52 protein-coding genes and 1 pseudogene (1 of these 53 running past the window's edge) are annotated in these 56,591 nt (G+C 61.2%); 28 read left to right on the top strand and 25 right to left on the bottom strand.

Going from position 1 to position 56,591, the window contains the following annotated elements:
- Positions 1-45 precede the first annotated feature (45 nt).
- The 3 genes from FHX14_RS17100 to ribH form a co-directional block, all read right to left on the bottom strand.
- On the bottom strand, positions 46-2,184 hold the full coding sequence (locus tag FHX14_RS17100; protein ID WP_003587418.1) for a sodium-translocating pyrophosphatase: 2,139 nt from the start codon (positions 2,182-2,184) through the stop codon (positions 46-48).
- Positions 2,185-2,382: 198 nt separating this feature from the next.
- Entirely contained in the window at positions 2,383-2,865 is a 483-nt protein-coding gene (gene nusB / locus FHX14_RS17095; RefSeq protein WP_003587419.1) for a transcription antitermination factor NusB, read from the bottom strand.
- 3 nt (positions 2,866-2,868) lie between these two features.
- Positions 2,869-3,324, bottom strand: coding sequence for a 6,7-dimethyl-8-ribityllumazine synthase (gene ribH / locus FHX14_RS17090; RefSeq protein ID WP_003574043.1), 456 nt, complete (start codon positions 3,322-3,324; stop codon positions 2,869-2,871).
- Positions 3,325-3,662: 338 nt separating this feature from the next.
- Between ribH and FHX14_RS17085 the strand changes: the two genes are divergently transcribed.
- From FHX14_RS17085 to FHX14_RS17075, 3 genes are all read left to right on the top strand, one after another.
- On the top strand, positions 3,663-4,022 hold the full coding sequence (locus FHX14_RS17085) for a hypothetical protein (RefSeq protein WP_184377878.1): 360 nt from the start codon (positions 3,663-3,665) through the stop codon (positions 4,020-4,022).
- Positions 4,023-4,197: 175 nt separating this feature from the next.
- Entirely contained in the window at positions 4,198-4,716 is a 519-nt protein-coding gene (locus FHX14_RS17080; RefSeq protein ID WP_184377877.1) for a cupin domain-containing protein, read from the top strand.
- A gap of 10 nt (positions 4,717-4,726) precedes the next feature.
- Positions 4,727-5,242, top strand: coding sequence for a GNAT family N-acetyltransferase (locus FHX14_RS17075; RefSeq protein WP_184377876.1), 516 nt, complete (start codon positions 4,727-4,729; stop codon positions 5,240-5,242).
- 136 nt (positions 5,243-5,378) lie between these two features.
- On the opposite strand, the gene FHX14_RS17070 is transcribed toward FHX14_RS17075, so the two are convergent.
- Entirely contained in the window at positions 5,379-6,494 is a 1,116-nt protein-coding gene (locus tag FHX14_RS17070; RefSeq protein WP_184377875.1) for a DegT/DnrJ/EryC1/StrS family aminotransferase, read from the bottom strand.
- Positions 6,495-6,692: 198 nt separating this feature from the next.
- On the opposite strand from FHX14_RS17070, the pseudogene FHX14_RS17065 reads away from it, so the two are divergent.
- From FHX14_RS17065 to rfbA, 5 genes and pseudogenes are all read left to right on the top strand, one after another.
- A pseudogene (locus FHX14_RS17065) lies at positions 6,693-8,704 on the top strand (glycosyltransferase family 1 protein).
- Entirely contained in the window at positions 8,694-9,272 is a 579-nt protein-coding gene (gene rfbC, locus FHX14_RS17060; RefSeq protein ID WP_012557276.1) for a dTDP-4-dehydrorhamnose 3,5-epimerase, read from the top strand. Before FHX14_RS17065 ends, rfbC begins: the two are co-directional and overlap by 11 nt.
- A 6-nt stretch (positions 9,273-9,278) precedes the next feature.
- Positions 9,279-10,334: a dTDP-glucose 4,6-dehydratase gene (gene rfbB / locus FHX14_RS17055; protein ID WP_184377873.1), complete on the top strand. Its 1,056-nt coding sequence runs from the start codon at positions 9,279-9,281 to the stop codon at positions 10,332-10,334.
- A gap of 2 nt (positions 10,335-10,336) precedes the next feature.
- Positions 10,337-11,224 carry a dTDP-4-dehydrorhamnose reductase gene (rfbD, locus tag FHX14_RS17050; RefSeq protein ID WP_003587432.1) on the top strand — a complete coding sequence of 296 codons (888 nt, stop codon included), beginning with the start codon at positions 10,337-10,339 and terminating at the stop codon, positions 11,222-11,224.
- A 10-nt stretch (positions 11,225-11,234) separates the two neighbouring features.
- Complete coding sequence (gene rfbA, locus FHX14_RS17045) at positions 11,235-12,104, top strand: glucose-1-phosphate thymidylyltransferase RfbA (protein ID WP_003587433.1); 870 nt, start codon at positions 11,235-11,237, stop codon at positions 12,102-12,104.
- Positions 12,105-12,142: 38 nt separating this feature from the next.
- Here rfbA and FHX14_RS17040 read toward each other — a convergent pair whose 3' ends face one another.
- The 6 genes from FHX14_RS17040 to FHX14_RS17015 form a co-directional block, all read right to left on the bottom strand.
- Positions 12,143-12,754 carry a riboflavin synthase gene (locus FHX14_RS17040; protein ID WP_003587434.1) on the bottom strand — a complete coding sequence of 204 codons (612 nt, stop codon included), beginning with the start codon at positions 12,752-12,754 and terminating at the stop codon, positions 12,143-12,145.
- Positions 12,754-13,968, bottom strand: a complete 1,215-nt coding sequence (gene ribD / locus FHX14_RS17035) for a bifunctional diaminohydroxyphosphoribosylaminopyrimidine deaminase/5-amino-6-(5-phosphoribosylamino)uracil reductase RibD (RefSeq protein WP_184377872.1) — start codon at positions 13,966-13,968, stop codon at positions 12,754-12,756. The genes FHX14_RS17040 and ribD overlap by 1 nt, the downstream gene beginning before the upstream one ends.
- Before the next feature lie 3 nt (positions 13,969-13,971).
- The gene (gene nrdR, locus FHX14_RS17030) at positions 13,972-14,448 is read right to left on the bottom strand and encodes a transcriptional regulator NrdR (protein WP_003547190.1); all 477 of its coding nucleotides are present in this window, start codon (positions 14,446-14,448) and stop codon (positions 13,972-13,974) included.
- A gap of 9 nt (positions 14,449-14,457) precedes the next feature.
- Positions 14,458-15,756 (bottom strand): serine hydroxymethyltransferase, encoded by a 1,299-nt coding sequence (gene glyA / locus FHX14_RS17025; RefSeq protein ID WP_003587436.1) that lies wholly within the window; start codon positions 15,754-15,756, stop codon positions 14,458-14,460.
- A 215-nt stretch (positions 15,757-15,971) separates the two neighbouring features.
- Positions 15,972-17,273, bottom strand: coding sequence for a L,D-transpeptidase family protein (locus FHX14_RS17020; protein ID WP_003587437.1), 1,302 nt, complete (start codon positions 17,271-17,273; stop codon positions 15,972-15,974).
- A gap of 532 nt (positions 17,274-17,805) precedes the next feature.
- Entirely contained in the window at positions 17,806-17,976 is a 171-nt protein-coding gene (locus FHX14_RS17015) for a zincin-like metallopeptidase domain-containing protein (protein WP_348649256.1), read from the bottom strand.
- A gap of 421 nt (positions 17,977-18,397) precedes the next feature.
- On the opposite strand from FHX14_RS17015, the gene FHX14_RS17010 reads away from it, so the two are divergent.
- Positions 18,398-19,057 (top strand): hypothetical protein, encoded by a 660-nt coding sequence (locus FHX14_RS17010; protein WP_184377871.1) that lies wholly within the window; start codon positions 18,398-18,400, stop codon positions 19,055-19,057.
- A 143-nt stretch (positions 19,058-19,200) separates the two neighbouring features.
- Here FHX14_RS17010 and FHX14_RS17005 read toward each other — a convergent pair whose 3' ends face one another.
- Positions 19,201-19,938 carry a hypothetical protein gene (locus FHX14_RS17005; protein WP_184377870.1) on the bottom strand — a complete coding sequence of 246 codons (738 nt, stop codon included), beginning with the start codon at positions 19,936-19,938 and terminating at the stop codon, positions 19,201-19,203.
- Positions 19,939-20,321: 383 nt separating this feature from the next.
- Between FHX14_RS17005 and FHX14_RS17000 the strand changes: the two genes are divergently transcribed.
- Positions 20,322-21,269, top strand: coding sequence for a P-loop NTPase fold protein (locus tag FHX14_RS17000; RefSeq protein ID WP_184377869.1), 948 nt, complete (start codon positions 20,322-20,324; stop codon positions 21,267-21,269).
- Between the two features lie 184 nt (positions 21,270-21,453).
- On the opposite strand, the gene FHX14_RS16995 is transcribed toward FHX14_RS17000, so the two are convergent.
- Together FHX14_RS16995 and FHX14_RS16990 are read right to left on the bottom strand one after the other, a co-directional pair.
- Positions 21,454-21,969: a MarR family winged helix-turn-helix transcriptional regulator gene (locus tag FHX14_RS16995; RefSeq protein ID WP_003574072.1), complete on the bottom strand. Its 516-nt coding sequence runs from the start codon at positions 21,967-21,969 to the stop codon at positions 21,454-21,456.
- 128 nt (positions 21,970-22,097) lie between these two features.
- Positions 22,098-22,535: a DUF6163 family protein gene (locus FHX14_RS16990; RefSeq protein WP_003587442.1), complete on the bottom strand. Its 438-nt coding sequence runs from the start codon at positions 22,533-22,535 to the stop codon at positions 22,098-22,100.
- Between the two features lie 220 nt (positions 22,536-22,755).
- Between FHX14_RS16990 and hemB the strand changes: the two genes are divergently transcribed.
- The 6 genes from hemB (at position 22,756) to FHX14_RS16960 (ending at position 26,943) form a co-directional block, all read left to right on the top strand.
- On the top strand, positions 22,756-23,769 hold the full coding sequence (gene hemB, locus FHX14_RS16985) for a porphobilinogen synthase (RefSeq protein ID WP_184377868.1): 1,014 nt from the start codon (positions 22,756-22,758) through the stop codon (positions 23,767-23,769).
- Between the two features lie 180 nt (positions 23,770-23,949).
- Positions 23,950-24,408, top strand: a complete 459-nt coding sequence (locus FHX14_RS16980; protein WP_003574079.1) for an RDD family protein — start codon at positions 23,950-23,952, stop codon at positions 24,406-24,408.
- A 204-nt stretch (positions 24,409-24,612) separates the two neighbouring features.
- On the top strand, positions 24,613-25,389 hold the full coding sequence (locus FHX14_RS16975; protein WP_003587444.1) for an arginyltransferase: 777 nt from the start codon (positions 24,613-24,615) through the stop codon (positions 25,387-25,389).
- Positions 25,390-26,271, top strand: a complete 882-nt coding sequence (locus tag FHX14_RS16970; RefSeq protein ID WP_184377867.1) for a DMT family transporter — start codon at positions 25,390-25,392, stop codon at positions 26,269-26,271.
- 61 nt (positions 26,272-26,332) lie between these two features.
- On the top strand, positions 26,333-26,554 hold the full coding sequence (locus tag FHX14_RS16965) for an AbrB/MazE/SpoVT family DNA-binding domain-containing protein (RefSeq protein WP_184377866.1): 222 nt from the start codon (positions 26,333-26,335) through the stop codon (positions 26,552-26,554).
- On the top strand, positions 26,554-26,943 hold the full coding sequence (locus FHX14_RS16960; RefSeq protein ID WP_184377865.1) for a type II toxin-antitoxin system death-on-curing family toxin: 390 nt from the start codon (positions 26,554-26,556) through the stop codon (positions 26,941-26,943). The genes FHX14_RS16965 and FHX14_RS16960 overlap by 1 nt, the downstream gene beginning before the upstream one ends.
- Here the strand turns inward: FHX14_RS16960 and FHX14_RS16955 are convergent.
- Complete coding sequence (locus FHX14_RS16955) at positions 26,933-27,391, bottom strand: SRPBCC domain-containing protein (RefSeq protein WP_003587446.1); 459 nt, start codon at positions 27,389-27,391, stop codon at positions 26,933-26,935. The two genes, FHX14_RS16960 and FHX14_RS16955, sit on opposite strands and share 11 nt — an antisense overlap.
- Before the next feature lie 194 nt (positions 27,392-27,585).
- On the bottom strand, positions 27,586-29,841 hold the full coding sequence (gene parC / locus FHX14_RS16950; protein WP_184377864.1) for a DNA topoisomerase IV subunit A: 2,256 nt from the start codon (positions 29,839-29,841) through the stop codon (positions 27,586-27,588).
- Positions 29,842-30,075: 234 nt separating this feature from the next.
- On the opposite strand from parC, the gene FHX14_RS16945 reads away from it, so the two are divergent.
- Complete coding sequence (locus tag FHX14_RS16945; protein ID WP_003587448.1) at positions 30,076-31,263, top strand: hypothetical protein; 1,188 nt, start codon at positions 30,076-30,078, stop codon at positions 31,261-31,263.
- A gap of 57 nt (positions 31,264-31,320) precedes the next feature.
- On the opposite strand, the gene FHX14_RS16940 is transcribed toward FHX14_RS16945, so the two are convergent.
- A complete protein-coding gene (locus tag FHX14_RS16940) occupies positions 31,321-31,962 on the bottom strand; it encodes a TetR/AcrR family transcriptional regulator (RefSeq protein WP_184377863.1) in 642 nt (213 codons plus the stop codon).
- Positions 31,963-32,028: 66 nt separating this feature from the next.
- Here FHX14_RS16940 and FHX14_RS16935 point away from each other — a divergent pair, with 66 nt between their 5' ends.
- Positions 32,029-33,198 carry a serine hydrolase domain-containing protein gene (locus FHX14_RS16935; protein ID WP_184377862.1) on the top strand — a complete coding sequence of 390 codons (1,170 nt, stop codon included), beginning with the start codon at positions 32,029-32,031 and terminating at the stop codon, positions 33,196-33,198.
- 69 nt (positions 33,199-33,267) lie between these two features.
- On the opposite strand, the gene aspS is transcribed toward FHX14_RS16935, so the two are convergent.
- Positions 33,268-35,058, bottom strand: coding sequence for an aspartate--tRNA ligase (gene aspS / locus FHX14_RS16930; RefSeq protein WP_184377861.1), 1,791 nt, complete (start codon positions 35,056-35,058; stop codon positions 33,268-33,270).
- A gap of 255 nt (positions 35,059-35,313) precedes the next feature.
- Here aspS and FHX14_RS16925 point away from each other — a divergent pair, with 255 nt between their 5' ends.
- The 4 genes from FHX14_RS16925 (at position 35,314) to FHX14_RS16910 (ending at position 40,628) form a co-directional block, all read left to right on the top strand.
- Positions 35,314-36,705 carry a multicopper oxidase family protein gene (locus FHX14_RS16925; protein WP_184377860.1) on the top strand — a complete coding sequence of 464 codons (1,392 nt, stop codon included), beginning with the start codon at positions 35,314-35,316 and terminating at the stop codon, positions 36,703-36,705.
- 129 nt (positions 36,706-36,834) lie between these two features.
- On the top strand, positions 36,835-37,980 hold the full coding sequence (gene rnd, locus FHX14_RS16920; protein ID WP_003587453.1) for a ribonuclease D: 1,146 nt from the start codon (positions 36,835-36,837) through the stop codon (positions 37,978-37,980).
- 121 nt (positions 37,981-38,101) lie between these two features.
- Complete coding sequence (locus tag FHX14_RS16915; RefSeq protein ID WP_003587454.1) at positions 38,102-39,163, top strand: adenylate/guanylate cyclase domain-containing protein; 1,062 nt, start codon at positions 38,102-38,104, stop codon at positions 39,161-39,163.
- Positions 39,164-39,269: 106 nt separating this feature from the next.
- Entirely contained in the window at positions 39,270-40,628 is a 1,359-nt protein-coding gene (locus FHX14_RS16910; RefSeq protein WP_184377859.1) for an esterase-like activity of phytase family protein, read from the top strand.
- A gap of 260 nt (positions 40,629-40,888) precedes the next feature.
- Here FHX14_RS16910 and ppx read toward each other — a convergent pair whose 3' ends face one another.
- The 4 genes from ppx to FHX14_RS16890 all read right to left on the bottom strand — a co-directional run bounded on the left by ppx (position 40,889) and on the right by FHX14_RS16890 (position 46,519).
- A complete protein-coding gene (gene ppx / locus FHX14_RS16905) occupies positions 40,889-42,409 on the bottom strand; it encodes an exopolyphosphatase (protein WP_003587456.1) in 1,521 nt (506 codons plus the stop codon).
- A 12-nt stretch (positions 42,410-42,421) separates the two neighbouring features.
- A complete protein-coding gene (locus tag FHX14_RS16900; RefSeq protein WP_179610829.1) occupies positions 42,422-44,626 on the bottom strand; it encodes an RNA degradosome polyphosphate kinase in 2,205 nt (734 codons plus the stop codon).
- Positions 44,627-44,688: 62 nt separating this feature from the next.
- The gene (hdaA, locus tag FHX14_RS16895; protein WP_184377858.1) at positions 44,689-45,402 is read right to left on the bottom strand and encodes a DnaA regulatory inactivator HdaA; all 714 of its coding nucleotides are present in this window, start codon (positions 45,400-45,402) and stop codon (positions 44,689-44,691) included.
- Positions 45,395-46,519, bottom strand: a complete 1,125-nt coding sequence (locus FHX14_RS16890) for an AI-2E family transporter (protein WP_183691551.1) — start codon at positions 46,517-46,519, stop codon at positions 45,395-45,397. The genes hdaA and FHX14_RS16890 overlap by 8 nt, the downstream gene beginning before the upstream one ends.
- A gap of 244 nt (positions 46,520-46,763) precedes the next feature.
- Here FHX14_RS16890 and purM point away from each other — a divergent pair, with 244 nt between their 5' ends.
- Complete coding sequence (gene purM, locus FHX14_RS16885) at positions 46,764-47,837, top strand: phosphoribosylformylglycinamidine cyclo-ligase (RefSeq protein WP_184377857.1); 1,074 nt, start codon at positions 46,764-46,766, stop codon at positions 47,835-47,837.
- Entirely contained in the window at positions 47,834-48,505 is a 672-nt protein-coding gene (gene purN / locus FHX14_RS16880) for a phosphoribosylglycinamide formyltransferase (RefSeq protein WP_184377856.1), read from the top strand. The genes purM and purN overlap by 4 nt, the downstream gene beginning before the upstream one ends.
- Here purN and FHX14_RS16875 read toward each other — a convergent pair.
- Positions 48,502-49,671, bottom strand: a complete 1,170-nt coding sequence (locus FHX14_RS16875) for an alpha-D-ribose 1-methylphosphonate 5-triphosphate diphosphatase (RefSeq protein WP_184377855.1) — start codon at positions 49,669-49,671, stop codon at positions 48,502-48,504. The two genes, purN and FHX14_RS16875, sit on opposite strands and share 4 nt — an antisense overlap.
- Positions 49,672-49,901: 230 nt before the next feature.
- On the opposite strand from FHX14_RS16875, the gene FHX14_RS16870 reads away from it, so the two are divergent.
- Entirely contained in the window at positions 49,902-50,522 is a 621-nt protein-coding gene (locus FHX14_RS16870; protein WP_184377854.1) for a helix-turn-helix transcriptional regulator, read from the top strand.
- Positions 50,523-50,526: 4 nt separating this feature from the next.
- Positions 50,527-51,825, top strand: a complete 1,299-nt coding sequence (locus FHX14_RS16865) for an NAD(P)/FAD-dependent oxidoreductase (RefSeq protein ID WP_184377853.1) — start codon at positions 50,527-50,529, stop codon at positions 51,823-51,825.
- A gap of 69 nt (positions 51,826-51,894) precedes the next feature.
- Here the strand turns inward: FHX14_RS16865 and FHX14_RS16860 are convergent, their stop codons facing one another.
- Positions 51,895-52,485 carry an NUDIX domain-containing protein gene (locus tag FHX14_RS16860; RefSeq protein WP_184377852.1) on the bottom strand — a complete coding sequence of 197 codons (591 nt, stop codon included), beginning with the start codon at positions 52,483-52,485 and terminating at the stop codon, positions 51,895-51,897.
- Positions 52,482-54,686 carry a molybdopterin oxidoreductase family protein gene (locus tag FHX14_RS16855; RefSeq protein ID WP_184377851.1) on the bottom strand — a complete coding sequence of 735 codons (2,205 nt, stop codon included), beginning with the start codon at positions 54,684-54,686 and terminating at the stop codon, positions 52,482-52,484. The genes FHX14_RS16860 and FHX14_RS16855 overlap by 4 nt, the downstream gene beginning before the upstream one ends.
- A gap of 16 nt (positions 54,687-54,702) precedes the next feature.
- Here FHX14_RS16855 and FHX14_RS16850 point away from each other — a divergent pair, with 16 nt between their 5' ends.
- Entirely contained in the window at positions 54,703-55,575 is an 873-nt protein-coding gene (locus FHX14_RS16850) for a 23S rRNA (adenine(2030)-N(6))-methyltransferase RlmJ (RefSeq protein ID WP_184377850.1), read from the top strand.
- Positions 55,576-55,628: 53 nt separating this feature from the next.
- Positions 55,629-56,225 carry a glutathione S-transferase family protein gene (locus FHX14_RS16845; protein ID WP_184377849.1) on the top strand — a complete coding sequence of 199 codons (597 nt, stop codon included), beginning with the start codon at positions 55,629-55,631 and terminating at the stop codon, positions 56,223-56,225.
- Positions 56,226-56,425: 200 nt separating this feature from the next.
- Here the strand turns inward: FHX14_RS16845 and FHX14_RS16840 are convergent, their stop codons facing one another.
- Positions 56,426-56,591, bottom strand: the 3' portion of a protein-coding gene (locus FHX14_RS16840; protein ID WP_003587470.1) for an outer membrane protein. It continues 470 nt past the right edge of the window; only the last 166 of its 636 coding nucleotides appear in the window; its start codon lies off the right edge, out of view; its stop codon occupies positions 56,426-56,428.

Raw genomic sequence — 56,591 nt, 5'->3', positions numbered from 1 at the left:
AATGGTCGGGGTATGGCACCACGCGAACCATGATGCCTGGAGTTATCAACCGGCGAGAACCGCGAGCAGCAACAGCGCTACAATGTTGGTGATCTTGATCGCCGGGTTGACGGCGGGGCCGGCCGTGTCCTTGTAGGGATCGCCGACGGTATCGCCGGTGACCGACGCCTTGTGCGCATCCGAGCCCTTCATGTGACGCACGCCGTCCTTGTCGACGAAGCCGTCCTCGAAGCTCTTCTTGGCATTGTCCCAGGCGCCGCCGCCCGATGTCATCGAGATGGCAACGAAGAGGCCGTTGATGATGACGCCGAGCAGCGATGCGCCGAGAGCGGCGAAGGCCGAGGCCTTGGAGCCGGAGATGAGCAGCACGCCGAAATAGACGACGATCGGCGCCAGCACCGGCAGCAGCGACGGCACAAGCATCTCGCGGATGGCGGCCTTGGTCAGAAGGTCGACTGCCTTGCCGTAGTCCGGCTTCTCGGTGCCCTGCATGATGCCGGGCTTTTCCTTGAACTGACGGCGCACCTCTTCGACGATCGAGCCGGCGGCGCGGCCGACGGCGGTCATGGCGATGCCGCCGAAGAGATAGGGGATCAGGCCGCCGAACAGCAGCCCGGCGACGACATAGGGGTTCGACAATTCGAACGAGATTTCGCCGATATTGGCGAAATAGGGATACTGATCGCCATGCGCTGCGAAATACCGCAGGTCGTTGGCGTAGGCGGCAAAGAGCACCAGCGCGCCGAGACCGGCCGAGCCGATCGCGTAACCCTTGGTCACCGCCTTGGTGGTATTGCCGACGGCGTCGAGCGCGTCGGTCGATTTGCGCACCTCAGGCGGCAGATGCGCCATTTCGGCGATGCCGCCGGCATTGTCGGTGACCGGACCGAAGGCGTCGAGGGCGACGATCATGCCGGCAAGGCCGAGCATGGCGGTGACCGCGATGCCGGTGCCGAAAAGGCCGCCGAGCTGGTAGGTGGCAAGAATGCCGCCGACGATGACGATCGCCGGCAGGGCGGTCGATTCCAGCGAGACCGCCAGGCCCTGGATGACGTTGGTGCCGTGACCGGTCACCGACGACTGGGCGATCGACACGACCGGACGCTTGCCGGTGCCGGTGTAGTATTCGGTGATGACGACGATCAGCGCGGTGACGACGAGGCCGACAAGGCCGCAGACGAACAGGTTCGTGCCGGTGACGTCGGCGCCGGCGACCGTGCCGAGCGAGCCCCAGCCGACCGTCAGCGAGGTGGCAGCGCCGAGACCGACGATCGACAGCAGGCCGGTGACGATGAGCCCCTTGTAGAGCGCGCCCATGATCGAGCCGTTCGAGCCGAGCTTGACGAAGAAGGTGCCGATGATCGAGGTGATGATGCAGGCGCCGCAGATTGCCAGCGGATAGATCATCGCCGACTGGAGGATCGGCGCGCCGGCAAAGAAGATTGCGGCGAGCACCATGGTGGCGACGACGGAAACCGCATAGGTCTCGAAAAGGTCGGCGGCCATGCCGGCGCAATCGCCGACATTGTCGCCGACGTTATCGGCAATCGTTGCCGGGTTGCGCGGATCGTCCTCCGGAATGCCGGCTTCCACCTTGCCGACGAGGTCGCCGCCGACATCGGCGCCCTTGGTGAAGATGCCGCCGCCGAGACGGGCGAAGATGGAAATCAGCGAAGCACCGAAGCCGAGCGCCACCAGCGCATCGATGACTTCGCGCGAGCCGCTCTCATGGCCGAGGCCGAAGGTCAAAATAGTATAGTAAATGGAGACGCCGAGCAGTGCGAGGCCCGCCACCAGCATGCCGGTGATCGCGCCCGACTTGAAGGCGATGTCGAGGCCGGCGGAGAGGCTGGTGGAAGCCGCCTGGGCGGTGCGCACATTGGCGCGGACGGAGACATGCATGCCGATGAAGCCGGCAGCCCCGGAAAGCACGGCGCCGATCAGGAAGCCGATGGCGGCCGTGGCGGAAAGAAGCAGCCAGGCTGCGATGAAAACAACGACGCCGACAAGGGCAATGGTTCTGTACTGGCGGGTCAGATAGGCCTGAGCGCCTTCGCGGATATAACCCGCGATCTCCTGCATGCGGCTGTTGCCCTGATCGGCGGCAAGCACCGACCGGGTTGCCCAGGCGGCATAGACCACCGAGAGCAGACCGCATGCGATTACGCATAAAAGAATCGTCATTTCGCTCTTTCCTCCCATAGGCCGGAGATCACTCCTTCTCCGGCAGATATGCCGCCGACTCGCCTTCCTCTCCACAGAAATGCCACAGCTAAGCGGTGCGGAGATTGCGTGGTCGATCACGTGGCGTCAAGACCGCAACGAGCGAAAACCGTTGCAGTGCGAAGAAAGACTTAGGGAGATTGTTTGGCGGCTAAAGACTTACTTCTTCGTCTCGCCGCGAACCTGCTTTGCAATGCGGTCGAGCACCGCATTGACGAGCTTCGGCTCGTCGTCATCGAAGAATGCCTGGGCGATCTCGACATATTCGGTGACGATGACCGCCACCGGGACGTCCTTGCGGTCGGTGATCTCGAAGACGCCGGCGCGCAGGATGGCGCGCACGGTACTGTCGAGGCGCGACAAGGCCCAGTCATCCTGCAGGGCTGCGGCAATCAGCGGATCGAGACGGGTCTGATCGCGCACGACGCCTGAGACGATGGAACGGAACCAGCCGGCATCGGCCTTCAGATAGGTCGCGCCGTCGAGTTCTTGACCGAGACGGTGCGCCTCGTATTCGGCGACGATTTCCAGAACGCCGGTGCCGCCGACATCCATCTGATACAGTGCCTGAACGGCAGCAAGACGGGCAGCGCCCCGCTGGTTTGCAGTCTTGACCGGCCGTTCCGTCTTGTCGTCGTTCATTCGTTATGCACCCAGTTTCTGCTTCAGCTCGATCATCGTCAGAGCTGCGCGAGCGGCAAATCCGCCCTTGTCCTTGTCCGAGCGGCGCGCGCGCGCCCATGCCTGTTCATCGTTCTCGACGGTCAGAATGCCGTTGCCGATGGCAAGGGACTCGCTGACCGCAAGATCCATCAAAGCGCGCGAGGATTCGTTCGACACGATATCGAAGTGATAGGTCTCGCCGCGGATGACCATGCCGAGCGCGACATAGCCATCATAATGCGTTCCGCCATTGTCGTCTCCATCGAGCGACATGGCAATCGCCGCCGGAATTTCCAGTGCGCCGGGAACGGTGACGACCTCGAAGGTGGCGCCGGCCTGTTCCAACGCGAAGGTCGCGCCTTCGAGCAGGGCGTCGGCCATGTCGTCGTAGAAGCGGGCCTCAACGATCAAAATATGGGGAGCGGTCTCTCTCGGCATGGTTCACCTTCGTTTTGTGGGGCGTTTTCCACTCGGCAGCCCGCGGTCAAAACATGCCTTCACCAGAATGGCAAGCACTTTCGCCCGATGCCGCAACGCCGAAGAAGAAATATCCGCAAGGGGATAGCCGCGCCTGCACTGCTCGGCACGCCTCTCGAAGCGGTTTTCCCGCATGCCTGGAAAACGGCAATTCGAAGGCGAATTTCATGAACAATTCTTAATGCGTTTTCAGTGGCTTAGCCTATTGAATCGCTAGGAGGAGAGCGCCAATTCCATGTCGTGACAGACGATCCCCTGCAACGACAGTCGACCGTCAAAGCAGATGAAAGGATACAATCATGAACCGCGTTGTCACCATCAGCATCGCTGCCGCCCTCTCCTCCCTCGCATTTGCCGGCGTCAGCCGGGCCGAAAGCCTGGGAATGAACACCGCTCAGGGCATCGAGCAGACACTCCGGACCTTCCACGGCAATGATTTCAACGTCGAGCAGGTCCATAACTGGCGCAACCTCGACGACGAGAACACCGGGCCGCGCTCGGCACCGGAACGTTCCGGCCAGGCCGTTCACGCCATCCAGGCCTCGATCGATGCCAACAGGTCGCTTGCCCATCGGCTCAACAACGAGGGCGTCGACGTCCGCAACATCGCTAATGCCGAACAGGCAGCCGACGGAAGCCTGACCTTCTACGTCCGCTGACGCTTCAGCGCATCGCGGCCCTTCGGTGCGCGGCGCTCAAAGCATGGGCGGCGGTCTCCTCTCCGCCCATGCGTTTCTCTGCCATGCCTTTTCTCTGCCATGACGGGGAATTTCCAGAAAACCATTGAATTTTTCCAGGCAATGATGGCTTCTCTTCCTGCAACAGGAGGACATCATGGCTAGGGAATCGAAGGCGGTGATCAATATCGCCGATCTCAAGCTCGAACACTGGAAACAGGGCGCGCTCTATGAAAGCGTCGACACGTCGTTCGGCACGCTTCTCGGCCTGACCGGCCTCGGCATCAGCTACAACGAGGTGCCGCCGGGCAAATCGGGCTGCCCCTTCCACAACCACCATGTCGAAGACGAGCTATTCTACGTGATTTCGGGCACCGGCGAATACCGCTTCGGCGACGAGCGCCATGCGATCAAGGCAGGCGACGCGCTAGGCGCACCAGCCGGCGGCCCGGAAACGGCGCACCAGATCATCAATACCGGCACGGCTCCGCTCGTCTATCTCGGCATTTCGACAATGGCGAAGACCGAGATCGTCGAATATCCGGATTCCGGAAAGTTTCTCGCCAAGACAAACAGGGCCAAAACAAACGAGGAAGGTTCCGAACCTCTGCGCTTCCGCCATATCGGCAGGCCGGAAAGCGATCTCGACTATTGGGACGGCGAACCCGGCGCTTGAAGGATCCGATATGACAGATATTCCAACCCTCGAAACCGAGCGGCTGACGCTCCGCCCGCATCGCCTCGACGATTTCGAGGCGCATGCGGCACTCTGGGCGGACGAACATGTCGTTCGCTTCATCAGCGGCATCCCCTCGACACGCGAGCAGAGCTGGAGCCGCCTGCTGCGGATTGCCGGCATGTGGCATCATATGGGCTTCGGCTTTCTGGCGATCGAGGAAAAGGCGAGCGGCCGGTTCATCGGCGAAGCCGGCTTCATGGAATCCCGCCGCGAGATGGAACCCTCGATCGAGGGGACGATGGAACTCGGCTGGGCGCTGATGCCTTCGGTACACGGCCGCGGTTATGCCACCGAGGCGCTGATCGCGCTGATCGGCTGGGGACAAGCGCATTTCCCCGGAAAACCGATGAGCTGCATCATCAGCCCGGAGAACCAGGCCTCGTTGAGGGTCGCAGCCAAACTCGGTTTTCGCGAGACCACGCGCACCCAGTATAACGGCGAGATCATTCAGTTTTCGCGCTAGGGAATTCCGCCAAGGGCAGCGCGGCGCACCATGCTGACAAATGACGCGACCAGGTGTTTAGTCCCTGCCTATTGGCGGACGATCTCCCAGCGCAGATACTTTAGATCTGCGGTGCGAAATGACAGTCGGAATACTGTTATTTGTAAGCCGACTCGATCAGAGCGCAGACCTTGTCGACGATCTCCAGCTCCATGTCCGGGTAGATGGGAAGGCAGAGCACTTGTAGTGCGGCTTCGGTTGCGACTGGCAGATTCGAGGGCTGCGAGGAAGGCAGGCTGCGGTACATCGAGAAGCTTGAAATGAGCGGATAGAAATAGCGGCGCGGATGAATGCTATTTTCCTTCAGCAACTCATAGAGCCCATCGCGTGAAATGGGATATTCAGGGCGTATGAGGATCGGGAAGTAAGAGAAGTTGGAGACGGTCTCGCCGGAACGGCTCAAGCAATCTATGCCCGCAACGCCGCGAAGCCGCTCGCGGTATGCACGGTCGATGAACTCACGCCTTTCGAGTGCGAACTTAATGTATTTCAGCTGCAACAGGCCGAGCGCCGCGTTGAATTCGCTCATCTTGCCGTTCGTGCCTGGCGCCACCACGGTCACTTCATCGACGTAACCGAAGTTCTTCAGCTGGTCGATGCGGGTCTTCGTCTTGATATCAGGGCAGATGATGGCTCCGCCTTCGAATGTGTTGAAAACTTTCGTCGCATGGAAGCTCAGGATGGAAAGGTCGCCGTGATTGAGAACGCTTCCCCGTTCGTCTTCCACGCCGAAGGCATGGGCGGCATCATAGATGACCTTGAGATTGTAGAGATCGGCGATCTTCTGGATCGCATCGACGTCACACGGGTGGCCGTAGCAATGCACTGGCATGATCGCCGTCGTCTGCTGCGTGATCGCCGCCTCGATCTTCGCTGGATCGAGATTGAGTGTCACCGGGTCGATATCGACGAAGACGGGCTTTAAGCCGTTCCAGAGAAGCGAATGTGACGTGGCCACGAAGGAATAAGGCGTGGTGATGACTTCGCCCGTGACGCGGAGCGCCTGAAGCGCCGTCAGCAGCGCAACGGTGGCGTTTGAAAAGAGGCTGATGTGCTTCACGCCGAGATGATTGCAGAGTTCCTGTTCCAGTTGCTCGTGGAATGGCCCGCCATTGGTCAGGATGCGATTGTTCCAGATCGCTTCCAGCGAAGGAATGAATTCTTCAAGCGGCGGCAGGCTGGGCTTCGTTACATAGATCTTTTCGTTTTTCATGACGCCGTCCAGAGTTGGGCCCTATCACGGAATTGGGCCTGCTACGAACATCACGGCGTAAGCTGTTGCCAGGCTGACCAGCGAAATTCCTGCCAACAGTGTGGCGCAAGCTTCACGTCCAATAGTCGACACACAGACCAGACTGAATGCCGTACCCGTGAATCACGAAGACGACGGCCATGTGCGAAGGACAACACCTTGACGATCAATCAGCCCATTCCTTCTTTGCCGGCGGGCCTTCCTGATCTGGCACTTCTCGCGGAGAAGGCTGCAGGCACGGGATCGGTCATTATCTATCAGCCTTATCTCGATGCTTCGCAGCGCAGCCAGCTCGATGCGGCTGCCATGCCGCTCGACATCTCGTTCAATACGCAGGCGACGACCCGCGAATATGAACTCTTCCTCACCCTGCATCAGCATCACGAGGCGATCGGCCTCGGCGATGACGTGTTTTGGGGGCTGCTCTCCAGCAAATTCGAGATGAAGTCGGTGACGAGCTTTCCGTCCTTTGTGACCGAGGCGGAAAAGGCCAGGGCTGAAGGAGCGGACGCCTATCTTTACAATCCGCTGATCGGCCATGCGGCGATCTACAGCAACGTCTGGGAACATTCGCTGCTGGGCGGCCACCCCGGCATGGAGCCGATCTTTCTTCATATCCAGGAGCTCGGCTATCCGATCGCGCCGCCGCAGGACAAGATTGCCTTCATGTTCTGCAACTATTTCTGCGGCAACCGGAAATTCTGGTCCGGCTATTTCGCCTTTTGCGAACGCATTCTCGAATCGCTGGAAAACCAGGCGCGCGTCGGCACGGCGGCGGGTGCTGCCTATGTCGGTACGGCTCATTATTCACGCGATGCCAACGCAAAGATGCGCCCCTTTGTGATCGAGCGCCTGCTCGGACTTTATGTCCAGCAGGCTATCGCCTCCGGACTGAAGATCGCCGCCTTCGTCCCGACCGTTGCCGATTTCGAATGGAAGTTCGGTGTCCGTCTCGGCCGGATGCTGCATGGCCTCCTCGCCGCCAAGGAAGCGTTTCTGCAGAGCCGTGACGAGGCGCTCCTGACCACGTGGCAGCAAGGCCGCCAACCCCTCGTCAAGCAGCCGCATCTGATCTGGGGGGCTGATGATCCGCCCGGCTGGATGCCGCGCGGCCAATTTATCGGCGGCCGCGAATTGATGCGCGCCTATGCCCAGCAGACGTCAGGCGCTTCTCCGGTACCGCAGCAGCCGGTCCGGACGGAAAGGCCTACTGTACCGGCCGCGCCAAAAATCGAGCAGCCGCTCAGCAATTCATTGCAGCCCTTTGCCGGCGGATGGCAGGCACACAAGGACCGTCATTGTATCTGGATCGTGACGCCCGAAAACTACAATCACAGCCACGCCTTCGACGAAGTCGCGCTCGGCCTGCAGGGCGCCTTCGAGGAACTCGGCGGCTCGGCGCCGATCGTTCGCGACATGAACGCATTCGCCGGCCGGGCGCCGATCATCTATGGCGGCAATCTTCTCGCCGCCGAAATCGTCAGTCATCTGCCGAAGGACAGCGTCGTCATCAATCTCGAGCAGGTGTCCGAAGAAAGCAGCTGGATCAATTCGCGCTACACCTCGGTCCTGAAGTCGCTTCCGGTTCTCGACTACAGCCCGCGCAACCGGGAAAATCTCGCCGCCAAGGGCATCGATCATGCCGGCGTACTCGAAATCGGCTATAGCCGCTGCCTCAGCCAGATAAGCCACGCCGCCGTCAAGGATATCGACGTGCTCTTCTACGGCTCGATGAACGAACGCCGCCACCATATCCTGAAGACGCTGAAAGACGGTGGGCTCAAGGTCGCACACCTCTTCAACATCTATGGCGCGGAACGCGATGCGGCGATTGCCCGCTCCAAGATCGTGATCAATATCCATCATTATGCGAGCGGCGTCTTCGAGATCGTGCGTATTTCCTATCTGCTGGCCAATCGCGTCTGCGTGCTGACGGAAGGCAACATCCGCGATCCGGACCTCCAGTCCTTCATCGGCGGCTTGGCAATCGAGCCCTATGACGACATGATCGGGCGCTGCTACAAGCTGATCGCAGATGCCGACGAGCGCGATGCCATTGCAGCGACAGGCCTTGCGGCCATGCAGAGCCGCTCGCAGGCGGACATGCTGATGAGCGTCATGAAGGCGAGCGCCTGATGAAGGCCGCAGAAAAGGTACGTCATGCGCATTGAGACCGCGGCCATCGAGGGCATCGTTGCAATCACGCCGCCACGCTTCGGCGATCACCGCGGCTACTTCTCCGAGGTGTTCAAGGATGCCTGGTTCCGGGAAAACGTGGCCGACGTCACGTTCGTCCAGGACAACGAATCGCTTTCGGCGCAGGCCGGAACCGTCCGAGGGCTGCATTTCCAGATCCCGCCCTTCGCACAGGGCAAGTTGGTGCGCTGCCTTGCCGGCCGGATCATGGATGTCGTCGTCGATATCCGCGTGGGATCGCCGAGCTTCGGCAAATGGCTCTCTCAGGAGCTCTCGCCGGAAACCGGCAAGCAGCTCTGGATACCGGCGGGTTTCGCACATGGATTCGTAACGATCGAGCCGAACAGCGTCATCAGTTACAAGGTTACCGCGCCCTACAGCCCGCAGCATGATCGGGGGATTGCGTGGAACGATCCGATGATCGGCATTCGCTGGCCCTTTGATGAGAGAGACATGGTATCCTCCGACAAGGACAAGACGCTGCCGCGGCTTGCCGATTTGCCAGGTCATTTTTCTTTTTCAACACAGCAACCCCAGGATTGATCGACGATGCGCATACTGGTCACGGGCGGAGCGGGCTTCATCGGATCGGCATTGGTGCGCCATCTCGTCAGCGAGATCGGCGCCGAGGTGCTGAATGTCGACACGCTGACCTACGCCGGAAATCTGGCATCGCTGAAATCCGTCGAATCGGCGCCGAACTATCAATTCCTGCGCGCCGACATCTGCGACCGCACCGGAATGCAGGAAGCATTCGCGTCCTTCCGCCCCGACATCGTCATCCATCTCGCGGCCGAGAGCCATGTAGACCGCTCGATTTCGGGGGCGGCCGATTTCATTCAGACCAACATCGTCGGCACATTCAGCCTGCTGGATGCCGCACGACTTTACTGGGATGGGCTTGACGCTCCGCGCAAGAGCGCCTTCCGTTTTCTGCATGTCTCGACGGACGAGGTCTACGGCTCGCTCGGCGATGAGGGCCTCTTCGAGGAGACGACGCCTTACGATCCGTCCTCGCCCTACTCCGCCTCCAAGGCCGCGAGCGACCACCTGGCGATCGCCTGGCACCGCACCTACGGCCTGCCCGTCGTCGTCTCCAACTGCTCCAACAACTACGGACCGTTTCATTTCCCGGAAAAGCTCATTCCGCTGATGATCCTGAACGCATTGGAGGGCAAGCCTCTTCCGGTTTACGGCAATGGCGTGAATGTCCGCGACTGGCTCTATGTCGAAGACCACGCCCGCGCGCTCTTCACGATCGCATCCAGAGGGCGTCCCGGCGAAAAATACAATGTAGGCGGCCGCAATGAGCGCAGGAACATCGATGTCGTTCATCGCATCTGCGCTATTCTCGACGGCGTCCACAGTGACAAGGCACCGCATGCGCGTCTGATCACCAACGTCACGGATCGCCCCGGACACGACGCACGTTATGCAATCGATGCCTCGAAACTCGAAAGCGAACTCGGCTGGAAGGCGCAGGAGACCTTCGAAACCGGCATCGAGAAGACCGTGCACTGGTACTTGGAAAACGAATGGTGGTGGAGGCCGCTGCGCGAGAACATCTACTCCGGCGAACGCCTCGGCGTTTTCAAGGGACGATAGGGATGCGCATTGCCGTCACCGGCAAACAGGGCCAGGTCGTCCAGTCGCTGCTCCGACGTGGCGCCGAAACGGGCGTCGACATCAGCGCGGTCGGGCGCCCGGAAATGGACCTCGCGAATCCCGAAAGCATTGCGGCCGCCCTCTCGGCTCTGCGGCCGGATGTGATCGTCTCGGCCGCCGCCTATACGGCAGTCGACAAGGCCGAGAGCGAAGCCGAGCTTGCTTTTTCCGTCAACGCCGCAGGCGCCGGGGCAGTTGCCGAGGCTGCCGCGCTAATCGGGGCCCCGGTCATCCACATTTCGACCGACTACGTCTTCAGCGGCGACAAGGCCTCCGCCTATTCCGAAGAGGACGCGACTGCGCCGATCTCCGTCTACGGGCGTTCGAAGCTCGCGGGCGAGGAGGCCGTCGCGGCGGCGAACCCGAACCATGTCATCCTGCGAACCGCCTGGGTCTATTCGCCCTTTGGCACCAATTTCCTGAAAACGATGCTGCGGCTTTCCGAGACCCGCGATCATCTTCGCGTTGTCGCCGATCAGACGGGATGCCCGACCTCGGCACTCGATATCGCCGACGCGATTCTTGCGATCGCAGCCCGTGTCGTCGCGGACCCTGCGCCATCGCTCCGCGGTACCTTTCACCTGACCGGCAGTGGCGAAGCAAGCTGGGCCGATTTCGCCGAAGCGATCTTCGCTGAGCTTTCCAAATCCGGCGGTAGAAACGTCGGCGTCGAACGCATCCCGACTGCGGACTATCCGACACCGGCAAAGCGTCCCGCCAATTCACGGCTCAACGGCGACAAGCTCGCCAGAACATATGGACTCCGGCTCCCGGAGTGGAAGCAGTCCATGACGATTGTCATGCAAGACCTTTTGAACAAGGGTCTTTAAGGAGATGGGCATGAAGGGCATTATTCTCGCCGGCGGCACGGGCACACGTCTGCATCCGATCACCCAGGCGGTCTCGAAACAGTTGATGCCGGTCTACGACAAGCCGATGATCTATTATCCGCTGACGACGCTCATGCTCGCCGGCATCAGGGAGTTGCTGATCATCACCACGCCTCACGACGTCGAAGCCTTCAAGCGCCTTCTCGGCGACGGATCGCAATGGGGAATTTCGCTGACCTATGCGGTACAGCCGAGCCCGGACGGCCTTGCCCAGGCCTTCATCATCGGCGCCGACTTCGTGCACGGCGACAGCTCCGCCCTCGTCCTCGGCGACAACATCTTCTACGGGCACGGACTGCCGGAAATCATGAAATCCGGCACGAGCCGGCGGGAAGGCGCAACGGTGTTCGCCTATCACGTCACCGATCCGGAACGCTATGGCGTTGTCGGCTTTGACAAAAAGATGAATGCGCTGTCGATCGAGGAGAAACCGAAGCAGCCAAAATCGAACTGGGCGGTGACCGGCCTCTATTTCTACGACCAGCAGGTGGTCGATATCGCCGCCAACCTGAAGCCGTCACCGCGCGGCGAATTGGAAATCACCGATGTCAACCGCACCTATCTTGAGCGCGGCCAGCTTTTCGTGGAGCTGATGGGCCGGGGTTATGCCTGGCTCGACACCGGCACACCAGACAGCCTGCACGATGCCGCAGGTTTCGTCAGCACGCTGGAGAAACGCCAGGGCTTCAAGATCGCCTGCCCCGAAGAAGTCGCCTGGCGCATGGGTTACATCTCGCAGGACGACCTCGCCAAGCTCGCGGAGAAGCTCGGCAAGAGCGCCTATGGCCAGTACCTGACGAAGCTCTCCCCGGATTGGTGAGCGACTTGTGACCTTGGAAACCGCTACAGGTTTTCGATTCAGGCGCTCGGGAATTCCGCCAGCCGGGCGGCGTAACGCGCCATGGTGTCGACTTCGAAATTGACGAAATCGCCGGCCTTGCGTTCGCCCCAGGTGGTGACCTCGAGCGTGTGGCGGATGAGCAGGACGTCGAAATCGGTGCCGTCGACCGCATTGACGGTCAGCGAGGTGCCGTCGAGGGCGATCGAGCCCTTGGGGGCGACGAATTTCGCCAGATGCTCGGGCGCGCGCAGCCGGTAACGGGTGGCGTCGCCCTCCGATGTCACCGAGAGGATTTCCGCCTTGCCGTCGACATGGCCGGAAACGATGTGACCGCCGAGTTCATCGCCTATTTTCAGTGACCGTTCGAGATTGATGCGGCTGCCTTCCCGCCAGGTGCCGATCGTCGTCAGCCGCAGCGCCTCTTCCCAGGCCTCGACCTCGAACCAGCGGCCGTTGCTGCCTTCATCAGGCAGACCCGTCACGGTCAGGCAGATGCCGGAATGCGAGATCGAGGCGCCCATGTCGATCGTTGCGGGATCGTAGGCGGTGGCGACCCGCAGCCGGATGCCTTCCTTCAGCGGGGAAACGGATTCGACCGTGCCGACATCGGTGACTATTCCGGTAAACATCAAAGCCCTCTTTCGTATTCGTCCAGGCGATCTTCGCCCAACATCTGCGTGCCCGTCTGGGCAAAACCCGGTGGTATGTCGGTTGCATCAAGCGGCGATTCAATACCGCCCTCGCCGATGACCACAGGCGCCTGGTAAAGCTGAATGCGGTCGACGAGGCCAGCCTCGAGAAAAAGCCGGGCGGTCTTGGCGCCGCCCTCGACCAGAAGCGAGGAAATACCGCGTGTTGCCAAGGCCGGCAGCAGGATTTCCGGATGATAGGGATTGCAGTAGACGATCTCGACACCGGCGGCTTCGAGAGCGGTGCGGCGGGAGTCCAGGTCCATAGCAGCGGCGGGGAGTGTGGCGCCCCCCTCTGTCCTGCCGGACATCTCCCCCACAAGGGGGGAGATTGGCTGGGGGTTAGCTCCCAGGGCAGAGGGGGATAACCCTTCCTCTGACCCTGATGGCGAAATCTCTTCACTCGCCACCACGATCACCGGGACATCGCGCGCCGTCTGAACCAGCTTGCTCGTCAGCGGCAGGGCCAGCGAGGGATCGAGCACGATGCGGATGGGGGACTGAGCCTCAAGGCCTGGTGTCCGAACCGTCAGCAGCGGATCATCTGATATTGCGGTGCCGATGCCGACAAGGATCGCGTCGGTTTCGGCGCGCAGCGCCTGAACCTCGGCGCGGGCCTCCGGACCGGTTATCGCCACCTGCCCCGCGCCCTCGCGGCCAATCATGCCGTCGGCGGAAACGGCAAGTTTGAGAGTCACATAAGGCCGGTTCTTCGTCTGGCGGGTGAGATAGCCGGCAAGCGAACGCCGTCCATCCGCCTCCAGCACGCCGGCATCCACCTCGATACCGGCTTCCCGCAGCATGGCGATACCACGGCCGGAGACGCGTGGATCGGGATCGGTGACGCTGATGACGACACGGGCAACGCCATAGGCGATCAGCGCCTCGGAGCAGGGCGGCGTCTTGCCGTGATGCGAGCATGGCTCAAGCGTCACATAGGCGGTGGCGCCGCGGGCAAGTTCGCCTGCCTCGGCGAGCGCCTGCGGCTCGGCATGCGGGCGGCCGCCGACGGCGGTGACAGCCTGGCCGACGACGACGCCGTCCCTGACGATCAGGCAGCCGACGGAAGGGTTGGTGGCGGTGCGGCCGAGATGCCGGCGCGACAGGCGGATCGCCGCCGCCATGAAACTCTCATCATGCGGCGTGACGCTCATGGCTCACCTGTCCAGCGGGTCGCGGGCGATCTTGGCGTTGATTTCGGAAATGACCTTTTCGAAATCCTCGGCAAGCGAGAAATCCCGATAGACGGATGCGTAGCGCACGAAGCCGACATCGTCGAGGCTCTTCATCGCTTCGAGCACCTGCAGGCCGATCTGCTCGGAGGAGATCTCTGTCTCGCCGGAGCTTTCGAGCCGGCGGACGATGCCGGACACGGCGCGCTCGATGCGGTCACGCTCGACAGGGCGTTTGCGCAGCGCCACTTCGAAGGAGCGCACCAGCTTGTCGCGATCGAAGGGAACCTTGCGGCCGGTCTTCTTGATGACCATCAGCTCGCGCAGCTGCACGCGCTCGAAGGTAGTGAAGCGGCCGCCGCAATCCGGACAGATACGCCGCCGGCGGATGGACGTATTGTCCTCCGCCGGACGCGAATCTTTAACCTGTGTATCTTCCGAACCGCAATAGGGGCAGCGCATCGCTACTCCTTATCCCATGTAGTCATACATTGGGAAGCGGTCTGTGAGGTTGACCACCTTGCCACGTACGGCGGCTTCGACGGCGGCGTTGCCTTCATCGGAATTGGCAGCCTTCAGGCCGTCGAGAACCTCGACGATCAGATTGCCGATTTCGCGGAATTCGGCTTCCTTGAAGCCGCGGGTCGTGCCGGCCGGCGCGCCGAGACGCACACCGGAGGTGACGAAGGGCTTTTCCGGGTCGAAGGGAATGCCGTTCTTGTTGCAGGTGACGTAGGCGCGGCCAAGAGCTGCCTCGGCGCGCTTGCCGGTGGCGTTCTTCTTGCGCAGGTCGACCAGCATCAGATGGTTGTCGGTGCCGCCGGAGACGACATCGAGACCACCAGCGATCAGCGTTTCGGCCAGCGCCTTGGCGTTCTTGACGACCTGGGCGGCGTAATCCTTGAACTCAGGCTGCAGCGCCTCGCCGAAAGCGACGGCCTTGGCGGCGATGATGTGCATCAGCGGGCCACCCTGCAGGCCGGGGAAAACGGCCGAATTGAACTTCTTCGCCAGATCCTCTTCATTGGTGAGGATGACGCCGCCGCGCGGGCCGCGCAGCGACTTGTGGGTCGTCGTCGTGGCGACATGGCAATGCGGGAACGGCGACGGATGCTGGCCACCGGCGACGAGGCCGGCGATGTGGGCCATGTCGACCATCAGATAGGCGCCGACCGAATCGGCGATCTCGCGGAAGCGCTTCCAGTCCCAGATGCGGGAATAGGCGGTGCCGCCGGCGATGATCAGCTTCGGCTTGGTTTCCTTGGCTTTGCGCTCGACCTCATCCATGTCGAGCAGGTTGTCGCCTTCGCGCACGCCGTAGGAGACGACGTTGAACCACTTGCCGGACATGTTGACCGGCGAGCCGTGCGTGAGGTGGCCGCCCGAATTCAGGTCGAGACCCATGAAGGTATCGCCCGGCTGCAGCAGCGCCAGGAACACGGCCTGGTTCATCTGCGAGCCCGAATTCGGCTGGACGTTGGCGAAATTGACGCCGAACAGCTTCTTGGCGCGCTCGATCGCCAGTTCCTCGGCGATATCGACGAACTGGCAGCCGCCGTAATAACGCTTGCCGGGATAACCCTCGGCATATTTGTTGGTCATGATGGAGCCCTGAGCTTCCAGCACGGCGCGGGAGACGATGTTCTCGGAAGCGATCAGTTCGATCTCGTGCCGTTGGCGACCGAGTTCCTTTCCGATCGCGCCGAAAATCTCGGGATCGACGTCCGCAAGCGAGCGATTGAAGAAAGACTCGGTGGAAGCATTGGTCATGGCGGGCTCCTCAACTGGAATGCGCTGAGGTATTAGCCTTCCGCCGTGGCAAGGGCAATACGGAGAACGACATTTGCTGAGCAAAGCGCGCGCTCCTATCATTTTGCGACAGCGCAGCGCTAACGACCGGCCATCACGTCACCGAGTGCCCTCCCCGGCATAAAAAAACCGCGCCGGGAAGGCGCGGTTTGAAGATGCGATGCAGAGGCCGCCGTTTATTGGGCCGGCTGTTCCATGCCGGCCGTGGTATCGAGCGCCAGCTCGGCATTGCCGTCCATCTGATAGATGTCGTCGCGGAACTGGACGATGCCGTCGGGCATGCCCCAGGCGGAAATGTAGACGAAATAGACCGGAACTTCCGTGGCGAGTTTGACCGGCGTGTTGACGCCGGTTGCGATCACCTGCTCCATCTGCTGGCGGTTCCAGCCGGGGGTCTCGCGCAAGAGCCAGTTCGACAAGTCGCGCACGTTCTGGACGCGGACGCAGCCAGAGGATTCGAAGCGCATCAGCTTGTTGAACAGGCCCTGCTGCGGCGTGTCGTGCATGTACTCGCCGTTCTTGTTGTAGAAATTGATCTTCGTCGAGGCCATAGCGTTGGTCTTGCCGGGGTCCTGGCGGAACATCAGGTTCGGCGCCTCGCCGTTCCAGTCGATGGTCTCGGGGGCGACTTCGTTGCCCTTGCCGTCGATCAGGCGGATGGCATTCTTTTCGAGATAGGTCGGATCCTTGCGCATCAGCGGCATGATGTCCTTCTCGACGATCGAGCGTGGCGAGGTCCAGTAGGGGTTGAGGATGACCTCGTAGATCTTCGAATTGACGAGATGTGTCGGACGGCTGAGACGGCCGACAACCGCGGTGTGGCGCGTCGCGACAGTGCCATCCTCGACAGCCTCGACATAGGCAGCCGGGATGTTGACCATCACGTGGCGGCGGCCGAGGTCCTCGGGGAACGTCTGCAGGCGAATAATATTGGTGTTCAGCTGCTGCAGACGGACATCGGCGGGGATGTTCATCGCCTTCAGCGTGAATTCGCCGAGCACACCATCGGACGGCAGGCCGTGGCGGGCCTGGAAACGCTTGACGGCGCCGTCGACATAGGAGTCGAACGCGCTCGACATGCCGGCCTCGCGCGGCAGGTCGCCGGTGATCGCCAGGCGCTGGCGCAGCGCCTGAACGGCGGGATGGCTGACGCCGAGCTGCAGCTTCTGGTCACCGGGATTGACCTCCGGCCAGCCGCCGGCAGCCGCGATCTGCTGATACTGCATGACCGCCTGCTGGGCGCTGGCGAGCGATTGGGGACCAAGAATCGGCGTGTTGGAAACGACGGCGCTTGCCGTGCGCGAAGCCGCCTTGGCGTCAAACTGGTCGTCCCAGTTGCCGCGGCGCGGCGCATTGATCAGCGTATCGATCGCCGATTGCGCGAAGGCCGGCGCAGCAATCGCGCTTACGCCAACCGTTGCCGCGGACGCAAGGAAAGCGCGGCGCGAGAGAGCTTCATTTCCGTTTTTCTTCGACATAGTCCCAACCACTGAATGCGGCGATAAAGAGAAGCCGCGGCTCTTTGCGATAACACTGCGCTTTAACGCAGATCTCTGTGCATTTGTTGTCCCGGCAGATCAAAACTTTCCGCTTGCCCCATCACAAGATTGCGATGCGACAGCCTGACCATTTTGATCGGTCCATTGAAAGCGCCGGTTGTTAAGCCTTCCGCTGCCACACCAATATGGCCAATTCGTGTTGCCAGGCCGGAAGACGGACTATCCGGCTACCGGAAACACGACACAACGAACCATATGACGGGCTAAACCGTGCCGGTTAATAACGGCTAAAAAACGGCTTGGATACGGGAGATAATGCTTGCCCGCCTTGCGTTGCAAAGATGCCACGCAGTGCCAGCGGCAAGACCGGACGCGCAGGGACACGTCCGGTTTTCTGCAACCCTGAAGGAGGTCGAGGGTCTTAGAGGCGATACATGATCGAGTCGTTCCCCAACTCATTGAGCACTGTAAACGCTGCATAATCTGGAATCTCAGGCACGCAATTGGCACGCTATCGTCCCTGTGAGATTGGCAACGCATCAGTGGAATAACAGCGCGCAGCTTGGAGAGTGGCTCGCGGACGAAAGGCGCCAACGGAACAGAGGAAGGCAGAACCGGTTTCGGCGCAAAGCTCCTCTTTAGCGTAAGCGGTATCCCCGAACTTCTTCTGCCGGTCGACCACAGGGCGGCACTTAGAGGTCACAAGAGCCGCCTACCATCGGCATAGATGGCGTGTATGATGTCGCCCCAATTCGGCGCCAGATCATTCAGCGTTAGACGGGGTGTCCTACGGCGTTGGCATCGGGGGATTCACTCATCCACGATGAAGCAAGACGTCACGCTTGGCAATCTAGTCTTACCACATGGTATGCCACATACGGTATGAATGCGGGATAGAAAACTCTAGACTCCGTAGCCCCGATCACCGTGAATCAACCGTTCGTTAACTCTCTTGCATGCTGGCATAACTAGTTTATTTTTCCTACGCCGACCAACGAGCCCACGCCCACGGACCTACCTTGTGGATAACCTCATTTCGGTTTATTGTATACTTTAACTTCTCTCGATGATATGTCATTGAGAATTCGAAGGAGCCGTTAAAGATGTCCGAGATGCAAGCACTGGAAAAACGCAGGAAGGTCGTTGCCGACCAGATCGTGCGCCTCCGCGAGGAGCTGGCATCGCTTGAGGCGGAACTGATGGAACTCGATGTTGCGGGATCTGTCCTGGCGCGCGTCACCGGCGCGAAGTACGACCGCAAGGATGTGAGCCGCGACTACTTATCCAGTAGCTACCGCATACAGACGAAAATCCGCGCCTTGCATCATAATCGTTTCGACACCTGCTGCTTGGCTTGCGACGACAAGGTCAAGCACCTCGCGGTTTATCCTCCTCCGCCAGCGGGCTTCTACGGTGGCAATGCGGGCTGGGATATTCTCGCAAAGAAGCAGCTCTCTCTCCCCGAAAAAATCACGGTCGCGATGAAGTATGCGCATTCGCAGGCCATCGATGCCCTCGCTCCGAAGGAGATTGAGAATTACATCCTCGTCCTATTTGGCGACGTGCCGGAAAAGCAGAACGTGAACAGCGTTGCTTGGCGCATGGCGAAATCGGGCACCCTCTGCAAGGCGGACGATGCGCCGAAGTATTGGCTGCCTGCAAACGAAAAGACCGCTGACACTGCCCCCGCTAAAGGTCAGTCAGCGGCCTTTGTGTCCACTCGTGCGAAAGGGCGTCAAGCCGTTCCGGGGGGTGGTACATGAGAAGAGCATAGCTACATCACCATGCCTAGTCGGCCTCGCTGCGAAGCGGGGTCGATTTTCTATATTTAAGGTAGCCCGGGCGTCACGTCAAAGGCGGGTAACGACTTTCCGTTAGCATCCCACATTGACAACAGCCTCGGCGGTCAGATCATCTCGTAGCTAATGAATCGCAGGGCCGCATCGATTTTTGCGCGCGGTCGTGCCGGTACAAGATATCCGCCACCGCCACTCTCTGCGAAAACCGCCGCCCAAAATGCGACCACCAGCGTCGGTTTCCCGTAGTGCCGGATATCCCTCAGCATTCGCTCATACTGGACGGTCGGGATCATCAGGCCGACGTAGATGGTGTCTTTGTACGCTGGGGTGTGGCCGTAATGAGTGACATATCCGCGCTTGCCATCATCGCTGGGCCGGATGTCCACGACCGCCGTTTCGAAGTCGGTTTCAAACAACTCATGGCCCCGATACGCGCCGCCGTCGTGGTTCGATACCTTGTTAGTTATTCTGACGACATCCGAATTCTGAAGCCGTGCCTTACCCCTCAGAATGTAGGGTTCGTCCTTACTGGCAATTAGGCTGGCGGGCTCGGTGATCGTCAGTTCAGAATCAGCCTCGAAGCCTTCGACGTAACCGGTCACGGTGTATTCTGTCAGTTCTACCGAGAGACATTTCCAAGAACGCTCGAACACGAACGTGCGGTCGTTTTCGTCATCCCTATATTCGATCCGGTCTTCGGTAACCGTTGAGTATCTTCCACCCACCGCTTTCTCCTCACTCGCAAGGCCAAGCCGCATTGCAGGCCAGAGCGCGCGTGGAGCGTTGACGTCTCCTTTTTCCGGATGGGTCTCGATCCTCGCACCCAATGCGGATGGCGCGTGCATAATTCGCTTTCTCGGGCAGGCAAAACTGTCCGACAGCGGTATGGCGATATGTCGCCAGCACTTCCTTGTCTTTCACATTCGTGTCGAGCGGGACGCTACACCTGATTCGGCTGCTGAAAAAGATCTAGGGCGCTGCCCTCACGCGCTCCTAGCCCCTTCCGCCCAGCTTCCTACGTGCAGCCGGTTCCCCGCGAAGGAGCTTTCCGCTTACCACCCGCTGTTCGCCACGAGGCAGGATTGCATGGGAGCAATCCGCCTTTCATTTGATTAAAGGGGCTGTTGCGTCTTTGCCGCTACTTTTCTTCACGGGATAGCGATGGCGCACCCCTCGAATTCTGGCAACAACTTCTGTTAGCAATGTCCAGCATCATCTGGAGTCACCCATGTCTGTTCAGAATGTCCGCAATGCCATTGAGCGTTTTCTTCGGGATGAGAAGCCGCAGGTACTTTGTATTCGTGGAGCATGGGGAACCGGGAAGACATACACATGGGACGATGTACTGGGACATCTGGCGCACCACTCCACCAAGTCCCTCGCGTTCGAGAATTATGCCAGGGTTTCACTGTTCGGGCTGAACTCCATACAAGAGATCAAGCGGGAGATTTTTCAGGCCAGCAAACCCGCGTCGAAGATCGGCAAGGAGTTTGACCCGAAAGACCTCAAAGACCTTTACAGCACAGGCAAATCATCCAACCTCCTGTTCAAGGCCCTGAGCGTCTGGTCGGAAAACGCTATGGATGCGGCCATTGAGGCCGCAAACCTTTTGGCACGTAACCAGCTTATCTGCATCGATGACCTTGAGCGGAAGGGCGCTGATCTGCGGAGCGTGGACGTCCTCGGGTACATTTCCCATCTCCGCGATGTGCGGAATTGCAGCGTCGCCCTTCTTCTCAACGACGAAGAGCTTGAGGATAAGGATGAGTTCGAATCCTACCTTGAGAAGGTTGTCGATCTGTATGTCCGCTTCGAGCCTACCTGTCAGGAAATCGCCGATATCGCAGTGCCGGAACGCGAGCGGGACGAGGTCAGCAACCTCGTGAGGACGAACGCGGTCAAACTTGGAATCACCAACGTCCGCGTCATTCAGAAGATCTTACGGCTAGTCCGGGACCTTGTGCCCATGATTTCCCAGTATTCGTTTCAGGTGACGAAGAGTGCCGCCGCGACAATCACGCTTATGGGCTGGAGCTACCTCCAACCGGAGCAGGCCCAGCACGCTAGATCAAGCGCCACCCGGCGATGTCGTGGCGCCGATCATCCCGAGAATCGTCAGAAGACTGCGGAGGGGTTGGCGCAAGCCGCGCTCTACGATGCATGGGCGTGCAAGTGATACGGCGAAGACGTCCACGGAGGGAAATCCGTGAGACGCCCTTTTCGCCGTTGGAGGCCGGCTTTCGTGTGACGCGCAAGTGGCGCGCAAACCTGCGCCACCTTATACCATCTGGTGCCCTTTTACGCATTTGCGCGCCAGATAGAGCGTTCTAATATCAAAGCAGATACAGTTCTCTAAGGCGTTACAGGCGATACATGATCGAGTCGTTCCAGAAGCGGTCGAGGCGCTGGAGCAGCTTGTTCATCTGGGTGAACTCGTCGGTGCCGATACCGCCGACCTTGTCGATCGAGGTGATGTGGCGTTCGTAGAGCTTGGCGACCGTTTCGGCGATATCCTGGCCGGTTTCGGTCAGGCTGATGCGGACGGAACGGCGGTCGATGCGCGAGCGCTGGTGGTTGATGAAACCGAGGTCGACCAGCTTCTTGACGTTGTAGGAAACGTTGGAGCCGAGATAGTAGCCCCGCGAGCGCAGCTCGCCGGCGGTCAGTTCGGAATTGCCGATGTTGAAAAGGAGCAGCGCCTGGATGGCGTTGACGTCGCTGCGACCTTGACGGTCGAACTCGTCCTTGATGACGTCGAGAAGACGGCGGTGAAGACGTTCAACAAGATGAAGGGATTCCATGTAAAGATCACGGATGCCCTGATCCTGCTGGTCACGGAAGTTCGATACCGCCTGCGGCTTGATTTTCGTGTTCATATTGACTGCCTCACTGTTTGGTTGGCGGTGTGTTTTCTTCCCGCCTTGAGTGAGACCCTATCGAATACATATAAAATTCGACTTAAACCGCAGGCTTAACGGAGCCTTACTGGAAACCCCACGTTGTCTCAGGGTAAATCAACACTTACCTGGCGGCGGTGCCGGCGCTTTTCCAGCCAGAGCAGCAGACGGAAAATCAGGTAGACGACGGCGACCATCACGTGCAGCAGGATGATCAGTTTGTTGGGCCCGAAAATATTGGGCAGCAGGCCGTACATCAGGATTTGCCCGCCGGCGGCCAGCACCCAGATGACCGGCCCCCAGGAGACGGTGAGCCAAAGGCCGAGGGAGGCGACGGGAAAGAGCACGGCGAGACTGGTGCTCGCCACCTTCCACGGCAGGCTCAAAAGATCGAAGCGGCCGGCGCCGACCAACGAATAGCCGACGAGCATCGCCCAATATTGCAGGCCGAACCAGAAGCAGGAAACGGCGACCAGTCTCAGGAAAAGAATGAAGAGTATATCCGCCAGCGTGCGTTTCGGTATCGTCGGAGAATCGGTTTCCATAGCGCAGACATCGGTTCGGGGTTGCATCTTCATACGAGCGCAGCACGTCTGGCGACGCGCTGAAGATGCTCTATCACATCGCGCTCAGACGTAACGCCGAAAATCGATTTCGGGTTATACGCCTCAGGTTTTTCCGCCGCGGCCAATCGTCCGGTTTGGATTTTTCGGGGGTCATGATAATGAGCGCTCCGATAAATGGAATGGGCCAGGGGCAGATATCATGCAGGATAGGACGCATCTCGTCGACGACATCACCGGCCATCGCCGCATGCGGCGCAACCGCAAGGCGGATTGGACACGCCGGCTGGTGCAGGAGAACCGGCTGACGGTCGACGACCTGATCTGGCCGATCTTCATCGTGCCCGGCTCCGGCATCGTCGATCCGATCCCGGCTATGCCGGGCGTCAACCGCATGAGCATCGACAAGGCGGTCGAAGCGGCACGCGAAGCGGCCGGCCTCGGCATTCCGGCGCTCGCGACCTTTCCGAATATCGAAATGGAGCTGCGCGACGAGACCGGCTCGAACAGCCTCGAAGCCAACAATCTGATCAATCAGGCGACGGCGGCGATCAAGAAGGCGGTGCCCAATATCGGCGTCATCACCGACGTCGCGCTCGATCCCTTCACCAGCCATGGCCATGACGGCATTTTGAGAGGCAGCGAAATCGTCAACGACGAGACGGTCGATCAGGTGGCGCGCGCCGCCGTGATGCAGGCGGATGCCGGCGCCGACATCATTGCGCCGTCGGAGATGATGGACGGGCGCATCGGCGCAATCCGCATGGCGCTCGATGCCGCCGGCCACCAGAGCGTCGGCATCATGAGCTATGCAACGAAATTCGCTTCCGCCTTCTATGGCCCCTATCGCGAGGCGATCTCGACGGGCGGGCTGCTGAAGGGCGACAAGAAGACCTATTATATCGACCCGGCCAACGGCACCGAGGCGATCCGCGATGCGGCCCTCGACGTCGAGGAAGGTGCTGATATGCTGATGGTCAAGCCCGGCCTGCCCTATCTCGACATCTGCTGGCGGATGAAGGAGGCCTTCGGCCTGCCGACCTTCGCCTACCAGGTTTCCGGCGAATATTCGCAGATCAAGGCAGCGGCGATGAACGGCTGGATCGACGGCGAACGGGCGATGCTCGAAACGCTGCTGTCGTTTAAGCGGGCGGGATGCGACGGCATCCTCACCTATTTCGCGGTCGAGGTGGCGAAAATTCTCAGCAAACGGTGATTGCGAGCATGATGCCGAAAAGTGTATGCGGTTTTCGGGTGACATCATGCTCTATTTCTTCGATTTGGATGCGGATGTTTCAGGCCGATCCGGCCTGAAACATCCGCATCCAGGAAGAAATATTGTATTTCCCACTGCCGATACCATATCTGCGGCATCGCTTTTCCGCAGGAGATTGAGATGAGCTACAACCCCAATCCGCTTTATGCCGCACCGGAGGACTGGCGCGCCTATAGCGGCGTGTTGAGCCGCCGTGTCTTCGCCTTCATCCTCGACTATCTGATCGTGCTGCTGCTCTGCATCCCCGCGGGCATCGTGCTGTTCTTCCTGTCGATCGTCACGCTCGGGCTCGGCTTCCTGCTCTACCCTGCCCTCTTCGTCATCGTCGCCGGCATCTATTTCGGCCTGACTGTGGGCGGGCGGAGCCAGGCCTCGCTCGGCATGCGCGCGATGGGCATCGCCATCGTGCGCGTCGACGGTCGGCCGATGGATTTCCTGACGGCGATCGTGCATCTGGCGCTGTTCTGGATCCTCAACTCGGTGCTGACGCCGCTGATCCTGCTTGCCGGCCTGTTTACGGAGCGCAGCCGTCTCATCCACGACCTGCTGGTCGGGACCGCGACGGTTCGCACCGCCTGAGCGTTGGCTCAAGGCCACGGCTAAACCATTCAGCGGAGACGAAATAAAGTCTCCGCTTTCTCTTTGCCAGGCGCGCCACCGCCCCATATCTAAAATTAGAAGACCGATATGAAGGGCAAGAACCGCCCCGCTGTTGACGTTTTTTATTCTTAGGTCATGCTGTCAAGAAACGGCACGGTCTCGACAAGGAAATTTCCGCGACAGATGAATACGCAGACAACGCCATCCCCGCAGTTTTATCTGACGGCTCCGGCTGCGTGTCCGTATCTGCCGCATGAGATGGAGCGTAAGGTTTTTACCCATCTGGTCGGCCCGCGCGCCGCCGAGATGAACGACATCCTGACCCAGGGCGGTTTCCGCCGCTCCCAGAACATCGCCTACCGCCCGGCCTGCGAATCCTGTCGCGCCTGCGTTTCGGTGCGTATTCTCGCCCAGGAATTCGAGCCGACGAAATCGATGAAGCGGGTGCTTGCCGCCAATTCCGACGTCATCGCCACCGAATTCACGGCCCAGCCTTCCAGCGAGCAATATTCGCTTTTCCGCCGCTATCTCGATTTTCGCCACCAGCAGGGCGGCATGTCCGACATGACCGTGCTCGACTATGCGATCATGGTTGAGGACACCCATGTGAACACGCGAATCGTCGAGTACCGGCGGCGTGAAGAAGGTTCCGGACTGGAGCAGCGCCCGAAGGGCGAGCTGCTTGCCGCCGCGCTGACCGACACGATGAGCGACGGGCTGTCGATGGTCTATTCCTACTTCAATCCCGATCTTGAGCGGCGGTCACTCGGCACCTTCATGATTCTCGACCATGTCAGGCGCACGAAAGCGCTGGGCCTGCCGCACGTCTATCTCGGCTATTGGGTTCAAGGGTCGCGAAAAATGGACTATAAGACACGCTTCCAGCCGCAGGAACACCTGACACCGCGCGGCTGGGAACGTTTCGATCCCTCATCCATGCCCGAAAGCCCCCACGACTGAATGTCCACCGCTCGCTCCGATCATCGGAAGGGCCTGCTGCTGACGGCGATCGGCGGGCTGGCGCTTTCCATGGACATCCCCCTCGTCCGCCTTGGCGGCGGCGACATCTGGTCGATCCTGGGGACGCGAAGTGCAGCCACGGTTCTCGCCACGCTCGTCATCCTTGGAGCAATGCGCATTGCCTCGGGTAAATGGCCGGTGCTCGTTCCGGGGCGAGCCGGCCTGCTTGCCGGTCTGCTCTACGGCCTCTCGTCCCTCACTTTCGTGCTGGCCGTCTTTAACACGACCACAGCCAATGTCGTCTTCATCGTCGCCTTCAACCCGATGTTCGGGGCGCTTCTCTCCTGGGCTTTCCTCAAGGAGAGACCGCAGGCCGCAACACTGATCGCCATGCTGTTCATGATCCTCGGCGTCGGGCTGATCGTGCGCGAAGGGCTTTCCAGCGGCCATTTTTTCGGCGATGCCATGGCGCTTCTCAGCGCGTTTATTCTTGCCGCGGCCATCACAATCGGGCGTGCCTCACGCCGGGAAATGGGCTTCGTGCCGCTGCTTGCCGCCATTCTGCCGGCCGTACTCGGACTCTCGCAAGCTCTGCCATCAGGGCTTTCCATCGCCAATCCCAGCTGGATCCTCGTCAACGGCGCCATCGTCATGCCGGTCGCCTTCTGGTGCCTGGCGACTGGGCCGCGTTATCTCTCCGCCCCCGAGGTCGGCATGTTCTATCTGCTCGAAACCGTGCTCGCCCCAATCTGGGTCTGGCTGATCTTTTCGGAAACGCCGGCGACGATGACACTCGTCGGCGGCGGCATCCTAGTGGCGGCGATCGCCGGGCATTGCTTCTGGATGGTGCGGGGCAGAAGCATCAGGCCATTGGCGGAATAGGCGTTGTCGCCTGCCCATCCCTCATGTTATAACGCCGTTACCACATGAAAGGATGAAGCAAATGAACGTCACGATCCGGAAGATCGGCAACTCCGAGGGTATCATCATCCCCAAGGAAGTTCTCGACCGTCTTGGATTGAAGACCGGCGATACACTGGAACTGCAGGTCGAAAACGGCGGCATCACCTTGAAGCCGACGGATGAGGATCTGTCGCGTCAGCTCGATGCGGCACGGCATTTCATGGACAAGTATAAGGTCGCGTTGAAAAAGCTGGCCGAATAATGGCCTTCAAATTCCTGACGAGACGATTGGTCGAAACTCTGCAGACTATGCAGATTGAGCGCTTCGGTGGTCTCGCTGGACTGCGTGACGAAGGCGCGCTGGAATCCGCTCTTGGGCGGCCGATGAACAAGGCACATTATGGCTGCGACGACGTCATCGAACTCGCCGCCGCCTATCTTTTCGGCCTTGCCCGCAACCACGCTTTCGTCGATGGGAACAAGCGGATCGCAATTGTAGCCGCAGGCGTTTTTTTTCTCGAAAACGGCTACGAGATCGAAACGACCGACGCCAATCTCTACGCCTTTGTGCTCGCCGTCGCAGCCGGCGAGATCGATGAAGGAGGTGCTGCCCGCTTCCTCAGAGATTTCAGCGTGCCACTCAGCCCGTAGGCTTCAGCTGCTGCTGTTCCAACTCCCTGCCAAGTCCTTCGACCACGTGGGCCCAGCCTTGCCGGGTTTTTTCCTCGTGTTCGGCCCATTCGGCGCACATTTCGTGGGTGAGCGTCAGGCGGCTGCCGCCGCCGAGCGGCTCGATGTCGATTTCGACGCGGTCGCAATTATGGTCGTGGTCCTCGACGGAAAAGCTGAAGACCATGCGTTGCGGGCGCTTCAGTTCCAGGAAGACGCCCTGGTGAAAGGCGTCGCCGGTGGGCCGGCGGTCGACGATGAAGAAACGGCCTCCGACATGCGGATCGATATCGGCGCGGATGACGTGACCATCATCGGTGGCAAACAGGAAGCGTCGGGCGATTTCAGGATTGAGCCAGGCGTCGTACACGACAGCAGGCGGCACCCTGTAGGTATGGCAGACATGCAATTTGATGGTGCTGGCGGGCATCGATTTTCCTCCGGTAACGGCGCACGCCTTCTCCAAGCGCGCGGGCCACAGCCGTTCCGTCCGCCCACAGACCGGCTTTCTCTTCTTTTGGATAACAGCGAAGAGATAGAGAAGTTCCGGCGCCCGCCAAGAGACGAGCACGGAATTTTTATGTCGCTAGCCCGGAACCGCTGCGCACTTCCGGGCATCACGGATTAGCCGGCAAACTTACCGCTGCGCGGAAAGCCCTTCGGCACGGTGCGGCCGGCGGTGGCGCGGTCGGACAGCCATTCGGCAAGTTCGTCCTTGTTCTTCGTGAAGGTGCGGCCGGCGCTGTCTTCCCAGACGAGGCCCGCCGATATCGCGAAGCAACGGACGTCGGAAATGCCGCCATCCTTGTAACGCTGCAGGCGCACGCCCTTGCCGCGCGACATTTCCGGTACCTGCGCCAGCGGAAAGACCAGCAGCTTGCGGTTTTCGCCGACGACGGCAACATGGTCGCCGCTGACGGGCACGAGCAGTTGCGTCTCCTCGGGCAGCGCGACATTCATGATCTGCTTGCCCTTGCGCGTATTGGCGACCAGCTCGGCCTCCGGAACGACGAAGCCGTTGCCGGCTGTGGAGACGATCAGCTGCTTACGCGAGGGATCATGAACGAAAGCCGTCAGCACCGCCTGGTCGTTGTCCATGTCGACCATGATGCGCAGCGGCTCGCCGTGGCCGCGGCCGCCCGGCAGCTTGTCGCCGCCAAGGGTGAAGGCCTTGCCGCCCGTCGTGACGATCAGGATCTTGTCCGTCGTCTGCGCCGGGAAGGCTATCTTCAGGCCGTCGCCTTCCTTGAAGGTCAACGTCGCCGTATCGGCGATATGGCCCTTCAGCGCGCGGATCCAGCCCTTTTCGGAGATGACGACGGTGATCGGTTCCTTCTCGATCATCGCTTGCTGGATCGCTTCCTCGTCGGCCTCGGGCGCATCGGCAAACTGGGTGCGGCGGCGGCCGACCTCGGTCGCCTTGGCGAATTTCTTCTTCACCTCGCCGATTTCCCAGGCGACCGTCTGCCATTGCTTGTCGTCGGAGGCAAGCAGCGCCTCGATCTCACTCTTTTCCTTGGTGAGTTCGTCGAATTCCTTGCGGATCTCGAACTCTTCGAGCTTGCGCAAGGCGCGCAGCCGCATATTGAGGATCGCCTCGACCTGAATGTCGGTGAGATCCCAGCGCGCCATCATCACAGGCTTCGGCTCATCCTCCTCGCGGATGATCCTGATCACCTCGTCGATGTTGAGATAGGCGATCAGGAGGCCGCCGAGAATTTCGAGACGTCTGTCGATTGCGGCCAGGCGGAAGCGCGAGCGACGCTGCAGCACCTCGCGGCGGTGATCCAGCCACTCCTTCAGCACTTCGTTCAGCGCCATGACCCGCGGGATGCGGCCCATGGACAGCACGTTCATGTTGAGCGGGAAGCGGCTTTCGAGTTCCGTCAGCTTGAACATCGATTCCATCAGGATCGTCGGATCGACGCTGCGGGTCTTCGGCACTAGGACGACACGAATGTCCTCGGCCGATTCATCGCGGATGTCTTCCAGGAGCGGCAGCTTGCGGGCGATCAGCAGCTCGGCGATCTTCTCGATCAGCCGCGACTTCTGCACCTGGAAGGGAATTTCGGTGATGACGATCTGGTAGCCGCCGCGGCCGAGATCCTCGGTCTGCCACTTCGCCCGCACGCGGAAGCCGCCGCGGCCGGTGCGATAGCTCTCGATGATGCTGTCGCGGCTGTCGATGATGATGCCGCCCGTGGGGAAATCCGGGCCGGGAATGAATTCGACGAGCTTTTCGACGGTGGCATCCGGATGCTTGATCAGATGCAGCGCGGCGTCGCAAAGCTCGTGGGCATTGTGCGACGGGATCGAGGTCGCCATGCCGACGGCGATGCCGGAAGAGCCGTTGGCGAGCAGGTTCGGGAAGGCGCCGGGAAGGACGGTCGGCTCGGAATTCGATTCGTCGTAGGTGTCGCGGAAATCGACGGCATCCTGATCGATGCCTTCGAGCAGCAGTTCGGAGACCGCCGTCATCTTCGATTCGGTGTAACGCATGGCGGCGGGGCTGTCGCCGTCGATATTGCCGAAATTGCCCTGGCCGTTGACCAGCGTGTAGCGCTGCGAGAAATCCTGGGCGAGACGGGCAAGCGCGTCGTAGATCGACTGGTCGCCGTGCGGATGGTAGTTACCCATCACTTCGCCGACAATCTTGGCGCATTTCCTGAAGGCCGAGGTCGGGCGCAGACCCATCTCGTTCATCGCATAGACGATGCGGCGATGCACAGGCTTCAGCCCGTCGCGCACGTCGGGCAAAGCACGGTGCATGATGGTCGACAGCGCATAGGCGAGATAGCGCTGCTCGAGCGCCGCCTTGAGGTCGACCGGTTGGATGTGATCGTCGTCTCCGCCGGAAGGCGGCAAAATCTCTTGTCCCATAGGTTCTGACTAGCCCAGAAGAGGCTGGCGGGCAAGGAATCCAGGCCATAGCAGCTGTGGATGAAGTCTTGGCACTGACATCAAAGGATGAGACAAACGTTCCGCCGCAATTTGGACTTCGTTTGCCGTTCCTTTCAACGGAAATTTAGAAGTCCGCAAATATAAAGCGGGCCCAATCCGTAGTAGCGTAACTGCAGATTTCCAACCGCCACACGCCACCAGAGGAATCACCCCATGAATTTTTACCGGACAACGCGGCTGATGCTGTCGGGCGCCGCCTTTTTCTCGCTCGCCGGCTCGGCTTTCGCTCTCGACGGCACCGATCTCCTGAAGAAGATCAATGCCGCCTATGCCGCCCAGGGTGGGACGATTGCGGCTGAAAGCGTCGATATCGACGGCACGACCGTCACGTTGAAGAATGTCACCGTCAAGCCGACCGGCGGCGAGAGCCTGCCCATCGGCGAAATCACCCTTTCCGGTGTCGAGGAAGACGAGGATGGCGGCTACTACATCGAGGAAGCCGCCTTCCCCGACATCAACAAGACGCAAGACGGCGTCACCGTGACGGCGCAGGAGCTGACGCTCGGCGGCATCTCCGTGCCGGCAACGCCGGGCGGCGACACGCTCGACACCATGATGCTCTATGAAACCGCGCATATCGGCCCGCTGAAGGTGGTCAAGGACGGCGCGGAAGTGTTCTCGCTGCTCGAAAGCAACATGAACCTGACGCTGCGCGAGGACGAATCCGGCTTCGATTTCGACGGCGCCTTCAAAAGCATGAAGGCTGATCTCACCAAGACCGAAGATGCGCAGAGCAAGGATGCGATCGAGAAGCTCGCCCTGCAGCACGTCCAGGGCGACATCACCATGAAAGGCGCCTGGGAGCTCGCCCCCGGCACGATCGACATTTCGGAATTCGCCTTCGACTTCACCAATGTCGGCAAGCTGAACCTCGGCTTCAAGATCTCCGGCTACACGATGGCCTTCATGAAATCGATGCAGGATGCGATGAAGGAATCCGAAGCCAATCCGAACAAGGAACAGTCGCAGCAGGCGCTGGGTCTCGCCATGCTCGGCCTGATGCAGCAGCTTTCCTTCGAGGCGGCACAGGTCCGTTTCGACGATGCTTCGATCACCAAGCGCGCGCTCGATTATGCCGGCTCGCAGCAGAACATGTCCGGCAAGCAGATGGCCGATTCGCTGAAGGCGATGACGCCAATCATGCTGGCGCAGCTCAACATCCCGGAACTGCAGAACGCCGTTTCGGCAGCCGTCAACACCTTCCTCGACGATCCGAAGAGCCTGACCGTCAAGGCTGCTCCCGAAAAGCCGGTGCCGTTCCCGACGATCGTCGGCGCTGCCATGGGCGCTCCGAACACGCTGCCGCAGGTGCTCGGCGTCAAGGTTTCGGCCAACGACTGATCGCTTGGTTTCCTTAAAGAAAGGTCCGGCAATTCCGTTGCCGGGCCTTTTTCGTTTTCAGACGCGGTGGCGGGAGACTTCGGCGATGGCGAGGGTTGCGATATCGAGCAACTCCTCAAGAGATGCCCCGTCCCTCGCCTGCACCGACATGCCCTGGACGATCGCGGCGACGAACCGTGCCAACGCGCCGGCATTGGTCCCGGCCTTGATATCGCCCTCGCGGATGCCGCGCTCGATCCTTGCTGCAAATCCGCTCAGCGACTGGCGGCGCAGCGCGGCAACATGATCGGCAACACCATCGTTCTCGCTGGCGCAATTCAGCACCGCCGTCGAGATCATGCAGCCCTTCGGATGCTCGGGCGCCGCGAAGATCGCGGCCGAGCCTTGCAATATACGCTCGAAGGCGGAAACGGTATCGATCGGCTCGCCGAGGGCGGAAAACGTGTCGGCTCCCAGCATCCGGTATTGCTGCAGGGCCGCGCGATAGAGCTCGGCCTTCGAATTGAAGGCGGCATAGAGGCTTTGCGGCGTGATGCCCATAGCGGCGGTGAGATCGGCGATCGAGGCACCCTCGTATCCGTGCGCCCAAAAGGTTTCCCTTGCGGCCGCCAGAACCACCTCGCGGTCGAAGGCCGGCGGGCGACCGCGGCGGCGGGCGGGAGGATTTTTTACGTCGGCACTATTTTTCACAGTGATCACTCTAGAAATTCGAGGCGGCTTGCTATATTCAGGAACGGTCATTGTGATTATAGAAGGTTTAATCTGATGAGTCTTCCCCTCGAAAAGGCAGAGGCCGACAGGCATTCATCGCTTGGCGCGGCTGTTGACGCGGCAATCACAAATGCGCTCGACGAAAAGCGGCTGGTCGGCACGGTCGTGCTCGTCGCCCGCAACGGCGAGATCATTCACCGCCGCGCGGCCGGCTTCGCCGACCGCGAAAACGGCCAGGCAATGCGCGAGGACGCGATCTTCAGGCTTGCCTCCATCACCAAGCCGATCGTCACCATCGCCGCAATGCGGCTCGTCGAGCAATCGAGGATCGGGCTCGACGACGCCGTGACCAGATGGCTGCCGGACTTCCGGCCGAAGCTGCCCGACGGCAGCGAAGCCACCATTCGCATCCGTCACCTGCTGACGCATACATCAGGCCTCGGCTACGGCTTCTCCGAAGAGGACGGCGGTCCCTATATCAGCGCCGGCATTTCCGACGGCCTCGACCAGCCGGGACTGCGGCTCACCGAAAATCTGCGGCGGATCGCCAGCGTGCCGCTGCGTTTTGCGCCGGGCAGCGACTGGCAATATTCCCTTGCCATGGATGTTCTCGGCGGCGTCATCGAAGCGGAAACCGGTGTCCCGTTGGGTGAGGCCGTTGCCGAACTGGTGACAAGACCGCTTGGCCTTGCCGACACGGCGTTTTCTGTTGGTGACCACAGCCGGCTTGCCGCCGCCTATATGGACGCTTCACCGGAACCGGCGCTCATGGGCGAGAATGCGGTGGTGATGTCGCTGATGGGTCCCATCCGCTTCGCGCCGAACCGCATCTTCGACCCCGCCTCTTATCACTCCGGCGGCGCCGGCATGGCGGGAACGGCTGGTGATGTTCTGGCCGTACTCGACACCATCCGTCGAAGTGGCGCACCGCTGCTTTCGGCGGAAACCGTAGCGATGATGACGACCGACCAGGCCGGCGGGCACCGCCAGCAGCACGAACCCGGCTCCGGCTTTGGCTTCGGCTGGTCTGTCATCACCGATCCGGCCGAGGCAGGCGTCCCCTTCCCCAAGGGCACGCTGAAATGGGGCGGCGTCTACGGCCACAGCTGGTTCATCGACCCGGTCAACGGGCTGACCGTCGTTGCGCTGACGAACACGACGCTGGAGGGCATGTGGGGCAAGTTCACGGTCGATCTTCGCGAGGCGATCTACGCGGCATTGTGAACAATCCGGATAAGCAAAAGGCCCGGCGACAGCGGTCGCCGGGCCTTTTGCATTCAAAAATGGGACGACTCAGTCCTTCTTGACCGGCGGGATCGGCCGGATCGAGAGTTCGCGCAGCTGCGTCGGGGTTGCCGGGCTGGGCGCGCCCATCAGCAGATCCTGGGCCTGCTGGTTCATCGGGAATACCGAGATTTCGCGCAGGTTCTTGGCGCCGACGAGCAGCATGACGATGCGGTCGATACCGAAGGCAGCACCACCATGCGGCGGCGCTCCGTACTGGAAGGCGCGATAGAGGCCGCCGAAACGATCCTCGACGTCCTGCTGGCTGAGGCCGACCTTCTCGAAGGCGGCGACCATGGTTTCCGGCGACTGGTTGCGGATCGAGCCCGAGGCGATCTCGAAGCCGTTGCAGACGGCGTCATATTGGAAAGCCTTGATCGTCAACGGATCCTGGTTCTGCAGCGCATCCAGGCCGCCCTGCGGCATCGAGAACGGGTTGTGGGCGAAGTCGACCTTCTTGTCTTCCTCGCTCCATTCGAAGAAGGGGAAGTCGACAATCCAGCACAGTTCGAAGCGGTCGCGGTCGACGAGGTTCAGTTCCTCGCCGGCCTTGCTGCGCGCCTCGCCGGCAAACTTGTAGAATTTTTCCGGCTCGCCAGCGACGAAGAAGCAGGCGTCGCCATCGCCGAGACCGAGCTGGGTGCGGATCGCATCGGTGCGCTCCTCGCCGATGTTCTTGGCGAGCGGGCCGGCGCCTTCGAGCTTGTCGTTCTCGCTGCGCCAGAAGATATAGCCGAGACCCGGCTGGCCCTGGCTCTGCGCCCAGGCGTTCATGCGGTCGCAGAAGGCGCGCGAGCCGCCGGTCTTTGCCGGGATCGCCCAGATCTGGACCTTCGGGTTGGAGGCGATCATCCCGGCGAAGACCTTGAAGCCGGAGCCGGCGAAATGCTCGGTCACCGCTTCCATGACGATCGGGTTGCGCAGGTCCGGCTTGTCCGAACCATATTTGCGGATCGCTTCGTCATAGGGGATGCGCGGCCACTCCTTGGTGACCGGCTTGCCTTCGGCGAACTCCTCGAACACGCTTGTCATCAGCGGGCCCATCGTGTCCCAGACGTCTTCCTGGGTGACGAAGCTCATTTCGAGGTCGAGCTGGTAGAATTCGCCCGGCAGGCGGTCGGCGCGCGGGTCTTCATCGCGGAAGCACGGCGCGATCTGGAAGTAGCGGTCGAAGCCGGCAACCATCAGCAGCTGCTTGTACTGCTGCGGCGCCTGCGGCAGGGCGTAGAAAGTGCCGGGATGGATGCGCGACGGCACGAGGAAGTCGCGCGCGCCTTCCGGCGAGGATGCCGTCAGGATCGGCGTCGTATATTCGGTGAAGCCGACATTGCCCATTTCGCGGCGCATCGCCGAGATCACCTGGGTGCGCTTGACGATGTTCTTATGCAGCGTTTCGCGGCGAAGATCGAGGAAGCGGTATTTGAGGCGGACGTCTTCGGGATAATCAGGCTCGCCGAACACCGGTAGCGGCAATTCCTTGGCGGCGGAGAGCACTTCGATCTCCTGGGCGTAAAGCTCGATCTCGCCGGTCGCCATCGCCTTGTTGACGGTGTCTTCGGTGCGGGCCTTGACGACGCCGTCGATGCGGATCACCCATTCGCCGCGCACGGTCTCGGCCATCTTGAAGGCCGGGCTGTCCGGATCGGCGACGACCTGGGTGATGCCGTAATGGTCGCGAAGGTCGATGAAGAGAACGCCGCCATGGTCTCGGACGCGATGGACCCAGCCGGAGATACGGACGGTCGAGCCGACATCCGTCTTGCGGAGGGCGGCACATGTGTGGCTGCGATAGCGATGCATGATCTCAAATCCTGGCATGTGGCTGAAGACGGCAGCAAGGGTTCAAAGACCCTCAAGCGCCGACAAGAAAATCGGGCGGAAAAGCGCATGGACGCTCCGATTTGTCAAGGCTTGGCGCGCGCCGCCCGCCTGTTTGGCACGCGTTTATGGCGAGGCAGCGGCCCGGATGCTGCGGCAGTTTGGCCGCGTTTGCCGTATTGATGAAGGTGCCTCTCAACTTTAAAAGGATCGGCATTCTCACCTTGGAGCGCCCGCATGCCTCTCTTGACCCGCCGCAACCTTCTCAAGGCATCCGCCGTCGCGGGCGCCTATGGTGCCGGCATCGGCATTGCCGGCAAATTCGGGCTTGCCGAGGCAGCACCCGAACCGCAGCTGCTGACGGCGGTGAAGACCGAGGCCATACTGACCGACGCCGGACCGACCCGGGATGTCATGAGCTGGGGCCCTGACGGCATGCCGCCGGTTCTCAGGATGACGAAGGGGCGCCCCTATGCGGCGCGGCTGAAAAACGGGCTCGACGAGCCGACGACGATCCACTGGCACGGGCTTCGCATCGACAACCGCATGGACGGCGTGCCCTTCATGACGCAGCCCTATATCTATACCGGCGACAGCTTCGACTATGCCTTCACGCCGCCCGATGCCGGCACCTTCTGGTATCATCCGCATTGCAATACGCTGACGCAGATGGGGCACGGCATGACCGGCGTCATCGTCGTCGAAGATCCGGCCGATCCTGAATTCGATGCGGAGGTGGTGCTGAACCTGCGCGATTGGCGGCTCGGCGGCGACGGGCAGTTCATCGCCCCCTTCCGGCCGCGTGACGCCGCCAAATCGGGCACTTACGGCACGGTGCGCACCGCCAACTGGCACAAGGAGCCGCAATATGACGCGCCGGCCGGCGGGTTGGTGCGGCTGCGCATCGCCGTGACCGACGTGACGCGGATCTTCTCGCTGAAGATGGAAGGCGCCGATACGACCGTCATCGCCATCGACGGCAATCCGGTGCCGAAGCGTTTTCCCCTCGACCTGCTGCAGATCGGTCCGGGCCAGCGGCTCGATCTTGCCGTGCGCATGCCGGATAGCGAAGGCGCCGTCGCGACGCTCGAGGATATCCGTGGCACCACGCCGAAGACGATCGCCAGCCTGCGCGCCACCGGATCGTCGCTGAAGCGAGAGATCGGCGATCTCGGGCCGCTTGCCGAAAATCCGGTGCCGAAGGCCGATCTTTCCGCCGCCGAAGAGATCCCGCTGGTGCTGAGCGCCACGGCCGAAAATACCGCCACCGAAAGCATCTGCGGCACACTCGGCTACAGCTTCTGGGCCATCAACAAGGTGCCGTGGCCGGGCGACACACCGGATCCGACGGCGCCGCTGGCGGAACTGAAGCTCGGCAAGAGCTATGTCTTCAATCTGGAGAATACGACGCCGCACGCGCATCCGATCCATCTGCACGGGATGAGCTTCACGGTGATCTCCTCTTCGACGCGGCAGGTGATGCCGCTCGTCTCCGATACCTATCTCATCCAGCCGGACGAGAAGGTGCAGCTCGCCTTCGTCGCCGACAATCCCGGCGACTGGCTGCTGCATTGCCATATCATCGAGCACCAGAAGACCGGAATGACCAGCTACCTCAGAGTGAGCTGAGGCGGCCTGTGCCGCAGTTTGGACGTAATTCTTAGCCAGCAATGCGGGAAGCTTATGCTGTTGTATTGACATATCGAAGCGAAAGGAGAAGGAAGGTTCAACCGACCTTTTCCTTGCGAATGAAATGATATGATCGAAACCACCGCCGATTTGGCGGCCGCCTGCAAAGAGCTGGCCAAGTCCGACTTCATCACCATCGACACCGAATTCCTGCGCGAGACGACCTTCTGGCCGGAGCTTTGCCTGATCCAGATGGCGAGCCCGACGACCGAAGTGCTCGTCGATCCGCTGGCCAAGGGCATCGATCTTACCCCCTTCTTCGAGCTGATGGCGGATCCGAAGGTGCTGAAGGTCTTTCACGCGGCCCGTCAGGACATCGAAATCATCTTCAACCGCGGCAATCTCATTCCGCATCCGATCTTCGACACGCAGGTCGCCGCCATGGTCTGCGGCTTCGGCGACAGCGTCTCCTATGATCAGCTGGTCAGCCGCATCAAGAACGTCCATATCGACAAGTCGTCGCGCTTCACCGACTGGAGCCGCCGGCCGCTCTCCGACAAGCAGCTGGAATATGCGCTGGCCGACGTCACCCACCTGCGCGACGTCTATCTGTCGCTGAAGGCGGAACTCGATCGTGAAGGCCGCACCTCCTGGCTCTCCGAGGAGATGGACATTCTCGAGGCGCGCGAAACCTACGATCTGCATCCCGACGATGCCTGGCAGCGGCTGAAGATGCGCCTGCGCAAGCCGCAGGAGCTGGCGATCCTGAAATTTGTCGCCGCCTGGCGCGAACGCGAGGCGCGGTCGCGCAACGTGCCGCGTTCACGGGTGCTGAAGGATGATGCGATCTACGAGATCGCCCAGCAGCAGCCAAAGGATACCGAGGCGCTTGGCCGGTTGCGCACCATTCCGAAAGGCTGGGAGCGCTCGACCTCCGGCGGCGCCGTCATCGAGGCCGTCAACGCCGCGCTCGCTCTTCCGAAAGCCGATATGCCACATGTGCCGCGCCAGGCGCAGGCGCCCGAAGGGGCCGCCGCTGCCGTCGAATTGCTGAAGGTGCTCTTGAAGCTGATTTCGGAGAAACACGGCGTGGCGCCGAAGGTGATCGCCAACAGCGAGGATCTCGACCGGATCGCCGCCGAGGGCGAGAAAGCCGAAGTCGCCGCCCTGCACGGCTGGCGGCGCGACCTTTTCGGCGAGCCGGCGCTGCAGCTGATCCAGGGTCAGATCGCTCTGCGCTTTGTCGGCCGCAAGGTCGAAACCGTCAGCCTCTAGGTTCAAGTGTTGCAGCGCCTTTGCGCGTCCGCGCGGCGTTGCAAGACGACAATCGAATTCGCTTGACGCTTTTTTCCCAGCTGAAACAATGGCTGACGGCAAATCACGGCGAAGAGGCGGCATGCGGGAAATATCTCCGACGCAGAACTGGATCCTGATCACGATGGTTCTGGCCGCCAGCGGCGTCGTCTACGATCTGATGTTCTACTCCAATCAGACGCCCGTTGTCGGCGCGATCTTCGCGCTGTTCATCGGCATGCCGATCATCGCCTTCGAGCGCAAGGCGCTGTTCCGCACGCTGTACAGACGTATTCAGAAGCTGCCGACCTTCGCTTTCATCATCAGCGAGCTGGTGATCTACGAGATCCTGATGAGCATCGGCTTTGCCTGTGCCGCGCTGCTGCTCTCGTCGCTCGGCATGGTGAAGCCAACGTCGTTCCTCGATCTCGTCATCATGCCCTACGAGGTCTTCCTCTATGCGCTTGCCGTCTGCTCGGCGCTGATCTTCATCCTGCGCGTGCGGGAACTGCTCGGCCGCGAGGTATTCGTCAGCATGCTGGTCAGCCGCTATCGCAATCCGGTCAGGGAAGAGCGCGTCTTCCTGTTCATCGATCTCGTCGACTCGACGGCTTTTGCCGAAAAACACGGCGACCTCCGCGCGCAGCAGCTGCTGAGCTCGCTGTTTGCGACCTTCGCCGAGCCCGTCAGGCGCCATAAGGGCATGATCAACGACTATGTCGGCGATGCGGCGATCATCACCTGGCCGCTTGCCCGCGGCATCAAGGGCGCGCGCTGCGTGCGCTGCATCTTCGACATCCTCGCCGATATCGAAGCCAATGCCGCCGGCTGGCGGAAAAGCTACGGACAGGTGCCGAAGCTGCGCGCAGCCCTTCACGGCGGCGAGATCATCACCGCCGAAATTGGCGTCGATCATCACAAGATCAGCTATTTCGGCGACACGGTGAACACCACAGCCCGGCTGGAAACGCTCTGCCGCAGCCTCAATCGGCCAGTGCTGATTTCGGCCGACCTTGCGCAGCGCATGAAATTTCCCGACGATATATCCTGCGAGGATCTCGGCACCCATGCCGTCAGGGGGCGCGGCCAGGCGCTCGGCGTGATGGCGCTTTCCTCGCGCGCGGTGACCGTGCTGAACACGCCTGCCGTCATTCTGCACGGCTGAGCAAACGCTTTTAACCCGCGTCACCAAAGCTTCACCCAACCGTCAATTCGCTGACACGGAAGCCCTGCTAAGCGGATGCCATTCGCATCCGTTCCATGGGGATATTATGAAGAACGTCCTTTTTGCTTCCGTATCGCTTTTCATCCTGATGACCGGCTCCGCTTCGGCCGACCAGCAGCAGTTTCCGGCCAAGCTCGCCGGCCAGGCAATCCTGCCTGCCAACACCATGGCTCCAGCTCCGACCGATGCCCCTGAATTCCTGAAACATTCCGGCAAGTTCACGACGGCGGACCGCAAGCGCACCGAAGCGCTCGGCACAGTTCCCGGCAAGGACGGCGCCCGCGTCACCGACCTGAAGCTTCCCTTCGACGGTCAGGCGATCCAGGGCTTCTCCGGCATCAAGACGATGGCCGACGGCACCTTCTGGACGCTGACGGACAACGGCTTCGGCTCGAAGGCCAATTCCTCGGACTCCATGCTCTTCTTGCACCAGATGAAGTTCGACTGGGCAGCCAACAAGGCTGACGTCGTCAAGAACCTGTTCCTCTCCGATCCGAACAAGATCGCCCCCTTCCCGATCGTGCTCGAAGGTACCGATACGCGCTACCTCACCGGCGCCGACTTCGATATCGAATCGATCCAGCCGGTTGCCGATGGTTTCTGGCTCGGCGACGAATTCGGTCCCTATATCCTGAAGGTCGACACGGCAGGCCGCCTCACCGACGTCATCGCGACGACGCTCGACGGCAAGCCGGTGCTTTCGCCCGACGATCCGCTGATCCAGCTCCCGGGCAACCCGGCTGCGAAGATGCCGGTCTTCAACCTGAAGCGCTCCGGCGGTTTCGAAGGCCTCGCCATGTCGAAGGACGGCACCAAGCTCTACGGCCTGCTCGAGGGCGCCATCTACAAGGATGACGGCCAGATGGAATCGGTCGACGGCCATACAGCCGTCCGCGTTATCGAATTCGACGTCGCCGCCAAGAAGTGGACCGGCCGTAGCTGGCTCTATCCGTTCGAGGACAAGGGTGTCTCGATCGGCGACTTCAACATGCTCGACGACACCACCGCTCTCGTCATCGAGCGCGACAGCGGCGCCGGCACCAAGGACAAGGCCTGCGCAGACCCGAAGCAGCCGAAGCCGGATTGCTTCGAGGCTCCGGCCGAACTGAAGCGCGTCTACAAGATCGAGTTCAACGACGCCAATGCCGGCAAGTCGGTCCGCAAGATCGGCTATATCGACCTCCTGAACATCCAGGACTCCGACAACAAGAAGAAGGCCGGAGCCAAGGACGGCGTCTACGACATGCCGTTCGTGACGATCGAAAACGTCGACCGCGTCGACGCCAACCACATCATCATCGGCAACGACAACAACCTGCCCTTCTCCGCCGGCCGCGCCGTCGACAAGGCTGATAATAACGAGTTCAGCCTGCTTGAGGTTGGCGAGTTTTTGAACGCGAAGTAGTTTGGGTTCTGATATCTAATAGGAAGGGCGGTGCGATAGCGCCGCTCTTTGTCTTTGGATGCACGTCCAATTCTCCCTCACTCCTGTGCTCGTCACAGGAATCCAGTGCGCCCAAGTCATTGGGCGCGGGAGACTCTTTGATGAGCAAGTGAGTCATTCACCGCGCCGACGCGCGTTGGCTGGATTCCTGTGACGAGCACAGGAATGAGGGAGGGCGGAGGGACGGCACGGCCACAAGAGCCCGCCGAAAGGATGCCTTCCTACTCGAACCGGAACGCCAGCCTCTTGTTCGTCAGCTTCGACAGCTGCTGCAGGCGCCCGTCCAGGCGTTCGCCGGCGAAATCGCGGTATTCGGGCGGCACGACGAATTCGAGGTCGAGGTCCGGGTTCGACGATTTGCGGAAGCTCAGGCTTTTGACGATGCCGGGCATCGAGGCCGAAAAGAGGTAGACGACGCGCAGCATGCCGCCGAGCAGCTTGGCACGCTCGATGAACTGGGGTGTGGCGATCTGCGCCAGCGGGCCGGTGGCGCCGTCATCGTGCAGGCCTTCGAAACGGTAGTAATTGGTCAGCGCGATGAAAGCGCGGCCAGGATGGCTGATGCCGACGAAGGAGGAGTGGGCGATGACGTTCAGCGCCTGCAGGCCGCGATAGTCGGGATGGGCGCGCCAGCTGATATCGGCAAGCAGACAGGCGGCCTGACGATAGCGGCTTTCCTCTTCGGTTTCCTGGACGCCGAACAAGGGCATCATGCGGCCGGTCCATTCCGCCAGCTCGCGGGCATGCTCGGGCGAACGGGCACGCAGGATCGCCAGCTCGCCGGCAGCGGCCAGCAGCGGATCGAGGCGGCGCTCGGCCTCCGACAGCAGCGAATAGAGATATCCCTCACGCACGCCCTGCGCCGAGAAGGAAATCACCGACGGTTTCATCGCGCTCAGCACTTCCGTCATGGCGACGGCGCCGAAGGGCAGCAGCGACCGGCGGTGCTTGGAGACGGCCTGAAACGCAGGCTCCTTCGAATCACGCGCGGTCACCACCTGTTCGAGGAACAGCATCATCGCTTCAAGCGATACCTCGTAGCCCTGCATCATGTGCAGCGGATAGTTGGTGATTTCCATGTGCAGCTTGGCGATGTTTCGCCATGTGCCGCCGACGGCGTAGAAGGTGCGCCCCTCGCCTTTCGACAGCAGCTTTGCCGTCTTCACCTGCTTGCGGGCAAAGGTGCGGGCCTTGGAGAGCGAGCCGCCGGCATATTCCGACAGGCGCAGGCCGCCAAGCGGCAGCGTGATGCCCTTGCCGAACTCCTTGCCCCTGATATCGATCAGCTCAAGCGAGCCGCCGCCGAGGTCGCCGGCGATGCCGTCGGGATTAAAGAAGCCGCTGATGATGCCGAGCGAGGCGAATTTCGCCTCCTCCTCGCCGGAGAGCACACGGACCTTGCGGCCGAGGATGGTTTCCGCCTGGTGAATGAAATCGGGCCCATTGCTCGCCTCGCGGGCGGCGGCCGTTGCCAGCACATACATGGTGGCGGCGCGCGCCTGGTCGGACAGAGCCTTGAAACGGTGCAGCGCCGCCAGAGCCCTGATGACGCTGTCTTCATCCATCTTGCCGGTGACGGCTATGCCTTTGCCGAGGCCGCAGAGGACCTTTTCGTTGAAAAGAATGGTCGGCGAGCGGGACATGCCTTCGTAGACGACGAGACGAATGGAATTCGATCCAATGTCGACAACGGAGACCGGGGCGATCCCCGGAAGGCGCCCCTGGGCTTCAGATTCAACCATTTAGGTCCAGTTTTACTTGTTGTTGCGGCCTTCGAGCAGGCCGGCGATCAGTTTCGGCGCGCTGGACTTCAGAGCTTCACCACGGCCTGACAGGCTCGGATTGGTCATGAAATACTGCTGCGCATTGAACGGTTCCTCGCCTCTGCGCACTTCCATGCGCCGCGACGTACCGTCGGGCAATATCTCGTAGCTTTGTTGATTGTCAATCACGTTGCCGAGCATAATCTGGGACAAAACCTGCTCGTGAACGGTGGGGTTCGTCAGCGGAACCATGGTTTCGACGCGGCGGTCGAGATTTCGCGGCATCATGTCGGCCGAACCGATATAAACCAGCGCCTTGTCGGACGGCAGGCCGTGGCCGTTGCCGAAGCAGAAGATGCGGCTGTGTTCGAGGAAGCGGCCGATGATCGACTTGACGCGGATCTTCTCCGAGAGGCCCGGCACCTGCGGGCGCAGGCAGCAGATGCCACGCACGACAAGATCGATCTCGACGCCGGCATGGCTGGCGCGATAGAGCGCATCGATGATGTCGGGGTCGACAAGCGAATTCATCTTCATCCAGATCGCCGCCGGCGATCCGTTGCGGGCATGCTGAATCTCTTCCTCGATGTGGCGCAGGATGCGCGGGCGCATCGTATAGGGCGAGATGGCAAGCTGCATGCCCTGTTCCGGCTCGCCGTAGCCGGTGATGAAATTGAAGATGTTCGCCATGTCGTGGGCGATGACCGGATTGCAGGTGAAATAGGAGAGATCGGTATAGATCTTCGCGGTGATCGGGTGGTAGTTGCCGGTTCCGAGGTGGCAATAGGTCCTGAGCTTGCCTTCCTCGCGGCGGACGACCATCGACATCTTGGCGTGGGTCTTGAGCTCGATGAAGCCGAAGACGACCTGCACGCCGGCGCGCTCGAGATCGCGCGCCCAGCGGATGTTCGCCTCTTCGTCGAAGCGGGCCTTGAGCTCGACCAGCGCCGTCACCGACTTGCCGGCTTCGGCGGCGTCGATCAGCGCGCGGACGATCGGGCTGTCGTTGGAGGTGCGGTAAAGCGTCTGCTTTATCGCCAGGACGTCAGGATCGCGCGCAGCCTGGAGAAGAAACTGGACGACCACGTCGAAAGATTCATAGGGGTGATGAACCACCATGTCCTTTTCGCGGATGGCGGCGAAGCAGTCACCGGCATGTTCGCGGACGCGCTCGGGAAATCGCGCATTGTAGGACGGAAATCTGAGATCGTCGCGCGGCGCCTTGGTGATCTCGGAGAGGGTGTTCAAGGCCAGAAGCCCCGGCAGAACGGCGACGCGATTATCGGGGATATTCAGCGCCTGGACGACGAACTGACGCAGCGAGGCCGGCATTTCCGAGTCGGTCTCGATGCGGATGACCTTGCCGCGACGCCGCCGCTTCAGCGCCGTTTCGAAGAAGCGGACGAGATCCTCAGCCTCTTCCTCGACTTCGATATCGCTGTCGCGGATGACGCGGAAGGTACCGGAGCCCTGCACCTCGTAACCCGGGTAGAGCCGGTGGATGAAGATGTTGGCGACATCCTCGAGCGTGATGTAGCGGATGGTGTTTCCATCATCCGGCAGACGGACGAAGCGGTCGAGCGCCGGCGGCAGGCGCAAGAGCGCCGTCATCGGCTCGCGGCCGTTCTTGCTGACGAGCTGCAGGCCGATCGAGAAGCCGAGGTTCGGAATGAATGGGAACGGATGGGCTGGATCGATCGACAGCGGCGTCAGAACCGGAAAGATCGCCTGTTCGAATTCGGTCGCCAGCCACTGGCGGTCGGCATCACTCAAGGCGCCGGGGCGCACGATCAGAATATCTTCCTTGGCGAGATACTGCTGCAGCACGGCGAGCGAGGCCTGCTGCTCCATCTGCAGATGGTCGATCTCCTGCAGGATCGAATCGAGCTGCTCGGCCGGCGTCTTGCCGTCGGGGCTGCGGATGGCGATGTTCTGGCGCACCTGGCCTTCGAGGCCGGCGACACGCACCATGAAGAATTCATCGAGGTTGGCGGCAGAGATCGACAGGAAGCGCACGCGCTCGAGCAGTGGATGCTCGGTATTCAACGTTTCTTCCAGGACGCGGCGGTTGAACTGCAGCCAGGAAAATTCTCGGTTGATGAAGCGCTCGGGGCTCTTGAGCAGCTCTTCCAGCGGGGGCGTGTTGTCGTTGGTTTCCGGAGTGAGTTCCTGATGTTCTGCGACTGCGCTATCCATGGTCTACCCCGTTCTCAATCGCCGAAGGCAATTATATCAGTTTCACGACGGAACTGTGACAGTCAATCGGCCGACTCCGAATTTCCCAATTCATTCAATACTTCAGCAGCAAGTGACCGGGTGATCTTCGTGCCGCGCGACAGGGCCAGCCGGTCAAGCCTTTCGACGATCGTCTGGGCCGCGTTCAGCGACCGCTCCATCCGGTTGACGATATAGAGCACGAGTTTGTCATCTATATAAAGCTGGCGGTCGGCGAACAGCTTGACGATGACCTGCGACAACAGCGCCTCGTCGGGCTCGCCGATCTCGACGACGGTCGCAGCCTTCAGGCGCGAGCGCAGATCGGGCAGCAAAACCGGCCAGGAGATCGGCCAGAGACGGCTGGTCATCAACAGGCTGGTGCCGTTTTCGCGCACGCTGTTGATGACATGGAAGAGCGCATTGTCGTCGAAGCCGAGGCGGTCGGCATCCTCGAACAACACCGGGCCGGCGGCGGCAGTAATTGCCGCGTCCGAGCCCAGCTCGGGATGGATGTCGACGGCGCCGCTCAATTCCCGCCAGATGCGGGCGAGATGCGATTTTCCCGAACCGACCGGGCCGGCGAGCACGACGACCGGCGACGGCCATGCCGGCCAGGCATCGACGATCGACACCGCGGCAGCGAGGCGCTCCGAAATCAAGAGATCGTCGCGGCCGCTGGCGGCATCGTGCGAAAAGACCAGTGGCAGCTGCTCTCCGGCCTTGCGCTTCGGATCAGCGTTCTTCACGTCATTCATTGGGAACTGATTTCGTCTTCCGGGCGCGGCCGCCTGACGACCCGCCAAAATAAAGATCGCTCTGAAGGTAACGTGAAAGTGCGAAACGAACAAGGACGCCGACGGCAGCCGCCGCCGGCACGGCGACCAGAAGCCCGACGAAACCGAAGAGCGCGCCGAAGGCAAACAGCGCAAACATCAGCCAGACCGGATGCAGCCCGACGCTGGACCCGACGAGCTTCGGCTGCAGGATGTTGCCTTCCAGGAACTGGCCGCTGAAGAAGACGGCGAGCACCAGGCCGATCCAGGGATAATCCGGCCAGAACTGGACGATCGCCACGCCGACGGCGAGAACGAGGCCGACCAGCGAGCCGACATAAGGAATGAAACTGATCATGCCGGCGAAGAGCCCGATCAGCAGGCCGAAATTCAGACCGACGAGAGACAGGCCGGCGGCATAATAAATGCCGAGGATGAGGCAGAGCGAGCCCTGGCCGCGGATGAAGCCGGCGATCGCCTGATCGATCTCGCTGGCGATCTGGCGGACGTCACTGATATAATCGCGCGGGATCCACTGATCGACCTTGGCCACCATGCGGTCCCAATCGAGCAGGATATAGAAGGCGACGACGGGGGTGACGACGAGCAGCGATATGACGTCGACAATCGCCTTGCCGGAATTCCAGATCTGCGCGAACAGCCCGGTCAAGAAGCCCATGCCTTCGGAGAGGATGCCGGAGAAATTGTCCTTGAGCGTGCCGGCCTGGCTCCTGACCCAGTCCGGCAGCAGCGAGTTTTTCGAATTGTCGATGAACTGCTGCAGCTGGCTGATATAACCCGGCAGCCGCTCGGCGAAATCGTTGAACTGGCTGACGAGCACGGGAATGAGGATCATCAGCGCCAGGGCGAAGGTGATGACGAAGGCGATCAGGATGCCGACCGTCGCCATCATGCGGCTCAGGCCCAGGCGTTCCAGCCGATCGGCGACCGGATCGAGAAAATAGGCGATCGCCATGCCGGCGATGAAGGGCAGCAGGATCGAGCTGAAGACATAGAGAAAGACGATGAAGAAGACGAGCACGGCCAGCCAGAAGAAAATCTGACGCTTGAGACTGTTGCCGCTGACTTGCTGTGGCATCGCTTCCCCGCTGATCGCTTTCCGCCGCCAAACGCCGCATCCGAACGACGCGGCCATTCAGCACATAGGATGCAGGCGCGAAGATGGTCAACCCTGTCGCGGCAAATCCCGGAAAGGCTCGGGAAAGACGCGGGAAATTGGGGGCTTTTGCCATGCGGCGCTTGCATAAAGGCCCCTGTCATGCAATTGCGACCGGCAGATGACGCGGCGCGTCTGCCGCCTGAAATAGCCATCGGAGACCAGCATGAGCCAGTCTGGGAAAAACGGCCTGACCTACAGCGACGCGGGCGTCGACATCGATGCCGGCAACCTCCTCGTCGAGAAGATCAAACCAGCGGTGCGCTCGACCCGCCGCCCCGGCGCCGATGGCGAGATCGGCGGCTTCGGCGGGCTTTTCGATCTCAAGGCCGCGGGCTTTACCGATCCGGTTCTGGTTGCCGCCAATGACGGCGTCGGCACCAAGCTGAAGATCGCCATCGACGCCGATTATCACGACACCGTCGGCATCGACCTCGTTGCGATGTGCGTCAACGATCTCGTCGTCCAGGGCGCCGAGCCGCTGTTCTTCCTCGATTATTTCGCCACCGGCAAGCTCGATCCCGACCAGGGTGCTGCGATCGTCGGCGGCATTGCCGCCGGCTGCCGGCAGGCCGGCTGCGCGCTGATCGGCGGCGAGACGGCCGAAATGCCCGGCATGTATTCCTCCGGCGACTATGATCTCGCCGGTTTTGCCGTCGGCGCTGCCGAACGCGGCAAGCTGCTGCCCTCCGGCGATATCGCCGAGGGCGACGTGATCCTCGGGCTTGCCTCCTCCGGCGTGCATTCCAACGGTTTCTCGCTGGTGCGCAAGATCGTCGAACTCTCCGGCCTCGGCTGGGATGCGCCGGCGCCATTTTCCGAAGGCAAGAAGCTCGGCGAAGCCCTGCTCGAGCCGACGCGCATCTATGTGAAGCCGCTTCTGAAGGCGATCCGCGAGACCGGCGCCATCAAGGCGCTGGCCCACATCACCGGCGGCGGCTTCCCGGAAAACATCCCGCGCGTGCTGCCGAAGCATCTGGCGGCCGAGATCGATCTTGCCGCCGTCAAGGCTCCGCCGGTGTTTTCGTGGCTCGCCAGGACGGGCGGCGTCGAAACCAAGGAGATGCTGCGCACCTTCAACTGCGGCGTCGGCATGATCGCCGTCGTCGCTAGCGAAAATGTCGCGGCCGTTTCCGCCGCACTCGAAGCCGAGGGCGAGACCGTCGTCACGCTCGGCCGCATGATCGCCCGCGACGAGGGTGCTGCCGGCACGGTCTATAAGGGCACGCTTGCCCTATGAGCGCGAAGCGCAAACGCGTCGTTGTCCTCATATCCGGCAGCGGCTCCAACATGATGGCGCTGGTTGCGGCGGCCAAGGCCGCCGACTATCCAGCCGAAATCGTCGGGGTGATCTCCGACAAGGCTGATGCCGGCGGACTTGCCAAGGCGGTGGCCGAAGGCATCGCCACCTTCGCTTTCCCTCGCAAGGACTATCCCAGCAAGGATGCGCATGAGGCGGCGATCTTTTCCGCACTCGATGAGCTTTCCCCCGACATCCTCTGCCTGGCCGGCTACATGCGGCTGCTGACCGCGACCTTCATCCAGCGTTATGAAGGCCGGATGCTCAACATCCACCCTTCCCTGCTGCCGCTGTTTCCCGGTCTGCATACCCATCAGCGCGCCATCGACGCCGGCATGCGCATCGCCGGCTGCACCGTGCATTTCGTCACCGAAGGCATGGACGAAGGACCGGTGATCGGCCAGGCGGCCGTCCCAATCCTTTCCGGTGACACGGCCGAAAGCCTCGCCGCGCGCGTGCTCACCGTCGAACACCAGATCTACCCGCAAGCGCTACGGCTCTTTGCCGAAGGCCGCGTGACAATGGAAGGCGGCAAAGCCGTCGGCGCTATGGCTTCGACCACCGCGCCCAAAGCTCAGCTGATCTCGCTGATCGGCGATCGCGCTTAGGCCGCTAGCGCCCGCAGCGGATGCAGCGTGCCGTCGCTGTAGACGAAGCGGCCGGCGCGGAAGGTGGCGCGGATGCGGTTAATGTCGCCGGGTTCGACCGCCACCAGATCGGCGCGCTGGCCGATGGTGATTTCGCCGCGGTCCAGGAGGCCGGCGGAGCGGGCGGCGTTGGCGGTCGCCATGGCGACGGCTGAGGGCAGACCGCCTTCCACCATGTCGGCGAGTTTGAAGATGCCGGGCACGAAGGCGGCGGGGTGATAATCGGCGGCGATGACGCTGAGGAGACCGGACCTGGCGGCATCGAGGGCGCTGAGATTGCCCGACAGCGACTGGCCGCGCAGCGCATTCGGCGCGCCCATCAGCGTCCAGAGGCCACGGCGGCGGGCCTCTTCCGCGGCAGGTGCCGTCACAGGAAATTCGCTGATGGTGACGCCGAGATCGTGCATTTCGGAGACTTTTTCGACGCTGTCATCATCATGCGAGGCCAGCGACAGCCTGTGCTTCAGCGACAGCGCGACGATCTCTTTCAGCTTGGCTTCGATCTCGGGGTTGTTTCGCATGGCGATGCGCTTGGCGACGATCTCGGCGGCCATTTCCTCGGAGATGGCGCGGCGCTCGGAAATGCTGAGAATGTAGCTTTGCAGATTGTTGTACTGGCCCTGGCCCGGCGTGTGGTCGGTCAGCGAAACCATGTCGATCTGATCGGCATTCAACAGACGCTCGAGCGCGGCAGCGGCGCCGACATTGGTGATTTCGTAGCGGGCGTGGACGCGGTGGTCGATCAGCAGATTGTCGCGCAGGCGGTTGATGCCCTCGATCACCGCCGAGGTCGTCTCCAACGAGCGGACGTGGCCATAGACGCTTTCGGTGGCGAAGGAGACGGCGGCAAAGGCCGTGGTGACACCGGCGGCAGCTAGCTTCTTGTCGAGCTCGTGGATGCCGAAATCGATCGGCATCGTCGCATTCGGGCGCGGCGCGATCTCGCGCTCGATCATATCGCCGTGGAGATCGACGAATCCCGGCATCAGCAGCCGCCCGCCGCCATCGATGGCAGCCCCGGCGACCGGCTCCGGCCTGATCTCGGCGATGGCGCCGTCTTCAACACGCACGGAACCTTCACTCACCACCTCGTTTGGGAGAACGAGGGTGAAATTGCTGAGCCACATGGGCTTTCTCCTGACCGCATCGATGATTAACAGACCGCAGCGGATAAAACCGCTTCGTGACAGTCGTATGAAATTCAAAGCGCGCTCACCTTAAAGCGGAAACTTGCGCTTTGGAAATGGTCAGATGCACCGCCTCACGAATTCACTACGTCGATCTATTCCAGCATCGATCCAAGAGCTCCAACGTCAATCAATTGACTAGTCATAATATAACTATTAATGCTATGACTATGACCTCGATCAAACGTTCTCCAGTCGCGCTCGCTGTCCTCGCAATGCTCATGGAAGAGCCCCTGCATCCTTACCGAATGCAGCGGCTCATCAAGGAGCGCGGCAAGGACGAGGTGATCAATGTCATGCAGAGGGCAAGCCTTTATCAAACAATCCAGCGGCTCGAACGCGAAGCTTTGATTGCCCAGCAAAAAACAGTCCGGGACGACAAGCGTCCCGAGCGGACCGTGTATGAGATAACGGAGAAGGGCCGCGACGTCGCGCTGGAATGGATGCGGGCGATCTTGTCGACCTTGACGCGGGAATATCCGGAATTCCCCGCAGCCGTGTCGTTTCTTCCTCTGCTTACGCCTGAGGATGTGGCGAGCCAGCTTGAACTCAGAGCAAAAGCCATCGAGTCGGAGCTTCGACGAATCGACGAAGCTTTGCAGGAAGCGCAGGCCGTTCCAAGGCTCTTTCTTCTGGAGATGGAATATGCCCGAGCGCTTCACGCAACCGAAATGTCATGGGTCAATAGCATTGTCGAGGACCTCAGCGCCCAGCGCATCACCTGGACGGACGAGTGGCTGAGGCAGATCGCCGCGAAGTTCTCCATCGATCCGAAACTTGACGAGGGCTAACACCATGAAGGTTTTGATTATCGGCGCCGGGACTGGCGGTTTGGCGCTCGCGCATCTGCTTAAGCAGGCTGGCGTTTGCATTGCCGTGTATGAGCGCGACCTCGCGCCGAACGCCAATACCGGCGGTTATCGCGTCGGCATCAGCCCGGCTGGAAGCCGAGCGCTGAAAGCCTGCATCCCCAGCGAGCTCTACGATCTCTATGTCGCCACCTGCGCCAGGTCGCCGCGCTATTTCAACATGCTCACCGAACAATTGGGCGAAGTGCTGAGCTTCGATATCGATGATGCAGGCCCGAATGCTCTCGACGGTGAAAAGAACGTCATTCGAAAGACCTTGAGGCGGGTTCTACTCAGGGGACTTGAAGACGACGTCTTCTTCGGGAAGACGCTTCAAAGTTACGCAAACAACGCCGATGGGTCGGTCACCGCCTGCTTTCAGGATGGAAGCCTGGCAACGGGAGATGTCCTGGTGGGGGCTGACGGCACGAGTTCGACTGTACGCAAGCAACGTCTGCCGGAAGCGCGTCTGGAAGACACGGGAATCTTATCGCTCGGGGGCAAAATTCCCATGACGGTGGAGACGAAAGCTCTGCTGTCGGACAAAATGTTCCAAGGCATGTCGCTGATCATGGCGCCGATGGGCTTCGGCGCGATCGTTCACTCGCTGGAGTTCGCCGACACGAGAAGCGATCCTGGTTTTGCTGCTTGTTGGCCGGATTTCGTCGAGGCACTCGACGAGGACAGCATCGGCTGGGGCATATGGGGTGCGCGGCAGAATTGGCCGCGGGATCCGACCGGCCTCAGCGGCGAACAATTGAGGGACCTCGGCCTGGAGCTCACCCGGGACTGGCACCCGCACATGCGTGCTCTCATTCGCATGACGGAGCCCTCGACGATCCATGATGTCAAGATGAGGACCTCTGTCCCACTGACGCCCTGGACGAGTTCGAATGTCACTCTGCTCGGTGACGCCGTCCATACGATGACACCCGGACGAGGCGCGGGCGCCAATACAGCGCTTCGCGATGCCGCTCTGCTTGGACGCATGCTTGTTGAAGCGGATCAAGGGCGAAAGCCGCTCGTCGAAGCCATACATGCCTACGAAGTCGAGATGCTTCGCTATAGTACCGAAGCCGTCCAAGAATCGAAAAGGCAGCTGGACGCCAGCGATCTGGCTCATCGGCCGGTTGTCGGCAGGCTTCAGCTTGCGACCGCGCGCAGCGTCATGCGCGTCATCAACGCGGTACCTGCATTGAAGCAGCGCGCCTTTCGGCAGATAATGCGAGTTCGCGGGGAAAACTAAACCGGTCGCGGATCAAGTCTATCCGTCCGGGAGGCAATTAGACGAACCAGATCTCGATCGCCTGACCCGCTATCGAAGTTTATTCCGGTTCAACAAGGCCCATTGCAGCAGCATGATCGTCTTGGCGTCGAAGATCTCGCCGTTTTCGATCATCCGGGCAGCCTCGTCGAGCGGGACTTCGAGAACCTCGATATCCTCGTGCTCCTCGTCCAGGCCTCCGCCTTCGGCCACACGGTCGGCGATGTCGATCAGCGAGACGAAGAAGTGAACGACTTCGGTGATGGCGCCGGGCGATGTGTAGCATTTGAACAGGAAACGCGCATCGCGGAGATGATAACCGGTTTCCTCCATCGCCTCGCGGCGGATCGCCTGTTCGGGATGATCGTCATCGAGAAGGCCGGCCGGCACCTCGATCATCCAGGCGGGATCGCCGTTGATATGGACGGCAAGGCGGAACTGGCGGACGAGAATGACGAGATCGCGTTTCGGATCATAAAGCAGGATGCAGGCGGCGGGCGTGCGGTGGTAGACCTCCCGCTTCAAGCGCTGGGTTGCCCCCTTGCTGTCGATATAATCGAGCAGGTAGCTGCTCAGCCGCGTCCAGCCATTCGACAGCGTTTCCTCGCCGACGATCTTCACCCGTGATTTCGGTTGCATCATGCTGCGTCCTTGCGAAGCCAGACCTTGTTGTCGTGCACGGCCGCCCCGCCATAGGGCGCGACCGGGTCGGCGCCGGTGAGGACGTTGATACCCTCGCCGTCGATATGCGCCTTATTCGGCCAAAGGCCTTCGGCGATCAACACGCCAGGCTTCACCTCGGTGGTGAGGCGGGCATGGATGCGCAGATCGCCGCGGCTGTTGCCGATACTGACGAGATCGCCATGGGCGATGCCCATGGCTTCGGCGTCGGCCGGATTGATCATCACCTCGGGGCGGCCCTCCTTCTGGCGCGACGTCTTGGTCTCGGAGAAGCTCGAATTCAGGAAGTTGCGGGCGGGCGAGGTGGCGAGGCGGAAGGGATGGTCGGGATCGGCGACTTCGATGACGTCGACCTGATCGGGGAAGGCGGGAAGCTCGGCATGCGGTCCGAGCAGGCCGACCGCCGCCGGCGGCTTGTTCGGCGCCGGCTGATCGATCCAGTCCGGGCGGAAATGGAATTTGCCGTCAGGATGGGCAAAGCCGTTCAGGAAATGCGCCTCCTCGAAAACCGGCTGACGATCGAACCATTTGTGTTCGAGGAAATGGTCGTAATCCGGCAGGCCGCTCGATTCCAGCACGCGGTCGACCATCTCGCGGGCCGTGAAGCCGAAGCCGGGTCGATCGGCGACGCCGAGGCGTTTGGCCAGTTCCTCGATGACGAAAAGATTCGTGCGCACGGTTGGCGGCGGCTCGACCAGCTTCGGTCCGAGCAGGATATGGTTCTGGCCGCCGGCCCGGTAGATATCGTCATGCTCAACGAACATCGTCGCGGGAATGACGATATCGGCAATGTCGGCCGTTTCGGTCATGAACTGCTCGTGCACGGCGACGAAGAGGTCGTCTCGGGCAAAGCCGCGTTTGACGAGACGCTGTTCGGGGGCGATGTTTGCCGGATTGGTGTTCTGGATCAGCATCGCCGTGACCGGGCCGCGATGGCGTAGCGCCACCGCGTCACCCGTCAGCACCCGGCCGATCTGCGACTGATCGAGCATGCGGATATCGGCATCCTTCATCGACCGGCCGGTCAGTTCCGCATTGTTCATGCGGAAGATATCGCTGTTCGAATGGAAGGCGCCGCCGCCCTCATACTGCCAGGAGCCGAGAACGGTGGCAACCGAGGCGGCGGCATGCATGGCGACCGCGCCGTTACGCTGGCGGGTGAAGCCGTAGCCGAGGCGGAAGAAGGTCTTCTTCGTCGTGCCGACAAGGCTTGCGAAGGCTTCGATCTCCTCGACCGAAAGGCCGGTGATATCGGCGGCCCATTGCGGCGTCTTCGCTCTCAGATGCGCTTCCAGGCCTTCGGGATCGTCGGCATATCGCGCCATATAGTCACGGTCGGCATGGCCGTCGCGGAAGGCGATGTGCATGACGGCGCAGGCGAGCGCGGCATCGGTGCCGGGCCTGACGATCAAGGCCATGTCGGCCTGCTTCATCGTCGGATTGTCGTAGATGTCGATGACGACGATCTTGGCGCCGCGCTCCTTGCGCGACTTGATGGCGTGGGTCATCACGTTGACCTGGGTCGAGACCGCATTGGTGCCCCAGATGACGACGCAATCGGTGCGGCCCATCTCGCGCGGATCGGGGCCGCGCAGCGTGCCGGTCGCCATGGTGAAGCCGGTCCAGGCCGGGTTGGTGCAGATCGACGAGAAGAAACCGGAATAACGCTTGGCATGGCGCAGGCGATCGATCGAATCGCGCTGCACCCAGCCCATGGTGCCGGCATAGAAATAGGGCCAGATCGCCTCGCTGCCGTCCCTCGCCTCGGCCTTCACGAAGGCTTCGGCGATCTCATCCAGCGCATCGTCCCAGGAAATCTGCTGCCACTGCCCTGCCCCCTTGGCGCCGGCGCGGCGCAAGGGGTGCATCAGCCGATCGGGATGGTAGAGACGTTCGGCATAACGGGCGACCTTGGCGCAGATGACGCCCGAGGTGTAGGAATGATCGTTTGCGCCGCGCACGCGACCGATGCGGCCGTCCTCGGCGATCTCGACCTCCAGCGCGCAGGTCGAGGGACAGTCGTGCGGACAGGCCGTGTAGCCCACCCTGGTGTCCGGCTTCGGGGATTTGGCGTGGATGGGGGTCGCAATGTTCATGGCATTTGTATATTCCAAGGCTTGCACGGCCAAAAGCCACAAAACTTTCCCATGACGCGAATTCATACGGGCATCAGCGAAAATGAACTACCGCCACATCTACCATGCGGGCAATTTTGCCGATGTGCTGAAACATGCCGTGCTGGCGCGGCTGATCCGCTACATGCAGAAAAAGGATGGGGCCTTCCGCGTGCTCGACACGCATGCCGGCATCGGGCTCTACGACCTCTCCTCCGAGGAAGCGCAGAAAACCGGCGAGTGGCTCGATGGCATCGGCAAGCTGATGGAGGCCGATCTCGGGCCTCAGGTTTCCGAACTGCTGGAGCCCTACCTTACAGCCATCCGCGAACTCAACCCTGAGGGCGGTGTCCGCTTCTATCCGGGCTCGCCGAAACTGGCGCGCCTGCTGTTCCGGCCGCAGGACCGCTTGTCGGCGATGGAACTGCATCCCGACGACTTCGCCCGCCTGCACCGGCTGTTCGAGGGCGATCACCATGCCCGCATCACCGAGCTGGACGGCTGGCTGGCGCTCGGCGCGCATCTGCCGCCGAAGGAGAAGCGCGGCATCGTGCTCGTCGATCCGCCCTTCGAGGAAGAGGACGAATATCAGCGCCTGGCCGAGGGACTGGAAAAGGCCTATCGCCGCTTTCCCGGCGGCACCTATTGCCTGTGGTATCCGCTGAAGAAGGGCGCGCAGATCAAGGAATTCCACGAGAGGCTGCAGGCGCTCGACATTCCGAAGATGCTCTGTGCCGAACTTTCCGTGCGCAGCGACCGCGGCATTACCGGATTGACCGGTTCAGGCCTCGTCATCGTCAATCCGCCCTTCACCCTGAAAGACGAGCTGCACCAGTTGCTGCCGGCGCTGAAGGACCATCTGGCGCAGGACCGTTTCGCCTCGCACCGCGCTTTCTGGCTGCGCGGCGAGACCAAGACGGTCAAGGACGACGATTGACCGGACAACCCGGTTCGGGAATAGTCCGCGCAGTTCCACAAATCAGGTGTTGCATGAAGCTTCTTTGGTCGCCCCCCTCACCCTATTCCAGCAAGGTGCGGATGGCCGCGCATTTTCTCGGCCTGGAGTTGAACGCCATCCGGGTCGACACCAATACCGCGCCGGCGATCCTGGTGGAGAGTAATCCGCTCGGCAAGATCCCGACGCTGCTGACCGATGACGGTGCCCCGGTCTTCGACAGCGTGGCGATCATGCATTATTTCGACCGGCTGGCGAAGGGCAAGCTCTATCCTTCGAAGAAGGGCAAACGCACGGATGCGGAGGTCCTCGAGTCGCTCTGCGACGGTATCTGCGACTGCCTGCTGGTGATCATGTACGAACGCCGTTTTCGCGACGAGGAAAAGATCCACCAGCCCTGGATCGACCGGCAATGGAAGAAGGCGACCAGCGGGCTTGCACATCTCAGCGCCAATCCGCCGAAGTCGGGCAAGAAGCTCAACGGCGGGCATTTTGCCCTGGCTGCCACGCTCGGCTATCTCGATCTGCGCTTCAAGGGGCAGTGGGAAGCCGATCACGCGCCGCTGATCGACTGGCTGGCGTGGTTCGAAAAGAAATTTCCCGCCTATCAAGAGCTCAAGACAAACGCATAATCGGAAGCTGGGGCGGAGCGCCTGCAAACAACGAGCAAACAGTAAAAAGCCGGGCGATGTGCCCGGCTTTTTCATGCTTGAACTGTTGTGTCCGGCTTAAAGCGCGTCGCATTAAACTTGATTCATGCGACGCGCTTCAGCTCTCTGTTTTTATGCATGTCGTTCTCCCGGAACCGCTGCACACTTCCGGGCGACATGCATTAGAACTTGACGCCGATACCGAGCTTGACGCTGTTCTCGTCGTAACCGCGCGAGAAGCTGCCGGAGTCGAGGTCGTAATCCTTGCTCTGGTAGTCGGTGTAGCGATATTCCAGGCGCGTCGTGATGTTGTTGGTCACGAAGGCTTCGACGCCGGCGCCGACCGTA

The organism is Rhizobium sp. BK619 (assembly GCF_014195245.1).
Classification (GTDB): domain Bacteria; phylum Pseudomonadota; class Alphaproteobacteria; order Rhizobiales; family Rhizobiaceae; genus Rhizobium; species Rhizobium acidisoli.
This window is presented reverse-complemented; position numbering and strand designations above follow the sequence as displayed.

Bases quoted from the DNA above. Each gene is read 5' to 3' on its own strand.
- FHX14_RS17100 (WP_003587418.1), bottom strand. From the start codon at position 2,184: ATGACGATTCTTTTATGCGTAATCGCATGCGGTCTGCTCTCGGTGGTC.
- nusB (WP_003587419.1), bottom strand. From the start codon at position 2,865: ATGAACGACGACAAGACGGAACGGCCGGTCAAGACTGCAAACCAGCGG.
- ribH (WP_003574043.1), bottom strand. From the start codon at position 3,324: ATGCCGAGAGAGACCGCTCCCCATATTTTGATCGTTGAGGCCCGCTTC.
- FHX14_RS17085 (WP_184377878.1), top strand. From the start codon at position 3,663: ATGAACCGCGTTGTCACCATCAGCATCGCTGCCGCCCTCTCCTCCCTC.
- FHX14_RS17080 (WP_184377877.1), top strand. From the start codon at position 4,198: ATGGCTAGGGAATCGAAGGCGGTGATCAATATCGCCGATCTCAAGCTC.
- FHX14_RS17075 (WP_184377876.1), top strand. From the start codon at position 4,727: ATGACAGATATTCCAACCCTCGAAACCGAGCGGCTGACGCTCCGCCCG.
- FHX14_RS17070 (WP_184377875.1), bottom strand. From the start codon at position 6,494: ATGAAAAACGAAAAGATCTATGTAACGAAGCCCAGCCTGCCGCCGCTT.
- rfbC (WP_012557276.1), top strand. From the start codon at position 8,694: ATGCGCATTGAGACCGCGGCCATCGAGGGCATCGTTGCAATCACGCCG.
- rfbB (WP_184377873.1), top strand. From the start codon at position 9,279: ATGCGCATACTGGTCACGGGCGGAGCGGGCTTCATCGGATCGGCATTG.
- rfbD (WP_003587432.1), top strand. From the start codon at position 10,337: ATGCGCATTGCCGTCACCGGCAAACAGGGCCAGGTCGTCCAGTCGCTG.
- rfbA (WP_003587433.1), top strand. From the start codon at position 11,235: ATGAAGGGCATTATTCTCGCCGGCGGCACGGGCACACGTCTGCATCCG.
- FHX14_RS17040 (WP_003587434.1), bottom strand. From the start codon at position 12,754: ATGTTTACCGGAATAGTCACCGATGTCGGCACGGTCGAATCCGTTTCC.
- ribD (WP_184377872.1), bottom strand. From the start codon at position 13,968: ATGAGCGTCACGCCGCATGATGAGAGTTTCATGGCGGCGGCGATCCGC.
- nrdR (WP_003547190.1), bottom strand. From the start codon at position 14,448: ATGCGCTGCCCCTATTGCGGTTCGGAAGATACACAGGTTAAAGATTCG.
- glyA (WP_003587436.1), bottom strand. From the start codon at position 15,756: ATGACCAATGCTTCCACCGAGTCTTTCTTCAATCGCTCGCTTGCGGAC.
- FHX14_RS17020 (WP_003587437.1), bottom strand. From the start codon at position 17,273: ATGTCGAAGAAAAACGGAAATGAAGCTCTCTCGCGCCGCGCTTTCCTT.
- FHX14_RS17010 (WP_184377871.1), top strand. From the start codon at position 18,398: ATGTCCGAGATGCAAGCACTGGAAAAACGCAGGAAGGTCGTTGCCGAC.
- FHX14_RS17005 (WP_184377870.1), bottom strand. From the start codon at position 19,938: ATGCACGCGCCATCCGCATTGGGTGCGAGGATCGAGACCCATCCGGAA.
- FHX14_RS17000 (WP_184377869.1), top strand. From the start codon at position 20,322: ATGTCTGTTCAGAATGTCCGCAATGCCATTGAGCGTTTTCTTCGGGAT.
- FHX14_RS16995 (WP_003574072.1), bottom strand. From the start codon at position 21,969: ATGAACACGAAAATCAAGCCGCAGGCGGTATCGAACTTCCGTGACCAG.
- FHX14_RS16990 (WP_003587442.1), bottom strand. From the start codon at position 22,535: ATGGAAACCGATTCTCCGACGATACCGAAACGCACGCTGGCGGATATA.
- hemB (WP_184377868.1), top strand. From the start codon at position 22,756: ATGCAGGATAGGACGCATCTCGTCGACGACATCACCGGCCATCGCCGC.
- FHX14_RS16980 (WP_003574079.1), top strand. From the start codon at position 23,950: ATGAGCTACAACCCCAATCCGCTTTATGCCGCACCGGAGGACTGGCGC.
- FHX14_RS16975 (WP_003587444.1), top strand. From the start codon at position 24,613: ATGAATACGCAGACAACGCCATCCCCGCAGTTTTATCTGACGGCTCCG.
- FHX14_RS16970 (WP_184377867.1), top strand. From the start codon at position 25,390: ATGTCCACCGCTCGCTCCGATCATCGGAAGGGCCTGCTGCTGACGGCG.
- FHX14_RS16965 (WP_184377866.1), top strand. From the start codon at position 26,333: ATGAACGTCACGATCCGGAAGATCGGCAACTCCGAGGGTATCATCATC.
- FHX14_RS16960 (WP_184377865.1), top strand. From the start codon at position 26,554: ATGGCCTTCAAATTCCTGACGAGACGATTGGTCGAAACTCTGCAGACT.
- FHX14_RS16955 (WP_003587446.1), bottom strand. From the start codon at position 27,391: ATGCCCGCCAGCACCATCAAATTGCATGTCTGCCATACCTACAGGGTG.
- parC (WP_184377864.1), bottom strand. From the start codon at position 29,841: ATGGGACAAGAGATTTTGCCGCCTTCCGGCGGAGACGACGATCACATC.
- FHX14_RS16945 (WP_003587448.1), top strand. From the start codon at position 30,076: ATGAATTTTTACCGGACAACGCGGCTGATGCTGTCGGGCGCCGCCTTT.
- FHX14_RS16935 (WP_184377862.1), top strand. From the start codon at position 32,029: ATGAGTCTTCCCCTCGAAAAGGCAGAGGCCGACAGGCATTCATCGCTT.
- aspS (WP_184377861.1), bottom strand. From the start codon at position 35,058: ATGCATCGCTATCGCAGCCACACATGTGCCGCCCTCCGCAAGACGGAT.
- FHX14_RS16925 (WP_184377860.1), top strand. From the start codon at position 35,314: ATGCCTCTCTTGACCCGCCGCAACCTTCTCAAGGCATCCGCCGTCGCG.
- rnd (WP_003587453.1), top strand. From the start codon at position 36,835: ATGATCGAAACCACCGCCGATTTGGCGGCCGCCTGCAAAGAGCTGGCC.
- FHX14_RS16915 (WP_003587454.1), top strand. From the start codon at position 38,102: ATGCGGGAAATATCTCCGACGCAGAACTGGATCCTGATCACGATGGTT.
- FHX14_RS16910 (WP_184377859.1), top strand. From the start codon at position 39,270: ATGAAGAACGTCCTTTTTGCTTCCGTATCGCTTTTCATCCTGATGACC.
- ppx (WP_003587456.1), bottom strand. From the start codon at position 42,409: ATGGTTGAATCTGAAGCCCAGGGGCGCCTTCCGGGGATCGCCCCGGTC.
- FHX14_RS16900 (WP_179610829.1), bottom strand. From the start codon at position 44,626: ATGGATAGCGCAGTCGCAGAACATCAGGAACTCACTCCGGAAACCAAC.
- hdaA (WP_184377858.1), bottom strand. From the start codon at position 45,402: ATGAATGACGTGAAGAACGCTGATCCGAAGCGCAAGGCCGGAGAGCAG.
- FHX14_RS16890 (WP_183691551.1), bottom strand. From the start codon at position 46,519: ATGCCACAGCAAGTCAGCGGCAACAGTCTCAAGCGTCAGATTTTCTTC.
- purM (WP_184377857.1), top strand. From the start codon at position 46,764: ATGAGCCAGTCTGGGAAAAACGGCCTGACCTACAGCGACGCGGGCGTC.
- purN (WP_184377856.1), top strand. From the start codon at position 47,834: ATGAGCGCGAAGCGCAAACGCGTCGTTGTCCTCATATCCGGCAGCGGC.
- FHX14_RS16875 (WP_184377855.1), bottom strand. From the start codon at position 49,671: ATGTGGCTCAGCAATTTCACCCTCGTTCTCCCAAACGAGGTGGTGAGT.
- FHX14_RS16870 (WP_184377854.1), top strand. From the start codon at position 49,902: ATGACCTCGATCAAACGTTCTCCAGTCGCGCTCGCTGTCCTCGCAATG.
- FHX14_RS16865 (WP_184377853.1), top strand. From the start codon at position 50,527: ATGAAGGTTTTGATTATCGGCGCCGGGACTGGCGGTTTGGCGCTCGCG.
- FHX14_RS16860 (WP_184377852.1), bottom strand. From the start codon at position 52,485: ATGATGCAACCGAAATCACGGGTGAAGATCGTCGGCGAGGAAACGCTG.
- FHX14_RS16855 (WP_184377851.1), bottom strand. From the start codon at position 54,686: ATGAATTCGCGTCATGGGAAAGTTTTGTGGCTTTTGGCCGTGCAAGCC.
- FHX14_RS16850 (WP_184377850.1), top strand. From the start codon at position 54,703: ATGAACTACCGCCACATCTACCATGCGGGCAATTTTGCCGATGTGCTG.
- FHX14_RS16845 (WP_184377849.1), top strand. From the start codon at position 55,629: ATGAAGCTTCTTTGGTCGCCCCCCTCACCCTATTCCAGCAAGGTGCGG.